The sequence below is a fragment of the Cellvibrio sp. ARAG 10.3 genome (assembly GCF_051846955.1).
In the GTDB taxonomy this organism is placed as follows: domain Bacteria; phylum Pseudomonadota; class Gammaproteobacteria; order Pseudomonadales; family Cellvibrionaceae; genus Cellvibrio.
Genome location: NZ_JBPYCU010000001.1, coordinates 1 through 56552, shown reverse-complemented (window position 1 = coordinate 56552; position 56552 = coordinate 1). Strand labels below are relative to the sequence as shown.

Sequence of the window (56552 nt, the reverse complement as noted above, 5' to 3'; positions counted from 1 at the left end):
CTGGACATATGGATATGCGGATCAAAAAACATCATGGTGTTATCCTCGAAGCAAATATGCGATGCAATAAGTGGCTCCGGCAAAAAAATTTGCCGGGTTTTTTGTCGTTATCCTTGACTGCGGGCGTTGGCCTGACAGCTTGTTTTCAACAAGCTGCGTTGCCCAGTATTAGTTTTATATCCGTGGGAATGCTGCGTCCTGCACTGGTACGTTCGGCAACATAGTCGTTTGCCATATTCGCCAGTGTGGTAGATAGCCGGTGCTCAAGATGATGAATGTGCACCAGAGGAATCTCGATAAATAGCGCTTTCATCACCAGTTGTCGCCAGGCGATATCGTCGAAATAAGACACGGGAAAAGGATTATCGCAACCGGCCGCCCACACAATTGAGCGCATGTTGGAACGGCAGGCTTCCTTCATATGCCAAAGAAAGCGTTCGGGTGCAGGCAACAAGGGAATTGCTTTATAAAAAGCGCAGGCTTCACCTTCATCAGCGAATTGAAACGCTTGAATCAGTATTTCCGCAAAGGCGTTTTCGGCAAGATTTTGTTGCGCGATGATTAATCTCACACGCAATAACTCCAGCAGGTTCCACTGTGCGAGATCCCAGCCCGGCATGGTGTTGCGGATCTGCAATTGCTCATCATCGGACAGATTCAGCGGATGCCGGCGGGCATGGCGACTTGCCATCGCAATTAATCGATTAAACGCTGGATAATCCAACGGCACTTCTTGCGCGATACCCTTGCGACAATAAGCGATGGCCTGCGGACTCAAACGCGGATGAAGGATATCGTCCAATAGGGATTGGATAGCTTGCAAATGAATGATGTACATCAACAACCGCCGGGATAAATGTCACAAGGGGTAGGTTTACCGCGCAGATTTACCGTTTCAGAAGATGCCGCGCCGATCCATTATTATTGATTGTCAGCAGCAGGTCAGCGCCATGGTGAACCAGCTGTAAATAATCTGCCTACAACGACTCACTTCGCAGCACTGCCTGCTCGTGAAGCTCGTCGGAAAATCCGTGCTACCAAGTAGCATCAGCATAAGACCCGCGTTAATGTAAAGGTTCCGGCTGGGGATGCACAATGCGGATGCCCGCAATAAGTACGCTGGATGGCCCGTTTTTACACAATTTAACCCTTCTATGCTCACAGACGCGGCTATTCGCTCCAAGGTCGGTCTTTGTCGGGCCTTTTCCGACGGGCTGGCCAAGGCGTCCTGGAGTGGTATAAAGTCCGCCTGACGGCTTGTTTACAAAAAGAAATAGAATCCGGGGTACTAGTATGATGTCGACAACGAACCGGTATTACGGCAAGTTCAATTGTTAATCCAAAGCCAGGTTCAGAGCATACAAGCCATCGTGGGCTCTCTCGTCCCACTTTGTATAAAAAGGCATGGATAGGCAGAGAAATTTTTCCCACTTCCTGCATTTAAAGAGATTTTTTACCCGCTATCGCGCAGGTCACCATCGCTTCGCGACGGGTATCACAGTTTGATTGGTTGCAAAAAATAACATTCTTTTTTTCACTCTGAATGAGAAACGATCTATTCACTCTAACGTCATTAACGCAGGGCCGCCTATGAACAGAATCATCACCCTTTTATGCTTTACCCTGATCATCACAGGTTGTGCAACCCGCCAACCCCTATTGTGGCAAGGTGATTTTGAAACGGGCGATTTGTCACAATGGAATTATCTGCTGAATCCACAGGGGCTATTGGTTCAGGAGGATTGCGTCTACGAAGGCCGCTATGCCGGGCGCGCGGTAATCACCGGCGAACCGGACATGTTGTGGCATGGCAACGAAAACCTGAATCGCACGGAGTTCAGCCACAAACCCTCTACTGAGCGCATCGGCGAAGGGCAGGAAACCTTCTTTGGCTGGAGCTTTTATCTGCCGCAACCTTTATCAGAACACAAACACGAAATCGGCTATTGGGAATCCGATAAAAGTTATCAACAAACGCTGCGCTTCAATATCATCGGCCAGGATTTCAGCTTCCAGGAAAGCGCAGCGGATTCTCCTTTCTGGATAAAACCAGGCTTTGCATCCGCCGGCGTATGGCACGACGTGGTACTGCATATCGGCTGGTCAACCAATGCCCAAAAAGGCTTCGCCCAGGTCTGGCTGGATGGCGAGGATATGGGAAAACATTTTTTCAAAACGCTATACGCCGCCGATGAAGGTATGTTTACCCAGATCGGTTTTTTGCGCGCGCGCGATGAGCGGGTAGAGACTATTTATATTGATAATGTGCGGGAAGGTAGGGGGCTGAGTCAGATGCAACAGAATCCTGATGATAAAGAATCCCTTGTTTGTAGATAAATATTGCTTTAGTTGATGGCTTTTCAGAGAATTAAAAAATATTCATTGATAGACCTTATGGCTGGGAGGAACTATGACAAGAGCCTTGAACTGGGAGAGTGTCAATCGTAATGCTAAGGCTCATAAGGCAGCCATCAATCCAGTAATTCTACCACGTAAAAACTCTACAATAGACCTCGCAAAAAAGTTGGAAGCAGCGGTAAGACTCATTAAATCAGACGAGTGGGCAACCAAAACACCGGGGTTTAAAGCCCAGACATTATCCCAACTTGCTAATTCTTATAAAAAATTGTCTAAGATAAAGCCGAGCTTCAAGCTTAGCCCAATAGGAAAATCGGCTAAAAAAATATTAAAAACGAGTCTGTTATAAGGCGCAGATTCAAGTAATAACTGCAATTTAATTATAGATATCGTATTTTATATTTCTAACGTTGGAGAATTTGATGCGTAAAGTGATTGTTCTTTTGATTATTTTCCTCTCTGGTTGTGGAACTACCCCCATGACCTACCAAGCAGAGCCTATGAGCATTAATGAAGCATATGAAATAATTGATCAAATGATCATGTCTCAGCACAGGGATTGGGCACCAGACTATTTTGTAATTACCGATAAGTACTTAGGATGGGATTATGGGAGTATTTCTTACGGCACTACAAATGCCATTGTGTACAATAATTTTGCTTTAGGTAATTCCAGTACAACCATTAGAAATGCTGGTGAGAGAGTATATTTTTCCAAAGTTGGCGGGGTCAAATTGTATAGCTGGAAAAGAAAATTCAAACAGTGGTATACCGTCGCTTTGATTGATAAAAACGAAGATCTCATAAAACACATTCTTCGCACAAGAGACTTATCCGATGCTCAGCAGCTGTTTGATGCAATGACTGTATTGCTGAATGATAGATCGGATAACGAGCAATCAAGTCCATAAGGTGAAACGAATATTACTGAAGGCTAAGGTATCCCAAAGTCTACAAATACCTCCATATGTACGTTCTGAATCTACGCTTGAGTGGTACGTTGATATGAATTATCGGAGTTGCTTATATGGAAAATAAGCAACTTGCAATGACCGACAGCCTAAATATGTTTTTGTTTGTTGGGTTTATTAAAAGCGAGCTAACTTAATCAGCTGGCACAGCGGTGGTGACGGAGTCAGGTGCGGGACCGTCACCGGCAGGGATGCCGGTGTCGAGCCTACAGGGACGTATTCACTGCGTGTCCCGCACCTGACTCCGTCATCACCGCCCACATAGAATTCTCAAAACTCAATCAAACTCCGAAGAATCTTTTTTCCGCTGCGCCCGCGGATGCGCCTTGTCATACACCTTCGCCAGATGCTGAAAATCCAGATGTGTATAAATCTGCGTGGTAGAAATATTCGCGTGGCCCAGCAGCTCCTGCACCAAACGCAAATCCCCACTAGATTCCAATACATGACTGGCAAAAGAATGACGCAACATATGCGGGTGCACAGGGTTATCCATCCCCTGCTGCACACTTAACTGCTGCATGCGCAATTGCACCGCACGATGGCCAATCCGGGTGCCGCGCTGTGTAATGAACAGGGCGGCCTGACCCGCAGGCGCATGCAGTGCGCGCTGCGTTAGCCAACCCTGCAAGGCGGTTATCGCATGACGCCCCACTGGCAAGATGCGTTGCTTGGAACCCTTACCCACGACATTGACCATGCCTTCTTTCAAATCGACATCGGTCACATTCAAACCGGTGACTTCGGCCAGACGCAGGCCGGATGAATAAACCAATTCCAACAGCGCGCGATCGCGGCAGGCGATAAAACTATCGCCCGTTACTTCAACAAATTGTGCGGTCTGATCTGCGTCCAGTGTTTTGGGTAATTTTTTAGGTGATTTGGGAGCCTGAATGCCATCGGCGGGATTATTCTTCATCCAGCCGCGCTTGATCGCAAAGCGAAAAAAACTGCGCAGTGACGACAGCCAGCGTTGCAGGCTTTTGCCGCTGAGGCCACTGCGGTGCAAGGCGGCGACACCCTGGCGAATGTGTTGTGGTTGAATGGCGGCGAGGTCGTGAAGTGAATACTTGGCGCAGAAGCGACAAAATTTTTCCAGGTCGCGTTGATAGTTTTCCTGCGTCAGGGGCGAAAATTGTTTTTCGCTGCGCATGTAGGTGAAAAACGCAGCGAGTTCGTCAGCAAAAGGCGTTGCAGCTTCATTCATGCGCGTATCCTGTTGCCAGTGCGCGATTAACTAGCGCGGTAAATATTTCGGCAATAACCGATTTAATACTTCTGCAATATAGCCCAAAAATAATGTGCCCATACTGGAGCGGTAATAATTCGGATCGCGGTTGGCGATGGCGAGCATGCCGAAGGTAGTGCCGTGAATTAACGGCACGGTTGCTACTGAGCCAATATCTTGCGCGTGTTTACCGAACAAAAAGCTCAATTCTTTTTGCCCGAGTGTGCCGCACATGGCGCGGTTGCTTTTGAGCAGAGGCGCAATATGTTCGCGTGCTTGCGCAATAGAAACGACCTGGGCCTGGCTGCTGGGGAGTTTGTCGATGTTGCCGTAGAGTTGCAGGCTGGTGAAGTGAATGTTGAAGTCTTTGTCGAAGCTGTAATGCAGCGCGTCGACGATATCACCTAGATCCTGACCTTCTAATAAGCTGAGGATCAGGCGCTTGGTTTTATCAAACAGCTTGTCATTTTCCCGCGCGTTGTCAAGCAATTTGCTCAAGCGGTTGCGCATGTCGATATTGCGTTCGCGCAGAATTGAAACCTGCCGCTCAACCAGTGACACCGCCGGGCCGCTTTCGTGGGGCAAAAATAAATCACCCAGTAACTCCTGGTGGTCAACAAAAAACGCCGGGTGTTGTTGCAGGTAATGCGCAACCTGTTCGGGGTCCAGTGGATCGGCCAGGGTAGGGGATTTTTTATCGGTCATCAGATCTTTACCTGTCCATGAAAAACGGTGGTGGCCGGGCCGGTCATCATCACCGGTTCACCGGGACCTGCCCAACTGATGCGCAGGCTGCCACCGGGAAGATTCACTTTGACGTTATTGCCGATCAGCTGGCGCAGGTTACCAGCCACCACGGCTGCGCAGGCGCCGGTGCCGCAGGCGAGGGTTTCACCGACGCCGCGCTCGAATACCCGCAGATTAATTTCATCACTGGAGACAACTTGCATAAAACCAGCGTTCACCCGCTGTGGAAAACGGTTGTGACGTTCAACCAGTGGCCCAAGCTGCGCAACCGGTGCAGTCGCCACATCGTCGACCAGGGTGACGGCGTGGGGATTGCCCATGGAGACGGCGGAAATCTCCAGCACCGTGCCATCAACGGCCAACGAATAGGTGACGGATTGTGCTTCGGCGTCGAAGGGAATCTCTGCCGGCACCAGGCGTGGCACACCCATATTGACGCAGACCTCGCCGTTCTCGGTGATCTGCAAGGTCATGATGCCGCCAGCGGTTTCCACGGTAATCAGATTCTTTCCGGTCAACTTGCGGTCACGCACAAACACGGCAAAACAGCGGGCGCCGTTGCCACAGTTTTCCACTTCGCCGCCGTCGCTGTTGAAGATGCGGTAACGAAAATCCACGTCGGGACTTTCGGGGGCTTCGACCACCAATAGCTGGTCAAAGCCAATACCGAAATGCCGGTCGGCTAACTGGCGAATCTTTTCAGGGCTCAAACGCACCTTTTGGCTGACCCCGTCAATTACCATGAAGTCGTTGCCCAAACCGTGCATTTTGCTAAACCGCAGACGCATTGCGTATTCCTTCCGTTAATCCGGTAACAGGCTTTCGCCGCGTAACATATCGTCGATGGTTTCGCGTTCGCGCACCACAAACATCTGGTCGCCATCGACAATCACCTCGGCGGCGCGGCCGCGGGTGTTGTAGTTGGAGCTCATGCTAAAACCATAAGCGCCGGTGGACATGACCGCTAACAGATCACCGGGTTCGATGGCGAGTTCGCGGTCTTTGCCGAGAAAGTCGCCGGTTTCGCAAATCGGGCCGACCAGATCCCAGGTTTTTGTACCCTCCGCGCGCGGCTTGACCGGACGAATATCTTGCCACGCCTGGTAGAGCGAGGGACGGATATTGTCATTCATGGCCGCGTCGATGATCGCAAAATTCTTGTGGTCGGTGGGCTTTAAATACATGACTTTGGTTAACAGGACGCCCGCATTGGCCGAAATCGAGCGGCCCGGTTCAAACATCAGGCTCAGCTTGCGGTCGCCCAAACGCTCCTTGATGGCGGCCATATAGTCAGCCACCGGCGGCGGCGTCTCGTTGCGATAGGTCACGCCCAGGCCGCCCCCCAGGTCCAGATGGGAAATCGTAATACCTGCACTTTCCAGCTCATCAACCAGCAACAGCAAACGGTCCAGCGCATCGAGAAAGGGCGTGAGTTGCGTGAGCTGGGAGCCAATATGGCAATCCAGCCCCTTGATCTTCAGGCTCGGCAAGTCGGCGGCGCGGCGATAAACCGCCGGCGCGCGCTGGATGTCGATACCGAACTTGTTTTCTTTCAGACCGGTGGAGATATAAGGGTGGGTGTTGGCATCCACGTCCGGGTTCACCCGCAAGGAAACATTGGCCACCACGCCTTTGTCGGCGGCGACCTGGGCGAGGATCTCCAGCTCGGCTTCGGATTCCACGTTGAAGCAGAAGATGCCGACATCCAGCGCCCGGGCCATCTCTTCCGGGGTTTTGCCCACGCCGGAAAACACAATGCGCGCCGGGTCGCCGCCCGCGCGCAATACGCGCTCAAGCTCCCCACCGGAGACGATATCGAACCCGGCGCCGAGCTTGGCCAACAGGTTCAGGATCGCAAGATTGGAGTTGGCTTTGATGGCGTAACACACCATGCCCGGATGATCACCCAGGGCCTGGGCGTAGGACAGGTAATGCTGGGTAAACGCGGCACGGCTGTAGACGTAAGTCGGGGTGCCGAAGCGTTCGGCAACGGTGCTCAGGGACACATCTTCGACATGGAGTTCGCCGTTGCGTGGTTGAAAATGCTGCATAGATAAACTCGATCAGGCAAAAAAAGCGGCTAGTCTTGTGATTCGGCAGGGGTTTCCGGTTGCGGTTGTTCCTGTTCCGGCAGGTACAGTGGGCCGGTCTGGCCACAGCCGCTTAACCACAGGCAAGCGAATAACAACAACGCAGATAACGATTTCATGGTGAATTCCCGGAGCCGAATCTCGCCCGTTGGTCCGGGCAAACAGAGGTCAAAACAGCGGGCAGTATAACCGTGCACCGACAGTGCCACAACAAACCGGCTCGCCCTTGGGGAGCCCTTTGAGGACTTACTTTTTGGCCTCCCCGTGTTCCTGCCGATACTGAGACGGGGTCACCTTGAGGATCTTCTTGAAAAAGGTGTTGAACACCGACTTGCTGTTGAAGCCCACCTCCAGGTAAATATCGGTGATGGTTTTATTTTTATGTTTTGGGTCGATCAACATCTTGCGCGCTTCTTCAATACGGTAGTTGTTGATGAACTCATAAAAATTGTTATGGAAATGCCGGTTGATGGTCATCGACAAATCCTTGGCAGGTATGGCCAGTTTGTCGGCGAGGATATCGAGGGTAATGTCGGGCAACAGGTAAGGTTTTTCACTGCGCATCATGCCGTCAATCCGCTCGGCAAATTCGGGATTAAGTAACTTGTCGTTGACCGGCTTTTTGTGGCTGTCTTTTTGCCGCACCGCTTCGAAGGTGGCGAAGTAGCGCATGCTGGTAAACACCAGCAAATTGACCAGGATAAACAATGAGTAATAGCCGGTCAGGCCGATATATTCAAACACTTTTAAGTCGTGGGTTTTGATTAAACCGACCACCTTGGAGATGCTCAGGATCACCTCCATGATGGTGACCCCCAGGAAACCGATGACCAGCAGCTTGAGCCACAGCAGGTCAACTTTTTCGATATTGGAATGGGTCGATTTTAGAATGTCTTTGTATTTCAGGATTAATAAAAAACTCAACGCGCAATACACAACACGCAAGGATTTGCAGAAAAAGTCCATGGAGATATACGCAGCCCCGTAGACAAACACTTCGTCGCGAATTAATTCAATCCGCTCGGCAAAAGGACGACTGTAAAACGCCACACCCATAAATACGATAAACAGGCCCAGCGGAATCAAATGCAGCAAGTCCCGGCGCTTGAGGGCGAAGTCGCGGAACACCAGGGATTTCACGTAAAAATACAGCAGTACTGCATCCACGTAATAGGCAAAACCCCCGACAAAAAACGCTTGCGGAAAGACTTCGCGCACTTTCCATTTGAATACTGCACCCCACAGGATTAATTCATGCAGCGGAATAAATGCATGGGCCAGCAGAAAGGCGGCAAGGAAATAGTTGCTGGGGGATTTGCTGGTGTTGGTGGCGACGAGCAACACCGCAAAAAAGCAGCATTGCATGGCGGTCATCAGTAAAACCACGTCATGAAAATTAAATACAACTTCGTTCATGGGGTTCTGCCCTTGCTTCAATCATTATTGTTATGCATCACGCGGTGAAGAGGGAGTCTCGACGCGGGTGACATAAACTTGCTGGATAAATGCAGGCTGGTGGTCTGCAAGACTTTATCGGTGAGCGGTCAGGTGCGCCCGATATTCTCCCAGAGTGGCGGGCAAGATCATAGCCCAAATAATTGGAGCCTGGCCATACGCGACTGCCGGTTGCCAGCTTCGGTGCGGCGACTCAATGATTACGCAGCCCGTAAAAATTTCTCATCTTATGTCATTCACGATTGTGGCAATTGCCGCTTCCGGTACGAAGTGAAAATCGCCCGCAACCGCAACGCTGAACCACCGATATGCCGTTTGAACTGGATCACAGGTGTGCGCGCGCGCGCAAGTAACGGCGCGGGTTCGATACAGATTTTTTTAGCCGAACGACAAACATCCTGGTTCACCTTAGTCTCGGGCAGGATACAGCGCCTGTCGCTGTCGCGATCCAACCCGCCATGGCAAGGGTGCTTCGGTCGTTGCAAACAAAAGCCCGGTTATGGCGATAACAATAAAACCCCCAGGTATTTCATTATGAAAAAAACCAAGGCCAAGACGACTGCCTCAATCGTTATTCGCTCGTTATGTTTATCCGCACACGCCGTCGCGCGCTGCAAACATCTGTTATGGACAGGTTTGCTTGCGGGTAGCTGCGTCCTGTCATCGCTTGCGCAGGCCCAAACTGCCTTGCCGGGCAGGGTCCAGGCTGAGAGTTACGCCAGCATGGCGGGTGTTCAACTGGAAACAACCACTGACAGCGGTGGTGGCCAGAATGTCGGTTGGATCGATACCAACGACTGGATGACCTATTCCATTAATCCGGCTACAGCTGGTTGGTACGATGTGCGTTACCGGGTGGCATCCACCGGCAGCACCGGTCGGGTGGTACTGGGCCGCAACGGCCAGGATCTCACCGAAGACACCAGCATTCCCAATACCGGCGGTTGGCAGAACTGGACGACCGTCAACTCGGTGGTTTATCTGGAGGCCGGGCCACAGAACATTACGCTGTTTGCCCGCACCGGCGGCTGGAATATCAACTGGGTGGAGTTCACTCGCCAGGCGAGTTGGACCCCGTTACCCAAACTCAAACAAAGTGGGCGCTACTGGGTCGACCCCAACGGCAACCGCGTCAACCTGCGCGGCACCAATGTGGGCAACTGGCTGCAGTTGGAGTTCTGGATGATGAACGAAAACATGTCCACCAACGCCGGCAAGATCCATGACCAATGTACGTTGGAAGGCGCGCTCACCGGGCGGTTTGGCTACGCCGAAAAAGAGCGCCTGATGGATATCTTCCGCGATAGCTGGATCACCGCGCGGGACTGGGACCATATGCAGGCCATGGGCATGAACGTGGTACGTATTCCGTTTATGTACAACCTGATCGAAAACGAGAACGCCCCTTACACCCTGCGCCCGGATGCCTGGCAGTATCTGGATTACGCCATTGATGAAGCGGAAAAGCGCGGTATGTACACCATCCTCGACCTGCACGGTGCGGCCGGGAGCCAGGGTTGGGAACACCACTCCGGTTGTGCGGGTAAAAACGAGTTGTGGGGTTCAGCCCAATACCGTGATCGCACTAAGTGGTTGTGGGACATGATTGCGTCCCGCTATCGCGGGCGCGGTGCAGTAGCGGCTTATGGGTTATTGAATGAACCCTGGGGCACTGATGCCAATACCCTCGCCGATTTCTCTACCGAGCTGTATCACGTCGCCCGCGCCAAAGACCCTGACACCATGATCATCCTGCCCGGCCACAACAGTGGTGGTATTGATGCTTACGGCCATCCCTCCGGGCGCGGCATGAACAGCAATGTGGCCTTTGAGATGCACTTCTATCCCGGCCTGTGGGGATGGAGCGAGGGCACTGGCAATGCGCATCACATCAACGTCCACAGTAACTGGCTTCATTGCAGCCCCACCGGCACTGGCGAAACCTGTGATTGGAACAACCGTATCACCAACCTGGACACACCGTTCTTCGTGGGCGAATTCCAGCCCTGGACGCTACTCGGCGCGGCGGGTGGCCAGATGCTGCGCAAGACCTACGACATCTACAACATGTACGGCTGGGCCGCGACCAACTGGGCTTACAAGACGGTGTCCTTCGGTGGCTCTAATGGCAATCCCGGCTCCTGGGGCTGGGGTATGGTGACCAACAGCAACAACGGCGGCACCATGGGCAGTATCAACATCAGCACCGCCACCGTGGCGCAGATCGAAAATTACTTCCGCTCCTTTGCCAGTCAGGCGCTGGTGCGCAACTCCGAAATTACCTACTGGATGAACTACCGTCCCACGGTAGGGCAGCGTATTGAGGCCGAGCATTTCAACGCCCATGCCGGTGTGCGCATGGAAACCACGACCGATGCCGGCGGCGGCTTCAATGCAAGCCATATTGATAGCAATGACTGGATGGCTTACCCCATCAATATTCCCAACGCGGGCTGGTACACGGTGCAATACCGGGTGTCCTCACCCAACAGCACCGGTCAACTGGTATTGAGCCGCAATGCGACAGACCTGGTGGTCAACACCGTGCCCAATACCGGCGGCTGGCAAAACTGGACCACGATCTCCAACAGCGTGTATCTGGAAGCGGGTCAACAGACCTTGTCGATCTACGTGCGCAATGGTGGGTGGAACATTAATTGGTGGAGTTTGACGCCCCAATAAGTCTGTCTGAAAACCCAATAAAGCTGCATTAAAAAGGGGCGCTGTGAGGCGCCCGTCAGGAAAGCGGGTTTGGAGCACATATATGTATCCAAACCCGCTGTTCCCAACCCGCCCCCGCCTTACTTATTTCCTCATGTCCTGCGATATTTTTTTGTTTGGGTGGGGGCTCGCCGGTAACCCGTTATACGTCCACCAGATATTTACTCGATTGATTGGTAAGGGTTTTTCACAAGGTTCTGCTGATCCGTACCCACCCGAACCTGCAATCTTCGCTCGCTGCCATTCGAACCTGTCCATTCGAACGACAGCCGTCTCTTCAGCCACTAATGTTTGCTGCTCTTACGCGTTACAACCGGCCCATGCTTCAGTGGCGAAGCAGTGGCCGGTGATTTGTCTGGAGCCCCAGCCACCCTTGAGAAAAAGGTCGCAATGCGGCCTGCCTCTTTCTCAATGCCTTGGGCCTCACTTCCCGGCAGGTGGAGTGGGGCTTTTTTTACGCCTTGTGCGTCCCAGTTTGTCGTTGGGCGCAAGGTAGGACGATTTGACGGGTTCGAGTAAGGGTTACTCGGACGACGCCGCGCGAGTGCACCGCGACAATCGCCGGGTTTTATCTAGAAGCCATCTCAAAAATCGGCTGGCGAGACTCAGGCAAGGCGAAAAGTTGATGAGGAGCGGAGTTTACTTAAGTAAATGAGCACCGGAATCGGCTTTTCAACACAGCATCAGGCCGCCAGATGGTTTTTGAGATGGCTTCTAATAGCAGCGACAACATGGATGCCTAACACCACCACAATCACAATAACGAATGAGGTCAATAAGATGCCAACAACACTTCTGGGTGCGTTAACCACGCATACCCGTTCCCTGTCCCTCGGCATGGTGCTCGGCACCAGCCTGATACTTGCCGCTTGCGGCGGTTCCTCGGACGATGATGATTCCCCGAGGTCCAGCAGCCGTTCCAGTTCGTCTGCGGTCAGCTCATCAATGTCTTCCTCGGAAGCGCCGTCATCGTCTTCGTCGTCGGTGATCGAGACTTCGTCCAGCTCCGCCGAGTCAAGCTCATCTTCCAGTGCCAGCAGCGAAGGGCTGACCATGCTGCGCACCGACGGCACCCGCTGGGTCAAGGCCAGCGGTACGCCCATTAACCTTAAGGGCACCAACCTGGGCAACTGGCTGGTGCAGGAATTCTGGATGATGGGCCAGGGCGGCAACGGCGTTCATGACCAGTGCACCCTGGAAGCTGAACTGACCGACCGCTTTGGCTATGAAGAAAAAGAACGCCTGATGAAGGTGTTCCATGACAGCTGGATCACCGAGCGCGACTGGGATCAGTTGAAAGCATTTGGCTTTAACGTGGTACGTCTGCCGTTCCTGTGGAGCGTGATTGAAGACGAACAGAATCCCAAAACCCTGCGCGAGGACGCCTGGCATTACCTGGACTGGGCGATTGCCGAGGCAAAAGAGCGCGATATGTACGTGATCCTCGACCTGCACGGCGCCCACGGCGGCCAGACGCCTAACGATCACACCGGCTGCTCCGGCCAAAACCAGTACTGGACCAACGCGGAATACCAGGATCGCACCAAGTGGTTATGGGAACAGGTAGCGACGCGTTATAAAGATGAGCCGGTCGTGGCGGCCTATGATCCGCTCAACGAGCCCTGGGGTTCGACCGCTGAAGACATGAAAACCCGCGTACTGGAGTTGTACGACACCATTCGCGCTATCGACGAAAACCACATCATCATGCTGCACAGCCACTACGGCAGCATCGATGTCTATGGCGATCCAGCCACTGCCGGGCTGACCAACGTGGCCTTTGAGCTGCATCCCTATCCCGGCCTGTTCGGCGACCGTCCCAACGACTCTCATTACGATATTCACCGCGACTGGCTGCGCTGCGGCGAGAGCGGTACCGGCGGCGTGTGTGAGTGGAACACCCGTTTGACCAACCTGGATACGCCGATGTTGATGGGCGAATTCCAACCCTGGCAAAGCGCCGGGCTGGAATTGGGTGGCAAGCTGGGTCGCGCCACCTACGATACCTATGCGCAATACGGCTGGGCCTCGACCAGTTGGTCATACAAGCTGGTGAGCATTGCCGGCGGGCAGGGCGAAGGTACCTGGGGCATGGTGACCAATGTACCCAACACCGAGCTGGATGTAGGCGTGGGCCAGATCGTCAAGGCGAGTACCTGGGATTGCAACGGCTGGGATTCCACCTTTGCCGAAGCCTGTGCCGATCAGCCGGGCACTATCTCGCCCAAAGGCGAAGGCAGCAAGACCTACTACATCATCATCAAGACCGGTGCCAATGCGGGCAGCATACCCGACGTGACCTACGACAATATCAGTCTGGTCAACACCGTTACGGATGAAGACCTGATCGTCAACGGTGACTTTGAGGATGGGTTTACTGGCTGGACGACGGTGGCGATCAGCGGCGAAACCGCCAACGATTTCTACTTCGCCCAGGCCGGGAAATTGCCCACCGGCGGTACGGGCGCGGCGCTGCATATCGGTCGCCCCGCCGGTGTGGATGGTGAGATCAACAGTGCGATCTACCAGGCGGTCACGCTTGAAGCCGGCCAGGAATATGTATTCAACGGCGTATTTCGCGGCAACAACAGCACTAACACCTGGGCGGAAATCTACCTGATCGAAGAAGAACCGATCGCGGGCGTGGATGTTATCGATGATCAAGGCCGTGTTGACTTCACCACCGCCAGCGCCGAGGAGATCGAAGCACTCTTCGCCAGCTATGGCACCGTGGAGTACGACGTGCACGAAGGCCTGGCCCATTGGCTGGTGACCGATGAGCACAACGATGTGTTTGATTACCCGGATCGCCCGACCAACCTCGTGCTCACCGAAGGCGACGAGAGTAACGGGCTCACCTGGGACAGCGTCGCTGGCGAAGGGATCACCTACAAGGTTTACCGCAGCACCTCGCCCGCTGGCGACCGGACTGTACTGGCCGAGGACCTGACCGTCACCACCTACACGGATGCCGATTTACTCGGTGGCGAAACCTATTACTACAGCGTGTCCGCCGTGAGCGCGAGCGGTGAAAGTTACCGCAGTGAACCGGTGAATACCGAACTGCAATATGTTGTGATTCCTGCGCGCATCGAAGCAGAAAGTTACGCCGATATGCTGGGTATTGTGGTGGAAGCCTGCACCGATGTTGGCGGTGGACAAAACGCTGGCTGGTTCGACGGCGGTGACTGGATTGAGTATCAAATTCATGTGCCGGAAGCCGGCGATTACACCATCGACTACCGCGTGGCGAGTCAGGACGGCAGCACCGGTTTTGAACTCCTGCTGAACGGAACGCAGATCGACACCAAAGCCATCACGCCCACCGGCGGCTGGCAAGCTTGGTCCACCGTGTCATCCACCATCAGCTTACCGGTCGGCAACCACACCCTGCGCTTCAACATGCTCGGTGGCGGCGGCTGGAACATGAACTGGTTCGAGATCAGCGCCGACTAATTGTGGCTGTGGCCGTTCCGCCATTGCGCTTTTGGCAACTCACGCGTAGGTCGGATTAGCCAAAGGCGTAATCCGACAAACCATTTGCCGATGGCCACCAATCATTACCGCAAAAGGATTTGCACAACCCAACCACAACCAAATCCGCGTTCCGGTCATGTTTATAAAACAAGCCGGAACGCAACCCACTTCCCGGCCATAAAAATCCGGAAGAAAAATGTAGAAAAATGGTGAACAACCACTCTTTGGAGATGTTATGAAAAAATTTGCTTGTCGCTGTCTGCGAATGAGTCTGCTAATGGTGGCAGCGTTAAACCCGCTGGTTTACGCCGCACCCGATCCGGCCCTGGAAAAACAAATCGATGAGCTGCTCGCCACCATGAGCCTTACCGAAAAAATCGGCCAGACCCAATTGCGCGACTGGGGTACCTACGCCGAAAAAGATATGCCGGCCATCAAACAAGCTGTACGCGACGGCAAGATCGGTGGATTCCTCAACGTCACCATGAGCAGCGTCAACAAATATGCGTTTGAAGAACTGCAACGTATCGCGGTGGAAGAAAGCCCTAAAAAAATTCCCTTGATCTTTGGTCAGGATGTTATCCACGGCTACAAAACGATCTTCCCGATTCCACTTGGCCAGGCCGCCAGCTGGAATGCGGATATTGTGAAACAAGGCGCGCGTATTGCCGCCGAAGAAGCCACCACTGACGGCATTCGCTGGACCTTTGCGCCAATGATCGATATCGCGCGCGATCCCCGCTGGGGCCGCATTGCCGAGTCGCTCGGCGAAGATCCCTACCTGGCGTCACTGCTGGGGGTGGCGATGACCGAAGGCTTCCAGACAGAAGACCCGACCAATCCAACAGCGATGGCCGCATCGGCGAAACATTTTGTTGCCTACGGCGCGACTGAAGGCGGTCGTGATTACAACGCCGCCTATGTGCCGGAAGGTTTGCTGCGCGATGTTTACCTGCGTCCGTTCAAGGCGAACGTGGATGCTGGCCTGATGACCATCATGAGCTCCTACAACACCCTCAATGATATTCCGGCCACTGCCAATAAATTTACCTTGAAAAAAATCCTGCGCGACGAGTGGAAATTTGATGGTTTTGTGGTGAGTGACTGGAATGCCGTCATGGAGATGATTCCCCATGGCTTTGCTGCAGATGCCAAACACGCCGCAGAATTGGCTGCCAACGGTGGTATTGATTTTGAGATGCACACCGATACCTTCGAAAAATACTTGCCTGAGTTGATCAAGGAAGGAAAATTTTCCGAAGCTGATTTGAACACCGCCGTGCGCAATATGCTGCGCATCAAGTTGCGTTTAGGTTTGTGGGATAACCCCTACCCACGCGGTAACCGGGAGCAGGTATTACTGAACGAAAAATTCCTTGCTGCTGCTGAGACAGCCGCCGAAGAGTCATTTGTGTTGTTGAAGAACGACAAAAAAATCCTGCCGCTCAACAAAAAACAAACTGTCGCGGTGATCGGCCCATTGGCGGATGCACCCTTTGAGCAACTCGGTACCTGGATTTACGACGGCGAGAAAAAAGATACGCGGACTTTCCTGCCCGCGCTGAAAAAATATCTCGGTAATGACAAAAAGATTATTTACGCCGCTGGTGTCAGCTACAGCCGCGATAAAAGTACCGCCGGTTTTGCTGCCGCTGTTGCCGCTGCGAAAAAAGCCGATGTGATTTTATACGTGGGTGGTGAAGAGTCTGTGCTGTCCGGTGAAGGCCACAGTCGTGGTGATATTCGTTTGCCCGGCGTACAACAGGAATTGATCGCGCAATTGGCGGCAACCCGGAAACCACTGGTGCAAGTTATCATGGCGGGTCGCACGATCCAGCTGGATCAAACCCTCGAACAATCCACCGCACTGCTGATGGCCTGGCACCCCGGCACCATGGGTGGTCCCGCATTGGTTGATGTACTTTACGGCGAAGTCTCCCCGGTGGGCCGCTTGCCATTAACCTGGCCAATCGCGGTAGGGCAAATTCCTTACTACTACAACCACATGGCCACCGGCCGCCCGGCTACCAATGAAAACTACACGCGTATCGACAAGATTGAACAGGGCGTTTTCCAGCATCAACCGGGTAACTCATCCAATCTGCTGGACTACGGCCACAAGCCACAATTTCCGTTTGGATACGGTTTGACTTACACCACATTCACTTACGACAATCTGCAGATCAGCGCAAAAGAAATTGGCTTGGGTAAAACACTCACCGCCAGCGCCGTTATTAAAAATACCGGCAAGGTTGCGGCAACCGAAGTGGTGCAATTGTACGTACAGGATGTGGTGGGGGATGTGACTCGCCCGGTGCGCGAATTGAAAAACTTCCAGCGCGTTTTTCTGAAGCCAGGACAATCGCGAAAAGTGACTTTTACTCTGCACACTGATGAGCTCGCCTTTCACAATCAGGCGATGCAACTCGTTACCGAACCCGGTCAATTCAATTTATGGATAGCGCCGAATGCGGAAGAGGGATTGCAGGCGAGCTTTATGGTGAAGTAAAAACGTTGAGGGTAAAGCGTCGGATTACGACACTGCGTGTCTAATCCGACCTACATTCCTCGTAGTTAAACATCCCATCAGGATCCGTAGGTCGGATTAGCCAAAGGCGTAATCCGACATCCCAATCTATTCATCTCACTTTGCCCGCGTAATCACCTGAATCCGCACCGTACGCGTCGCCAGATGAACTTCCCGCAAAAAGTAACCAAGCCCCACAATCAATGTCAGTGTGGATGCTGTAAACAATGCACTAATGACCCATTTGAATTCCACTTGCAACAACACCTGCAAGAAAATCACCGCTACCACCATACACACCAGCAATGCTGAACAAGTGCAGGCCGTAATCGCAGAGCTGGCATAGTGACGCCGGCGTTCAAGGCGGCCAAGTTCCTTATTGAGCAACTCCGGATTATTCAAATGCGGTGGAAGCTCCTGCTCCGTCAGGTTCCGCCCCCGATCAATAATCCGCGCAAGCCGCCCCGCCATGACATTCAGCAAGCCGGCAATACCCGTCAATAAAAATACCGGAGCTAGCGCAAGCTGGATGGCATGGGCGATATCACCAAAATTCATCATCATCTCATTGGGATCCAAAATATAAATGTCAAACCAAGCCATTAGGTCGGATTAGCGCAGCGTAATCCGACAGGGCTGGAACTTTTCCAACGACAATGAAATAGCTATTGAAATATGAAAGGTCTTCATTCTTTTCTTTCAAGTTTCCCTTTATTCCAATGCCATTCTGCGATCTGATATTCCGCTGCGCTTTCTTTAACTCTGGTAGTTATTATCTTTCTTTTTTTGTCTATCGAAAATTGAGGGAAATTACCAAGATACTCATATGCCTGTTTTTGGACATCATAAACCCAATAATCCAAATAAAGATTTGGTGTGCCGAAGGAGGTTGGAATGGCCAGATCGGGAACGCTATCAAAGTTAATATCAGAGAAGGAGATATACCCGACATCGCCATCAAGCATACTCGTGGCTTCGGTTACAGGAAGCGTCTGCTTTGTACTATTATTTTTGATAACAACCGCTGAAATCAGTTTTTCATCCTCGGCAACATCTTCTGTAATAATAGCTACCGAGATGTCATATGAAGGCGTTTTAAATGAACATTCATCAAGTTTTCCGAAGGCTATTCCACATTCTTTCTCCAGGGCTTGATCAAAAGTATCCTGTTTCGCCTCACATGCCTGGACAAAGATTAGTATGAGAAAAACGGCTTTTTTCATTACGAATCGCCTATAAAAGAAAGAATTTAGCTCTATCCAGATAATCCTGCCGATCAGCCAGGCCATTATATCCACCGTTTACCCGTCTGGTAATAGATCTGAGATCGTCTTTGTCGGAAAAGCTATTAAGCTTTCGCTTGCTCCAGAACCACAGGCTAGCGTCAAGGGCATAGGTAGGATGTAGCGAGACCAGGCGCTCGTTACCCTTGTTAAGAAGGTTGAGGCAAGCGTAGTCGGCATAATCAGCATAATTCTTTCGGCCGGTTAACTGAATCAGGCCTCTTCCTTTAAATCTCACGCCATCACCCTTTTCCGTGTTGCCGAGGTCTTTTCTTCCCTCATATGCTGCGCCACTTGCTATTTCTTCTGTGTAGGTCAGTGACATGCTCTCGTGGCCAGAAAGTGTGCAATTCGTAAAGGGGTGGTTATTCCGTGAAGGGGGAGCTGATTGATCAATAGGGGATGGTAACCTTTAACAACAACAGGAGAGCCATAGCCCATAATAGCTATTAATGCATCTACACTAAGTCCCTTTGTTAGGGATGTTTTGAGGGTTCTGATGGTGTTTCCGCCGGGATCTACGCGTCCGTCGGGTTTTTTCATGTTGATGATAAGACTTTGGTAATGCTCAATTGCCGATATCGTTTTCTTTCCGATGGCGCCATCAACGATCAATTTTTCTTTTAGAGCGAAGCTTGATGACTGAGAGAGATTGATGGCAGCCTGTATGATTTTTACATAAACCTTTTTAATTGGCTCCACCCAACCCCACGCTTTGTTTTATGCACATACTGGTATCATCCCTATAAAATTTATTTTTTACCATTAAAGAGAAAAAAGTGATGTGACTTTTTTCTCTTTACGTGGCTTATCCTGTATCAACAAATGAGTTGTAGTGCTGGCGTAGTGGGCAATATATCAGGCATCAGCCTGCGCTTAATCCACCGATGTCTCTCCACCATTCACCTGCAAACCCAGCCATTGACCCAATCCATTGAAACGCCGTAACACGAAAAACTCAAGTAGCAGCAGCGCCGCCAGTGAAATACCCATCACGGGGAGCAGTATGCCTAAGGTTAACGTGATGCCGATAATCACAACACCGGCGTTGGTTGGTCTGGCTGGCGGTGCACCGAGCACGGCGTCGGGTTTGCGTTTACGCCACAAGATAAAACCGCTGACGCTTATCAATATCAAACCGGCGCAGGTGAATACGCCGAGTAACAGATTAAACCAGCCAAATAAATAGCCTTCGTGCGCCGCAATGCCGACACCGATGGCGCGGTCGAGTAATTGTTTTTCGGCGAAGCCGCTTTGTTTTTCAATGTTGCCGTCGTGGCGAATCCATACATCGGCGCGCAGCGGCCGGTTGGGGGTTTGTGATGAGGCTTTCCAGGTGTGGTGATGCGCATTGGCCACGCTTAACTCCACCGGGGGTGCCAATTGCAGAGCTTGCGCTTTAGCCAGCACGGCGGGTGTCAGATCAAAAACATCGCTGGCTTGCGCGCGCCAGTGTTGGTGTTCCTGTTGGCGACTTTGGGTCCAATCTTGTTGGGCGGGTTTTAATTCAAACGAGCGGACTTCTTTTAGTGCCGAGCCCCACACCAGCGCCCAGGGCAGGCCGGTGATCAATAAAAATAACGCAAGCGATGAAATCCAGATGCCGGTGACAGCGTGCAGGTCGCGCCAGAAAACACGGTTGCCCTGGCGCATGCGCGGATAAAGTACCCCGGCGACTCCCCGGCTGCTGCGCGGCCACCACAAATACAATCCGGTGATGATCAGCACAATGGCCCAGCAAGCGGCCAACTCCACCAGGATAGAGCCAAGATTGCCGAGTAGTAATTCGCCGTGGATAGTCTTGACGATATTCATCAATTTATCGTTGCTGGCTTGCTTGCCCACGATTTCGCCGTTGTAGGGATTTACAAAGACCTGCCAGACCTGATCGGCTTGCACGCTAATCATGACGGCTTCATCGGCGGCTTGCGGCAAGCGATAATTGAGCAATTTTCCCTCGGGAATTTCTGCCAGTGCCGCGGCAATTTGCTGGTTGGGCAGCAGTGCTTCCTGTGTCACCGAAAGGCCGTGATATTGTGATTCCTGCCAGTTTTCGTAGTAGGGCTTGAATAGATAAATTGCACCGGTGATGGCAAGCAGGATGACAAAGGGAATACAAAAAATACCGGCGTAAAAATGCCAGCGCCAGATGCTGCGGTAGAGTGCTTGATTGATGCGGCTTTTATCGCCGTTTGTGTTGGCGTTGGTGAGGGATTCGGTGGCTTGGTTGTTGCTCATCGCCGGTTACCTTTATCAATATTCTGGTCGCTTTTCATTTTGTTCGGGTTGATGCTGTTATGTGAGTGTGGTGTCGGATTACGACACTAGCGTGTCTAATCCGACCTACATTGGCCTGGTTTTGTAGGTCGGATTAGCGCAGCGTAATCCGACAAGCACGCTTAATCTCAAAGACTGTAAGAAAAATTGAAATACAATGTACGCCCCGGCCAGGGGTGCGCCACAAATGAACTTTCGTCAGTAAGATTATCAATACCAAACCCCAGTTCAACCTGATCGCTGAGGTCATAAGTAGTTTTCAATCCAATGCGTGTATAGCCGTCCTGCGCACCCATCACTTCTTCGGCATCGTCGGTGTTGTCGAGGCGGCCAAAACTTTTATCGGCGTATTGCACTGTGCCGCTAAGATCCCAGCGATCACTGGCGTGATAGGTGAGCATCAGGTTGCTGCGCCAGCGCGGCATGCGCGGGTAATCATTGCCTTCAATCGTTGATGCTGGATTCTCGCCTTCGGCAGTGCTGTTGTCTTCAATGATCGACTTGGTATAAGCCACATTGAAACGCACATCCAGTTCAGGCACGAGAGCACCGTAGCGATTGAAGATAAACTCCACCCCATCGGTTTCCACTTCATCAATGGCAGAGAAAGTGGTGACGGATCCGCCGCCAGGTAACAAATTGGATTGCGATTCAATCGCATCCTGAATGGTTTCTGTAAACACATTCACACGCACATAACCGGTATCAAATTGCTGCTCGATCATCAGGTTTTGATGGAAACCGTCTTCCGGTTTTAAATCCGGTTTTGCTTCGATGATGGTGGAGTAAGATGCGCTCTGCGTAAACAGCTCTTCCACAATGGGAAAGCGATAGGCTTGCGCAACGGAGTAGCGCACCAACCAATCCTGGGCCGGTTTATAACCTAATGAAAACTTGGGTGAGAATTTTGAACTGGAGCTTTCCGGTACCTCAGCTAACTCAAATTCCGCCGTTTCAGCAACATCCTCACTGAAGTAACCGTCGAAACTTTTCCAGTGTTCGTAACGACCGCCGATAGCCATATCCCAGGCTTCATTGATCGCCCAGTTCGCCTGGACAAACGCCGCGCTGATTTCCGTTTCGCCACCGCTGCGGCTGCTGTAACCGTTGTTATCGCCACGGGTCCAATTGAGGGAGTTATAGACATCCAGATTCAATTGGTAGGCTTCATAGCGTGCGCCGGTCACTAATTCCAGGCCGTCCACGCCGACATTATTAACAATAAATTTACCTTCCAGGGTTTGCCAGCCGGTGTCATCGTAGTCGGTCGTTTGCCCGCGACCGGTGAACAAAGGGTCGTTGAGATTGTGACTGGATGCACGGCTGTTGTCTTTCAGAATCCGGAAGTCGCTGGCATTCCCTTCAAAGCGGAGGTTATCGTTGAGGTCGCCTTTTACCCGAAAGCCAACCGACAGACTTTGGCGATCAAGGTTACTGGCACCCAAGCGATTGGCGTTCACGTTTATGCCGGTACCGTCCTGCACAAAATTGCCGGACCAGCGGGTTACGCCATCAGCATCAACGAGATAGGAATTCGCTGAGTCGCGCAGGGTATTGCGATCCTCGTAAGCCACATTTAACAGTGTTGACCAATCACCGAAGTCGTAACCCAATTTTAATTTGAGGTTGTCGGTGGTGGCTTGCTCAACGCCGGTGTCCCCAAAATAAAACGCCGTATTACCAAACACGTCCTGATCGATCACCGCACCGGTCACCGGTACGGCATTGGTGCCGGGTGTGCGGTTATCAAAATAAAACGACTGTGGCTGGCTGTCATTTTCCAGGCGATTGTAGGAAACATAAAAACTCAGGTCGCCGACTTTATCCCCGTAAGAAATAAACGCTTTGTGGCCGTTCAGTGTGTCATTAAAACCGTAGGCAGCGAAGTCCTGGGAAAAATAATCCAGATCCACATGGACTTCGCGTTCCTGCGGAATCGCGGTTTCAATCAGCACCACACCACCCATGGCATTACCACTGTATTCCGCTGAAAACGGCCCGTACAAAATTTCCACCTGGGCAATTTCACTGGCGCTCACCATGGTCCAGCGCGGTGCGCCGCTCCAACGCGATTGCAGTAAATAATGCAGTGGCACGCCGTCGGCAAACACCATGGAGCGGGAGGTGGCAAACATATTGGAACCGCGCAGGCCGAGGGTGCCGTTGGAGTCACCGATGTAACGCTTGCGAATCACGATGCTGGGTTCGTACTTCACCAGATCTTCTGTGGTGGCGACGTTGATGCTGACCATGTCTTCCTGGGTCAGCAGGCTGGTGGGGTTGGTGTAGCCCGCCTGGCGGCTGTCTTTTTGCTCGCCCCATACGCGAACTTCTTCGACATTTTTACTCTGCGTCGCTTCGTGGGCGACTGCGGATGAAGCACTAACTGCAAGTTGACCGAATACTGCCAGAGTGAAGTGTGGGATCTGTCTGGCAAGGCCGATGATACGCGAGCCCATAACGTCCCCATTTTTACTATTGTTGAGGGGCCAAATCTAGAGCAAAAGCAGGCAGGGTCCAATGTGACAAATTGTCGCACCGCGCGGTCGCGGTGCGCTGGGAGGGCATAGGTTCGATGAGTTAGTTGGAATAAGTGGTCGGCGGTACCGTACCGACACCGCGATCCGTATCCAGGTTGTCTTCCATGGGCGCCGATGAAGCGGGACTGCTTACAGCATTCTCATTGGTCATGCCGTCATCCATAGTTTGCGGGCTACTCGGCGTAGGCGGTGGTGGTGTTTGCGTTGCCGGGTTTGCCGTGGTCGGGGAATTGTTATTCACGGATGGCTGCGGCTCGTTGTCAGGCGAGCACGCCAGGGTCAAACAGGCCGCAGCGCTCAGGGCGAGGATGCGGGTTGCGCGGATAAAGGGTGATCTGGTGCTCATAGTGAAACCTCCGTTATTGGATAGTGTCAGCAGGTTTTTGCAGCTGGGTGTTATCGCCGGGGTTCATCTCCCGGGGAGCGGGTTGTAACCTTGGTTGTTCCGGCTCTAGCGGCGCATCAGCGGGCCGATCAAAGGTTTTGCGTGGCGGTAATTCCATGTCTGCCGGTTTAATGTTGGCCAACAAGGACTTGGCCATGGATAAATGCTCCTGCAATACCGGCAGGTTTTTCTCAGCAAATTGACTCAGCTCTGCGTCATTCAGGAACACCGCTTTTTGAAACAGGGTAATAGCTTCTTCATGGGTGGTAATTTGATTGCGCGCGTAAGCGATATCGAAAGACTCTCCGTCGCGCACTTTTAGCAGCGTCAGTTTGGCCTGGTTGATTAATTCCGCTTCGTCGGCCACAGGAATATCCTTACGCTGGGCCAGGCGAATGAGGTTGCGGTTGATGGAACCATGTTCATTGATCATGGTGCGGGCAAAGCGTTTGACGGCCGGATGGGAGGATTCCCTCAGCGCAAGATGCCCGGCTTCGATTTCCGCGATGCCTTTAGCTGATGCCTGGTCAACAAAGGTATTGGGCATAAAGGTTTCATCGGCGATGGCCAGCACGCAACACAGCGACACCAGCAGGATGGAAAGGTAACTGAAGATGAAGGTGATCGTTTTCATGTCTTATCCCAAAAACAAAACGTGAGTGTAAAGCGATGAAACGTCCTCATCGCTTGGCGATGGCCTCCGGATCGGCATCGCGCGATAAAAAGGCAAATGTGATCTCCGGCATGTGTTCGCTCAACCAAGTCGCCATGGCAATTTCCTGCGGCAGTATCAATTCGCAGATGCGTTGCGTCTCGATATCGCCAGCTGCCTCGGCGGCGGCAATCAGGATGGTGTAGGTAGCAATTTCCATTTGTTCAAAGACATAACTGCTCAGGGTGCCCTTGACCACTTCATCACTCATTGCCATGCCGGTTACCGATTGGCCAAAGGCCATCAGCCGCCCGGTAATATCTTTTGTTGTCGATGGCGTATGTCCCAGACGTTCAAGACAGCCCTTGAGCAATTGCCGCTGCGCGTGGGTCTCTTCCATGTGCAGCTCAATCTGGTGGCGCAAGGCCGGATAATGTTCCAGCCGCTCCGCCATATTGCTCAACATTTTCTCCGCTTGCTGTTCCATGGCGTGCGCATCGCGCAACCAATCCAATAAGTGTTCTGCTGCTGTTGACATAAAACTGCATCCTTAATCATCAAGGATTGTCTGTCTGGTCGGTATCTTCACCGAGATCCTTCAGGTGTTGATGGTTGTTGTACGTCTTGCCTTCACGGTCCTGGTAAATATCGGTCTTGGTTTCAGCCGTCGCGGCAACCAATTGCTCCGCCATACGTAGATGCTGTTCCATGGTACGCAAGTGCTTTTTCACAAATGCTGCCACATCGTCATCGGTAGACTGGGCGGCCCGCTGAAACAGTCGCAGGGTTTGTTGATGCGCGACCATCTGATTGTTGGCATAACCGATATCAAAAAATTCGCCCATGCGTGTTCTGAACATCAGGGGTTTGATGCGCTCCTGCAATTCATCACCTTTGGTCAAGGGAACATCTTTTTCCCGCGCCATCTTCATTAACTCAGCGTTAATATTTTCATGATCCTTGATCATATGATGGGCAAAGGCTTTCACTTCCTGGGAGCTGGATTCCTGCAGAGCCAGTTTGGCATTGGCAATTTCGACCCAGCCTTTCATCAGGGCCTCGTCGATAAAGAATTCAGTATCTTCATTCGCTGTTGCACCCAGCGAGATAACACCGAATATCACCGCTATCACGCCATTGCGCAGATGATTCATTCCATTCATAGCTTCACCCCTAATGTTGACATCGCACTAATCTGGATAAATTCCGACGACAAAAGTTTCTCCTTTGCCGCTTGGTTTTAGTCACTCTAATTCAATTACACCATTCTAGGCTGTAGGAAAAAATTTCTTTGTGCGTGTGCGTACACAGATCCGGCGGTGGATCACCGCAGTGCTTTGATCAATTGCTCCTTGTTCATTGTCGAGCGGCCGTGAATATTTCGCGCACGGGCTTTTTTGAGTAAGACTTCCTTCGTCTCCAGCTCCAGAGACTCCGAGCGCGGTACGCCTTTACGTGAAGCTGCTGCGCGTTTGGCGGAAGTCTTGCGGGCCTGTTGTTTTTCCTCGGCGGATTTTTGCGTGCCTGACCCTTTGCGCTCGCCACCGCCGGATTGCTTATTCACGGTGGCCCACGCGATGGCTTCTGCCCGTTTATCGCTGACACCTTTTTCCTTGTAGCCTTCTTCAATATGTTCTGCTTTGCGCTTTTGTTTGTCGGTATATTTTTCTTTGCTGCCTCTGGCCATCACTAACCTCCTTTAACGATCACTACATCGGTTAAAAAATCAATGCGCTTTGTGCAATTTATGACAGTTATTGCGATGTTTGTTAGGGGAAATTGCGCATTAATTAGCGGCGGCGGAAAGCTTATGCGACAGCAATGTGCGGTTTGTCACCGAAAAATCTACAGCGATTTTTTAAGCGTTAAAAACTCTAAAAACAAAACGAACCTATCAAGCGGATCATCCTCCATGATGAGGAGCTTATGCTCTCCAGTCATTAATCTTTAATCAACTATGAGGAATTCACTATGACACAGCAACGAGGTGGTAAAGGTAATTTCGCCCGTGACCCTGAGCGCGCTGCTGAAGCTGGCAGAAAAGGTGGTCAGGTCAGTGGCGGTAACTTTAAAAATGATCCCGAGCGCGCCGCAGAGGCCGGTCGTAAAGGCGGCGCCAACAGCCATGGCGGCGGCCGTAAATCCTGATGACGTGTCAGGATCGATGCGACGGAGGCGAAAGGCTTCCGTCGTTATCAGAACAATAAGGTGACATCCCCTAACCGCGGAGGAGAGACGACGATGGCAGGTAAAGACAAGCGCAGTGAATTGGCCGGCACAGATACCACGGACCGTGAAAACACCAACAAAAAGCTGGAACAACTGGACAACTGGCGCGAAGATGCCACGGGCGAAGCTCTCACGAATAGCACGGGTGTCAAGATCGCCAACAATCAAAATACATTGAAAGCTGGCGAGCGCGGACCATCCCTGCTGGAAGATTTTTTAATGCGTGAAAAGATCACGCATTTTGACCATGAGCGTATTCCCGAGCGCGTGGTCCATGCACGTGGCGCAGCGGCCCACGGTTACTTTGAAGTCTACGAACCGCTGAAGGATTTAACCAAGGCGCAGTTTCTCAATGATCCCTCGGTGAAAACTCCCGTATTCGTACGCTTCTCTACGGTGCAAGGTCCGCGCGGCTCCGCCGATACGGTGCGCGATGTGCGTGGCTTTGCCACAAAATTTTATACAGAAGAAGGCAACTTCGACCTGGTGGGCAATAACATGCCGGTGTTCTTTATCCAGGACGCCATTAAATTTCCTGATTTTGTCCACGCGGTAAAACCTGAGCCGCACAATGAAATTCCTACCGGACAATCCGCCCATGACACCTTTTGGGATTTTGTCTCCTTAACGCCGGAGTCTGCACACATGGTGTTGTGGACCATGTCGGATCGCGCTATCCCCGTGAGCTATCGCGCTATGCAAGGCTTTGGTGTGCATACCTTTCGCCTGGTGAATGCAGCCGGCAAAAGTGTGTTTGTGAAATTTCACTGGAAGCCGGTATCCGGTGTGTATTCGCTGGTGTGGGACGAAGCGCAAAAACTTGCCGGTAAAGATCCTGATTTTCACCGGCGTATGTTATGGGAAGATATTGAAAAAGGTGATTACCCCCAATGGGAGTTGGGCATCCAGGTTGTGCCGGAAGAAGATGAGTTCAAATTCGATTTTGATTTGCTTGATCCCACTAAAATTATTCCCGAAGAGTTGGTTCCGGTGCGTCCGGTGGGGCGCATGGTACTCAATCGCAATCCCGATAATTTTTTTGCTGAAACAGAGCAGGCCGCTTTTCATGTGGGCAACATCGTGCCGGGCATTGATTTCAGTAACGACCCATTGATGCAGGGGCGATTATTCTCTTACACGGATACCCAGCTGCTGCGCTTGGGCGGGCCGAACTTTAATGAAATTCCCATCAACCGTCCGGTGTGCCCCTTTCACAATAATCAACGCGACTCCTTTCATCGGCAAACTATCAACAAAGGCCGCGCCAGTTACGAACCCAATTCCATTGATGGCGGTTGGCCCAAAGAAACGCCGGAAGCTGAAGCGGGCGGCGGTTTCGATTCATACCGCGAGCCCATGGCCGGTCACAAGGTCCGCGACCGCAGCGAATCCTTTGGCGATTTCTTTTCCCAGGCACGGCTTTTTTGGAAAAGTATGAGCCTGCATGAACAGGAACATATTATTGCCGCCTACAGTTTTGAATTATCCAAGGTGGAGCGCATGCACATTCGTGAGCGGCAGGTGAATGAGATTCTTGCCAATATTGATCTGGGGTTGGCCACTCGCGTGGCAGAAAATATCGGCGTACAGCCGCCACAAGGACCGACAGTGCCCTTGCGCGTGACGGCGCCGGAAATCTCGCCCGCGTTAAGCCAGATGAATTTATTACCGGGCAATATCATGTCGCGCAAGATTGCGATCTTGATTGCCGATGGTGTGGCTGGCAGTGACATTGAGTATGTAATAAAGGAAGCCAAACGCGAAGGTGCGAGCACCAAACTGATCGCACCCTCGGTAGCGCCGGTTAAAACGCTCGAGGGTCAACACCTGGTCCCGGATGCTTCCATGGAAGGTATGCCGTCCATTGCTTTCGACGCGGTCTTTATTCCCGGCGGCGAGGATGCGGCAAAAAGCTTTGTTGCCAGTGGTACGGCGGTGCATTATTTATTGGAAGCCTATAAACATTTAAAGGCGATTGCGTTGTGCGGTGCGGCGTGTGAATTAACCGCACGTCTGGTGCTGGATGCAGATGATGGATTAATTACCGGCGCATCTGGTAAGGATGTGTTCAGTGCATTTGCGGCAGCGATAGCGAATCATCGGGTGTGGGCGCGGGAGCCGCGGGTTAAGTCGATTCCGGCGTAAAGCCGGCAAAACCTTAGTGTGGTGACAGGGAAGTCGAGTGTCGGATTACGCTGTGCTAATCCGACCTACGTTGGCTTGAGGTTATTCCTGCTGTTGGTAGTGTCCGGGAGTTTGATGAGGGCGGTCGTGATGGATGCCCATGATCTGGATATCAGAGATATTTTCAGACGAGCTGACAGCATGTAAGGCTTCCAGATAGACCCGGGCTTGTTCAATAGAAATCCGCTCTGCTTCCGCACGAATCTCTGCCGTCTTCGGCTGGTTATTCAAAATATAACTTACTAAAAAAAGATGGCCGTCCGCCATAAAAGATTCCTCACAAAAGATCCTGATAAAAAGACTCCCTCTGGCAAAACTCGTTCCCTGTTATTCCGTAGGTCGGATTAGATACAGCGTGTCATAATCCGACGCCGTATCTCCTATGTACTCCGACACACCGGACGTTAATAAACCCTCAGCAATTCCCGTCATTTATTTGCCACAAACGAAACTAGTTTTGTTGCTCAAGTTCTTATGCACACCCGATCAAGGAAATTGCCATGTTTAGAATATTTTTGCGCTGCCACGGCTTAGCGCTTTAAACGACAGGAGCAGACCATGCCGCGTTCTATCTGGAAAGGTGCCATCAGTTTCGGACTCGTACACATCCCCGTCGGCGTCGTCTCGGCGACTTCATCAGAGGGTGTGGATTTTGATTGGCTCGATGAACGTAGTATGGAACCGGTAGGCTATAAACGGGTGAACAAAGTCACCGGCAAGGAAGTGTCCAAAGAGCACATCGTCAAAGGCGTGCAATATGAAAAAGGGCGTTACGTGATCCTGAGCGATGAAGAAATTCGTTCGGCGCACCCTAAAGCTACCCAAACCATTGATATCTTTTCCTTTGTCGATAGCGATGACATTCCACTCACCAATATCGATACTCCTTATTACCTTAATCCGCTGAAACGCGGTGAAAAAGTCTATGCCTTGTTGCGCGAAACCTTGTGCAAAACACATAAGGTGGCGTTAGCGCGGGTGGTGATTCGCACGCGCCAACATCTGGCGGCAGTCATGCCTTTGGCCTCGGCATTGGTGATGGTGTTATTGCGTTGGCCGGATGATGTACGGGATGTGGAAGACCTGGATATCGGTGATGCCATCGCCGATGTGGATCTGAGCAAAAAAGAACTGGATATGGCACGCCGGCTGGTGGATGACATGACGGCCCAGTGGAGCCCGGACGAATACCAGGACACCTTCACCGACAAGATCATGCAACTGGTGGAACAGAAAGCCCGCGCCGGCAAGATTGAAAATGTGGAGCGCGCGGAGGACGAAGACGAGCGGCGCACAGCGGATATTGTCGACCTGACCGAGCTGCTCAAACGCAGCTTGGGCGGCAAACCGCGCGCGCGCAGTGAAACCGGCAAGGGCGAGTCGGCCAGCCAAGAGGACGCCGACGCAGGCAAGAAAAAAACGGCCAGCCGCACGAAAAAAGCCGCCGCGACCAAGCCGCGCAAAGCACCCGCCAAGTCCACCAAAAAAACCGCGTCGTCTACGCGCAAAAAAACCGCAAGCCACTGACTTGTGACCAACCGTAGGTCGGATTAGCGCAGCGTAATCCGACACGAAAAGCGAACCTCGTCCTGTAAAAAACCGTTTTCAAAAAAAGGACAGCACACCATGGCGAAATCCTCCAACAATGACAACGAATACAATCGTAAACGCAATTTCAATATCACCTCGGAACCGCGCGCTGACCCTCCCAAGCCAGTGCGCGGCAAACGTACCAATGCCCTGCGCTTTGTGGTGCAAAAGCACGCGGCGCGGCGCTTGCACTACGATTTTCGCCTGGAGCTGGATGGCACCCTCAAGAGCTGGGCCGTACCCAAAGGCCCGAGCCTCGATCCCCAGGACAAACGCCTCGCCGTGCATGTGGAAGACCACCCGCTGGCCTACGCGAATTTCGAGGGCAATATTCCCGCCGGGCAGTATGGTGCGGGTGATGTCATCGTCTGGGACCAGGGTGTCTGGCAGCCGCAGGATGAAGATCCCCTGGCCGCTTATCAATCCGGCAAGCTCAAGTTCACGCTGATCGGGGAAAAACTGGGCGGGGACTGGAACCTGGTGCGCACCACCATGCGCGCCAGCGGCGACAAGGAGCAATGGTTGTTGATCAAGGAGCGCGACCATGCAGCGCGCCGCGCAGCGGACTACAACATCGTCAAGGAAGAACCGGACAGCGTACTCAGCCATACCGGCGTGCTTGAAAAAAAACCGGCGGATAAGACCACAGCTAAGCCCGGTAGCCGCCGCGACAGCGCCAGCAAAGCTACCCACAATATCCGTGCGATCAAACCCGACCAGCCACTGCCGGAACACCTGGCGCCGGAGCTGGCTACGCTGGTCACAGAACCGCTGACCGGCAAATGGCTTTATGAAGTCAAGTTCGACGGTTACCGGATTCTGGCGCGCATCATCGGTGGTGAGGTGCGACTGTTTACCCGCAACGACAACGACTGGACCCATCGCATGCCCAAACAGGTGCAGGCGATCCAGGCACTTGGGCTGGAAAACACCTGGCTCGACGGCGAAGTGGTGGTGCTCAACGATGAGGGGCTACCAGATTTCCAGGCATTGCAACGGGCATTTGAAATAGGCCGCAGCCACAACATCGTCTACTACGTGTTTGATGCGCCTTTCCTCAACGGCCGCGATATGCGCCGTGTGCCGGTAGAAGAACGTCGCGCGGCACTGGAGCAGGTGATGCCGCGCAGCAACACCGGCCTGGTGCGATTTTCTACCGCGTTTGAAGATGGCCACACCAACATCCTCGCGACCGCCTGCGCCATGTCGCTGGAGGGGATCATCGGCAAGCGGCTGGGCAGCCCCTATGTGTCGCGCCGCAGCGCCGACTGGATCAAATTGAAATGTCGGTTGCGCCAGGAATTTGTGATTGTCGGCTACACCCCGCCGCAAGGCAGCCGCAGCAGCTTCGGTGCGCTGCTGCTCGGCGTACATAAGGCGGTTGACGATCCGGCCCTGGTCTATGCGGGCCGCGTCGGGACCGGTTTCAGCGCCACCAGCCTGAAAGATGTGCACCGGCAATTGCGCCCGCTGGAGCGGCGGGATTCCCCCTTGAGCCACAGTATCGCCGGCAGCGAGGCGCGCGATGTGCAGTGGCTCGAGCCCAGCCTGGTGTGCGAGGTGGAATTTGCGGAGTGGACCGGTGACAACCGCCTGCGTCAGGCATCTTTTATTGCCCTGCGCAGCGACAAACCGGCCAGTGAAATTATCCGGGAGCAGCCCCGTAGCCCTGGCAAGAGTAGCCCAGGCAAGAAAAGTCACAGCGGCCCGGATATCCGCGCCGGCGAAGCAAAACCCGCTGCTCCGGCCGGGGTAAAGATCACCCATCCGGATCGGGAGATCGATGCCGAGAGTCACACCCGCAAGATCGACCTGGTGCACTTCTATAGAGAGATTGCCGACTGGTTGCTGCCCCAACTCGACAACCGCCCGGTGTCCCTGTTGCGCCTGCCCACCGGCCTGGGTGGTGAGCAGTTTTTCCAGAAGCACAAACAACATCTGGCGGTTCCGGCGGTGAAGCTGCTCGACCCGGCCCTCGATCCCGGTCATGCGCCTTTGATGGAGATCGACAGCCCGGAAGCGCTGATCGGCGCCGTACAAATGGGCACCATCGAATTCCACACCTGGGGTGCCACCAGTGACCGCATCGAGAAGCCTGACCGTATTATCCTGGATCTCGACCCGGACCCGGCCTTGCCCTGGAAAAGTATGCTTGATGCCACCCGCCTGACCCTGGCGGTGCTCGATGAACTGGGGCTGGATACTTTCCTGAAGACCAGCGGCGGTAAAGGCATCCACCTGATTATTCCCCTGGCACGCCGCGATGACTGGACCACCGTCAAGGAGTTTGCCAAGGCCATCGCCCAATTTATGGCCCGTCAATTGCCTGATCGTTTTGTGGCGCGCATGGGGCCCAAGAACCGGGTCGGCAAGATCTTTGTGGATTACCTGCGCAACCAGCGCGGCGCCAGTACCGTGGCGGCCTACTCGGTGCGCGCGCGGCCGGGTCTGCCGGTGTCGGTGCCAATAGCGCGCGAGGAGTTAACGCACCTGCACAGTGCGACGCAGTGGCATATCGGCAATCTGCGTCGGCGGTTAGCCGCACTGAAAGCGGACCCCTGGGCGGATTATGCTAATCAGCAGCGGATTACCAAGGCCATGTGGAAACGGCTCGGGGTTCCGCACCCGGAATAGAGAATGGGCTGAACCCGGCGGCGGTTCGCCAGTCGACAGGCAGAAGCACCCGTCGACAATTAGAAGCAGAGGGAGGGCGCCAGATGATGAGGGTTCATCAATGCACAGCGCTTTATCTGGCAACGCAGTGCCGCTGCGTACCTCCTGTTTTGGTTTATGAATATGACACGAGGTTTGCCGATGGCTAACAAAGCAAAAACCGCGACATTTCTCAAAGACCCGCTGTGGTACAAGGACGCGGTGATCTACCAGGTGCACATCAAATCCTACTTCGACGCCAATAATGACGGCTCGGGGGATTTTCCCGGCCTGATCGAGAAGCTGGATTACATCGCCGAACTGGGCGTTAACACCATCTGGTTACTGCCTTTTTATATGTCCCCGCGCCGCGACGACGGTTACGACATTGCCGAGTACCGCAGTGTGCACCCGGACTATGGCACCATGGCCGACGCGCGCCGTTTCCTAAAGGAAGCCCATAAACGCGGTTTGCGGGTGATCACTGAACTGGTTATCAACCACACCTCCGACCAGCACCCCTGGTTCCAGCGCGCCCGCCGCGCCAAGAAAGGTTCCAAATGGCGCGACTTCTATGTCTGGTCCGACACCAACCAGAAATATCAAGGCACGCGCATCATCTTCTCCGATACCGAAAACTCCAACTGGACCTGGGACCCGGTGGCGGGCCAGTACTTCTGGCACCGCTTCTATTCGCACCAGCCCGACCTCAACTTCGATAACCCGGCAGTATTAAAGGAAGTACTGAGCATCATGAGTTTCTGGTTCGATCTGGGGGTGGATGGCTTACGGCTGGATGCAATTCCTTACCTGGTTGAGCGCGAAGGTACGCTCAATGAAAACCTGCCGGAGACCCACGATGTGCTCAAGCAGATCCGCGCCGAGCTGAACCAACGCTACCCGGATAGGATGCTGCTGGCCGAGGCCAACCTGTGGCCCGAAGACATCCAGCAATACTTCGGCAAGGGCGACGAATGCCATATGGCTTTTCACTTCCCGCTGATGCCACGCATGTACATGGCCATTGCCCAGGAAGACCGTTTTCCCATGACCGATATCCTGCGGCAGATGCCGGCGATTCCCGACAACTGCCAGTGGGCCATCTTCCTGCGCAACCACGACGAATTGACCCTGGAGATGGTGACCGACGATGAGCGGGATTACCTGTGGGAATACTACGCCTCCAATCGGCGCGCCCGGTTGAACCTGGGCATCCGCCGCCGCCTGGCGCCGCTGGTAGAGCGGGACCGTCGGCGTATTGAGCTGCTGCACAGCTTGCTATTGTCCATGCCGGGCACGCCGACCTTGTATTACGGCGATGAGATCGGGATGGGCGATAACCTGTTCCTCGGTGACCGTCACGGGGTGCGCACGCCGATGCAGTGGTCCATCGACCGCAATGGCGGATTCTCCCGCGCCGACCCGGCCAGTCTTGCCCTGCCGCCAATCATGGACCCGCTCTACGGCTTCCAGACCGTGAATGTGGAAAGCCAGGTGGTGGACCCCCACTCGCTGCTCAACTGGACCCGGCGCATGCTAGCGGTGCGCAAGCAACAAAAGGCCTTTGGTCGCGGCACGCTGAAGATGCTGGCGCCCACCAACCGGCGCATCTTTGCCTACCTGCGCGAGTACACCGGGCCGGAGGGCGACCATGAATTGATCCTGTGTGTGGCGAATCTGTCGCGTTCGGCCCAGGCGGTGGAACTGGACCTGGCCGCCTACGCGGGCAAGGTGCCCGTCGAGATGATTGGCGGCTCTTCGTTCCCGCCTATCGGTCAGCTGAGTTACCTGCTGACCTTACCGCCGTATGGCTTTTACTGGTTCCTGCTGGCAGACGAAGCGCAAATGCCCAACTGGTATGTGCCGCCGGTAGAACCCATGCCCGACTTGCCGCCACTGATCATCAAGAAAGACCTGTCAGAGCTGTTGCAGGAACCCAACCTGACGGTGCTGGAGCACGAATCCCTGCCGGATTACATCTCCCGGCGTCATTGGTTTTCGCACCGTGGTCGCCAACCGGAAGACGGCAAGTTGCATCTGAGTTACCTCATGCCCTTCGGCGAATCGGGCAAGAAATACGCCTTGGCCGGGGTGGAGATCCGCTACGACAGTGGCAGCGAGCATTATCAATTGCCCCTCGGCTATGTGGCCGAAAAGAGTGAAGGCAGCGTGATTCCCCAACAACTGGCCATGGCCCGGCTGCGTCAGGGCCGGCAGGTGGGATTGTTGACCGACGCCTCCACCCTCACCGGCTTTGCGCGGGAAGTCGTGCAGGGCCTGCGCCATAGCCAGGTGCTGTCGCGGGAGGGCAGCGAAGTGCAATTTATTCCCGCCACCCAACTGGAGCGGGTGACCGAAGCCGCGGAGCGCACGGAGGAGGAGATCAGCTTTATCACCGCCGAGCACGCCAACAGCTCTATCGCCATTGACGAAACCATGCTGTTGAAACTTTTCCGCCGCGTCCTGCCGGGTACGCATCCGGAGGTGGAGATGGGCCGCTTCCTGACCGAGCGCGGTTTCACCCACATGGCGCCGTTCCTGGGGGAAGTGCGACGCGTTGATCCGCGCGGTGAAACCTATACCTTGATGGTGCTACACGGTTATCTGAGCAACCAGGGCGATGCTTGGCAATGGACGCAGAACACCCTTGAACGGGCGGTGCGCGACCAACTGGCGGGTGGCGATTCCGGCATTGAAAACGAACAAACGGCGCTGGCCGAACTGGACGCCTTTGCGCGCATCCTCGGCCGCCGTCTGGGGGAACTACACCAGGCGTTGGCGCAGCCATCGGATAATTCGGATTTTGACCTAGTGATCACCAGCGCGGCCGATGTCGCGGTATGGCAGGACGAAGCCCGCGTGCAGATGGAAGAGGCGTTGCAAAAGCTGGACGACTTCCGTCATGAACTGCCCAGTACCGAGGCGCTATTGACCGAAAACCTGTTGGCGCGCCGCGAACAGATTCTGGCGCGGCTGGATCAGTTGGCCCAGGGTTCTCTGGGCGGGGTCATGCAACGGATTCACGGTGACTTGCATCTGGGGCAAGTGTTGGTGGTGCAGGACGATGCCTACTTTATCGACTTTGAAGGCAATACCTGCCTCAGCCTCCCGGAGCGTCGCCGGCGCCAGAGCCCCCTGAAAGATGTGGCCGGTATGCTGTGTTCCTTCGATTACGCGGCTGCCATGATCCTGCGCAACCCCGGCGGCGTGGACGATTCACCGGAGGCCGAAACGGCGCGCCGCTCCATGGTCAGTGTCTATCTGCAGCACGCGCGGCGCGGTTTCCTGGATGCCTATCGCATCGCGGCGGCCGACCTGCCCCATGAATGGGTTGAACGTGACGGCGAAGGCGAGGCACTGTTATTCCACCGCCTCGATACAGCGGCTCACCAGATCATCGCGGAATGCCACGACCGGCCGGATTGGTTGCCGGTGCCCTTGCAGGGGTTGGCGAGCCTGGTGGAACAGCTGGGCTTGCACGAACAGTAACTCACACCGCTTCGCCGTGCTCCACCAGTGCGGCGAAGCGGGTCATGACTTCCGCCGCAAACGGTGTGGCGGAAACGTCTTCCAGCAGTCGGGCAACATCCTGGCCCATCCGCGTCAGCACCTCCGCTTGTTGCTCGATATAGGCACGCATGATCGGCGGCGTGTACTCCGGATGAAACTGCACACCCCAGGCGCGGGCACCGAGCCGAAAAGCGTGGTTGGGTTCGTGCAGGTTAGCCGCCAGTCGCACGGCGCCGGGCGGCAAATGCAGCACGGTCTGGGCGTGGGTGGTGTGGGCCAGGAACGACGGTGGCAGGCTGCGGAACAGGGGGTCTGCCGCACAGGCGGGCAGGAGTTCGATCTCCCTTGTGCCCACCTCTTTCCCTTGGGGGTGGTAACCCACTTCTCCCCCCATGGCCTGGGCCAGCAGTTGGTGGCCATAGCACACCCCGAGGATAGGCACTTCGGCTTCTACCAGCGCGGGCAGCCAATCCTCAATCGCCACACTCCAGGCTAAATGATCGGTCACCATGGCATGGGAACCGGTGATAATCACTCCGGCACACGCCTGGACCTCTGGTAAGGATGCATTATCCTGAACATTCCAGGTAACAACCGGCGTGGTCAGATCGCCGAGAGCTACGCGGGTCCAGTCATCAAAATCTCCCAGGACCGCCGCCGTGGCTGGAAAGGTCGTGCCGACCTTGAGGATAAATAATGCAGGGGTAGTGCGAGAGGAAGACATAACAGCGAACTCCTGAAAAAAGCCTCCCTATCCTGCGGGCGTCGTACTGGCGATGCAAGTGGTGGCAGGAAGATTCAAAACGCCTGGTTGCTTATTCAGCGCGATTTGAACTTTAATGGCTCGACTCACATTATTTTCAAACCTTCTGATCCGTACCCTGAGTTCAATCCATGCCGCGCTGATTGTAGTGAGACTATCAAGGACCTGATTCACCGATGACTAGCCAACCGCTTTTCCTTGCTGCCAGCGGAATGATCACACCGCTTGGTGCTGACACCGCGATGACCTCTGCTGCCGTTAATGCCGGTATCAGCGCCTATGCCCTGGCGGATTTCTACAACCGCCATTTTCAGCCTATTAAAGTTACCGAAGTGCCGCCCGCAGTCTTTGCGGCGCAAGGATTGGATGTCGCCAACTGGAGCGGGACACACGCGGCGCGGGTGATGGCCATGGCGAGCCTCGCGATCCAGCAGGTCATTGCGGGTGAGCCGCCGGAAAAGGCCATACCCTTGGTGCTGGCCCTGCCGGAGGCCAGCTCGCCGGCGGTATCGGCTTTGGGCGCCGGTTTGGTCAAACATCTCGCCGACACCTTTCCCGGCTGGATTTCCACGGTCATGAGCCGTTGCGTTTACGCCGGCTTTTTACTGCTGACGCGCAATCCGGCCCTGGCGGCGGTAGTGAATGGCCACCGTATCCTGCTCCATCCACCGGGCATGGCCGACGAGCCGGGGCATTTGGGCAGCGATGAACCCTATCGTGGTGACGGACTGGACCAGGCGTTTAAAAAAGCACTGGCTGGTGCTACGGTGCCGCCTATCCATAGCCTCTACAGCAGCATGAATGGCGAACATATGTGGGCCAAGGAATACGGTGTGGCTTATATTCGCAACCGTCACGCGTTTGCTGATCCGCTCTCTTTGCAGCATCCCGCCGATTGCTACGGCGATATCGGGCGAGCAACTGCGCCGGTGTTGATCGCCCTGGCGGCCCAGGATTTGTGGAAAACATCTGTCGCTCGCGCGCATCAGCTATACAGTTCCTCCGACGGTGCGCGGCGCGGTGCGATAATCCTTGAAAAAGTGCCTGCCTAAGAACGTAAAGACAAGGAAATGCAATGACGCAAATCGGTGAAAGTGTCAACGTATCAACTACTCCGGAAGACCCGGAAAAATCCATCACTGCAGAGGTGTTGGAACTGGAATTTGTGGATTCGTTTAAAGCCTGTCTCGCGCAAGCCGTGATCAATCCGCCGCACTGGCCGGCCACGCGCAGTCCATCGAATCAATCATCCAAGGCGGTGGTATTCCGCTTTAACAATCCCGGCACCCAGAAAGCCAAGCTCAAACTAAAAATCACCAGCAAGGGATACAGCGGCAACGGTAAATTAACCGGCGTATTGCAGCGCTTTGAATTCGAAGGCAGCGTTCCCCTGTCGTCTGGTGAGCATGTGGTGGAGGTAACCCTCAAGGAACCGCCGGACGGTTTGCTCTGGACCAAGGGCGAAATCTCCTGGGGTATTGACGCCACCGACCGTAGCATCATGGCCGGACGCACCCATGTCGAAATCTTTTTTGTCTTCGCCGACCCCGCTCGCCAACCTTGTTTTGCCAGCGATGGTGTGTGGATCGAGGCGTTGCGCTTTTTGTTTGATAACAGCAGCGTCAGTGGCGTGCAGACGATGCGTTCAGCGGTGGAGAAAGTGACGCAGTGTTGTTTTGGATTACCTAATCATCGGTATGAAGTCACCCAGGGTGCACCTTCCTATGGCGGGGCGAGTGGCACATTTCATTTAAAAAAATACATTGATCATTCGCTGGGTTTTGTTAATTGTTACGACCAGACCTATGCGGTTATCGTACTGTCCGCTGCATTGGGTATTAGTGTCGATGGTCTTTATCTGAATCCGTTCGGGTACATCCGCACCGTGAATCTGGTGGGTTGGGGACCATGTAATAATCCGTTCCCATCCGGACGCCCGATTGCCGATCATCTCGTGGTGGCCCCGCTCGATCCTGCGCGCAGCGGGTTTGGTAATCACATGTTTTGCGAATACAGCGCGAAAATCTATGACGCTTGTGCCGGGCCGGTGAAGGGAACGGTCGACAGGGCCGGGTATGTCGCCAACACCATTGATACGAGTGTGCCGGGCGCGGTTAGTGGCACGGCGGGGGACATCATCGGTATTGCGGGTACGACGGCGGCTGTAAGGGGCGTGCAATGAGGAGTGCAAGCTTATGCATTATCTGCGAACAATTTTTTTTCTGTTTGGCGTGTTATGGGGAGCAACGGCTATGAGTTTTGAAACTGACTTCAATCGCGATACGCGCGAAGCCTTTAAAAAATCTATTGATTACCCGTCATTAGTCGCTCGTCGCCCGCCAGAAAAAATTGTTTTACTGGACTGGCAAAAAACGCTGGAAACACTGCGCGATGCGCAGGGCAATGAATGGTCTGGCAAGGTCGATGAGCCTTCTCTGGGGTTGTTGGGCGAAGGTTCATTGCGTGTACAAATGCAGTCGCAGAAGGGCGCAGCCATTGTCGACATCACCTCGCTCGCCGGTGACTGGCAAGAGCGTCTTGATTATGTAATGTGGCAAGAATCATTAACCCATCGCACAGAAGTCAATGCGAAAGTATTGCCGGGTATGGATGACCTGTACCTGATTCCAAAGTTAACGCCCGGCACAAGATTTACGAATTTTTTGTACGGCAACTTTTTTATCGAAGTTAAAGCCTGGGATGTCGACGATATCGACAGCCTGGCTAAAGCGCTTCATCAGGTTATGAAAGACAACAGCCGTGTTCTCGATAAAGAGCACAAAAAATGTTTTAAAGTCACAGCGGATAAAACCACGCTAATGGTCGGCGAGGTGGTGTCCATAAGCCTGGAGGGGTTGGTAAAAAACTGGGATTCAGAATGGATCGCCAATCAATCACGCCAACTGCTGAACGACGATATGGAATACCTTGAGCGTAGAGGAAATGTGTTTTTACTGAAAGCACGAAAAAAAGGAAAAATAAAAATCCCCTTTGCCGCGATGAACAAGCAAACCTTGTATGTGGAACACCAGGAAGTGGAGGTTGAGGTTAAATAAACCACCCTTTCTTTTGTATAAAACGATTAAGGAATATCCCCATGGAAAACCCTTACCGCGCACCTGAAGCACCACTGGAAACCGAAAACCCCGCTTATACTCCAGGTATCGGCTGGAAGTTATTTTTCTTTTTTCTGCTGCCCATAGAAATTTGGTCTTACTACGATCAATTTACTGAAGGGGCGCCGGACAATCCGCTGTGGTGGCTCTGCATCAGCGCGGTAATCTATACAATCTACCTGACAGGGCTTTTTGGTCTGGCCTTCGCCAAAAAGATCGGTACGTCAGGATTCTGGATCAAATTTTTGCCGGTACTGATATGCGCCGATATCTACGAGTTTTACGATGTATTTACGACAGCTGAACTTGAGGCTCCGGAGCTGATATCAGTCCTTCTGGTTGTGGTGCCGCTTATGATGTTGATCTGGTGGTCGGTGTATAAATATTCCAAAGTGATGGACGGTTTTGTAAAAAAGCCGTGACGGACCCGCGCCCATCATAAAAATAACCACCCTTTGCCGTGATGAACAAGCAAAGCTTGCATTGATTAAAATACAGCTTTATACAAGTTAAACACCGATATTCCACTGATTAACAGCCCGACTAAAATCAGTAACGTTCTGGTTGAAAACATCTTGCACGCGTAGGCCGCCAAGGGTGCGGCGAACAGTCCTCCCAGAATTAAGCCCGATACCACATGCCAGATGGTTTCATCGACGAGAATAAAAAGCGATGCGGCGCTGGCAAGTGTCAGGAAAAACTCGGCGAAATTCACCGAGCCTATCGTTGTGCGCGGATCTTGACCGGTACCCACCAGCGTCGTTGTAACCACCGGACCCCATCCGCCACCGCCTGATGTATCCACAAAGCCACCCAACAGCGCCAGCTTGCCCACGTGTCGGGGTTCACCCTTACGGGTAGCGACATGTTTGCGGAAGGCTTTACTCAGTACATAAATGCCCATCAATAATAAGTAGACGGTAATAAAAGGTTTAAGTGTGCTGCCATCAATTTGGGTAACCAGCACGGCGCCGAGGACACCGCCGATGATGCCTGGGATCAACAAGCGCAAAAACAATTTTCTATCGACGTTGCCGAACTTTGCGTGCGAGACGCCGGATATACCGGTAGTAAAAACTTCTGCCATATGAACGGATGCGCTGGCCAATGCGGGTGACGCACCGGTAGCGAGCAGGAAGCTTGTTGACGTCAATCCGTAGGCCATTCCCAATGCGCCATCCACTATCTGCGCCAGTAATCCCACCAGCAGCGCGCTCCAGAACATGGGGTCATCAAGCGTTGTTTTAACGGTGGCTACGCCTTCCTGCCAGCTGCTGCCGAAAACCTGTGCTACGCCCAGGCCGACGAGGCCTATCAACGTCAGTACGGCAAACCAGACGGCAGTGCGAATAACAGGGTGGAGTGCGATTTTTTCTACAGGAGGGATGCCGAGCGCTTCATGCTCCTTGTTGATAGCGTTATCGGACAAATCAAGATTACGGATCCGCATCGAGGGTATTTCCAATCCAGTCTTAGGTGAACGCATCCTAGTGAAGCGCCACTGGATTGAGAAATATCGACTTATTATCAGCTTATAACCAATCTATGGACTGCCGAGGATTCTTGTTAATTAAACCCTCGGAAGTTCTGATGTATTAGCTATCCGCCAGTCAGGATGCTCAGGATGAAATTGCGAACCATGGTAAATCTCCTTGTTATGTCAGTTTATTGTGAAGTTGAAGCCTAGCGGTATAAGCAGGCTATGTAAACGTGGCATTGGCCCTTAATAATTGGCATCGGGCTTATAAAACTTAACCGATGTGTGAGGGGCAAAAACAGGTCAAAAAAATCTTACTTTGTACGGATATGTGCTGTACATATCCGGGGTGCCCATGCTATTTTGATTTGAGTAACAAATGACCAGAGGTGATGGCTATGGCGACGACCAGAATTGATATGCGTGTTGACGAAGCCATCAAGCTGGCGGCCGAGAAGGCTGCTGCGCTTGAGGGTATGAAGAGTCTTACAGAATATGTAGTACGCTTGATTGAGCGCGATGCGAAGCGGGTAATCAAGGAACATGAGGCAATCACTCTTGAAAGTGATGTATTTGATCGCTTCATGAGCGCGTGTGATGCCGCTGAAGCCCCCAACCAGAAGCTTCGGGAAGCGCGTGAATTTGTACGCGGGCAGGGTAAAGGCTCGTGACAGTAAAGTTTGTAGAACTGGACAAACTCATCCATGACCGGAAGTCCTTTGATTGTGGCCGGGATGAGCTGAATGCGTTTTTATCAGGATCGGCGGCCCGTCATCGTGAGGCTGGTATCAGCAGGACCATGGTTCTCGCGGAAGAGAGCGGGCATTCTGAGAAACTTGAAATTTGCGCCTATTACACACTCTCCCATACCGAGATAAAGAGAGAGGTTCTGCCTGATGTGCTGGCTAAAAAACTACCGCGTTATCCTATTCCGGTAATATTGATCGCTCAGCTGGCTGTGCATACTAACTTTCAGGGAAAAGGGTTGGGTAAAACCACTCTCATCTGCGCGCTTGAGCATGCATTGCTTATCAATCAGCACTTGCTATCTTATGCCGTTGTTGTCGATGCGCTGGACGCACAAGTACAGGCCTTTTATGAGCAATATGGTTTCCGGGTGCTTCATCAGCATCAAGGGCGTGTGCGGCTATTTATATCCATGAATACCTTGGCACAGCTTTTTCAATAAGACTCTGCATCGCGTTCATTCGTACCCTGCTTCTCATTATTTCCCCGCATCGCCTTGGCCCGTTTCTCCATTACCAGATACGCCACGCACGCAATACTTAACGGCAATAAAAAATACAAGGCGCGATACCCCAATAGCGCGGCGAGGATTTCGCTTTTATTGAATTCGTGTTGCAGCATGGTGAGAAAAATGGTTTCCAGTACACCGAGGCCGGCGGGGATATGGGTGATGATGCCGGCGATGCTGCAAATCAGCAGGATGCCGAGGACGGTAGGATAAAACGCGTCGTCGGGGAGCAGGATATAAATCAGTAGTGCCATCAGTGTCCAGTTGATCGCGCCCATGGTGGCCTGGAGTAGTGCGAATTGCCAGGTGGGTAAAGTTACTTCGTGGTCGCGGATTTTCCAGGTGCGGCGTTTCGCAAAGCGGCAGGCGAGCAGATACAGGGCGGCAACCAGCAGTAAACCGAAGCCGATTAATTGCAAAGCGGTGGCGCCGACTTTCCATTCATCGGGCAGGTTGAGCAAGCGGGCAGAGAAAATAACACCCGCAAGAATAATGTAACCGAGCCAGTTGGTGACGACGTTGATGGTGAAAATCTTAGTGATGGTGCCGACTTCCAGCCCCAGGCGGGAATAGAGTCGATAACGCACGGCCAGACTGCCGACCCAGGCGCTGAGATTTAAATTAAAGGCGTAACAGACAAACGCGAGTGGTAATATTTGTCGCGCCGGTAGCTTGTGTTGCGTGTAATGGCGAGCGAGTAAATCGAAGCTGCTGAATAATCCATAACTGATCAAGGCAATGGCGGCACCGAGTAACAGTGTTGATGTTTTATAGCCGGTGATTGCGTCTTTAACTTCCTGCCATTCCAGGTTTTTGATCAGATTAAACAACAGGCCGAACACGACCACGAATAACAATAGCGTTAGTCCGCGTTTGGTCCAGGTCCACCAGGGCTTTTCCTGCTTTTTTGAGTCGCCGTCCGTTTGCGTGCCGTCTTTTGCGGTGGCCGAACCTGATGTGCTCATACGGTTTTTTCCTGTTCGCAAATGGTGGGTTTGTTGTCGCTATCATCTAGCAGTTCTTCCGGCTTTACCGGCTGCAGTACCGGTGTATGTGCTGGTAGCCAACCGGCGATGGCCGGAAAATAACGCGCAAAGTGGAAGCAGATAAACACAAACGGCAAGCGCCACCAGTAGCCGCGCATGATGCGTTCGAGGCTGATGGGTTTACAGGTTTTGGCAGCCAGGTCTTTCAGGTGGGTATACAGTTGCTGGTTAAAGGTGTTGTCTTTGATAAACACATTGGCTTCCAGGTTCATCGCCAGACTCAATGGGTCAAGGTTGCTGGAACCGATGGTGACCCATTCATCGTCCACGAGTGCAACCTTGCCGTGGAAAGGCCGCTCGCAGTACTCGAGAATGGTGACGCCTTCTTTCAACAAATAATTATAGAGCGCGCGGCTGCAGGCGCTGACCCAGGGCATATCCGGTTGCCCCTGCATGATCAACAAGACTTCCAGCCCCTGACGCGATGCGTTGCGCAAGGCGCGCAATAAACGGTATCCGGGAAAGAAATACGCATTAGCTATCACGATACGTTTTTTGGCGGAGCGGATCGCTTGCAGGTACAAACGTTCAATATCCGCTTTATGTTTGTTGTTGTCGCGCACAGCGATCAGCATCTGACTGTTGCCTGCAGCGGGATTATCGGTCGGCGTAGCGCGTGGAATATCAATGGGGTCGCTCTGTTTCGGCGTCGCCTCGCGCAATAAGCTCAGGCTGGCGGCATGGATGTCCGCCACAATCGGACCCTTCACTTCTACGGCGTAATCCTGTTTGGCCATATCACCGAAGTCGGCGATATGTTCTTCAGAAAAATTAATGCCGCCGACATAAGCAATCTTTCCATCAACCACGACAATTTTACGGTGCAGGCGACGAAATAAATTGGTGCGCATACCGAACATGCGCGGGCTAGGGTCGAAGATTCGGAGTGTAACGCCGGCATCGACCATCTCGGTCAAAAACGGCGTGCTTAAATCAAAGGTGCCGTAACCGTCCACCATCACTTCCACGCGCGCGCCGGCCTTAGCGGCGGCAACCAAGGCTTGTTGTAGCTGCCGGCCGATTTTATCTTCCGCGATGATAAAGGTTTCCAGCAGCACCTCTGCCCGCGCGTTGCGGATGCAGTCAAATACGCGCGGATAAAAGCCTTCGCCATTTATCAGTAACTCAACGCTGTTACCGTCGCGCCAGGTGTTATTTTGCCTCATAGAAACCTCTCGATAATTCCGCTTCAATGTTTCTCATGCAGTGGATTCGGATGGTGATCGGTTGCTTTTCGAATCACGATCACACCGGGTATATCCTGTACCGGATCGCTTTGCCCGGCGCGCCGCTGCCAGTGCCATACCTTGCCTTCCAGCACAACGTAAACAACACAGGCAATCATCAGCGGCAACAGAAAATAAATAACGCGATAAGCGATCAGTGCCGCAACAATACTTGCAGTGGGCAACTGGTGATGCAGGATGCCGATAAATACTGCTTCCAGCACACCGAGCCCTGCCGGAATCTGCGCAATCATGCCGGCAATGCCGCTGATCAACAAAATGCCTAACACCGCTGAATAAGACACGGCATCGGGCAACAAAATAAAAATCAGCCAGGCCATCAACAACCAGTTGAGCGTGGACAAACCTGCTTGCGCCAACGCCAACCGAATACCGGGTAAGGTGATTTCGTGGGTCGACCAATACCACGAGCGGCGTGAGGAAAATTGGCACAGCAATAAATAGCCGGCAGCGACCATTAACATCAATGCGCCGACGATCTGCAACACGCCGGTGGTCACGCCCCAGCTCGCTGGCAACTTCACCCAGCCGACGGAGAAGATAAATCCTGCCACGATGATGTAACCGAGACTGTTGGTAAACACACTCAAGCTCAACACGCGTGTAATTGTGGCGACGCGCAACCCCAGGCGGGAATACAGTCGGTAACGCATGGCAACGCCGCCGATCCAGGAACTCAAATTCAAATTAAATGCGTAGCAGACAAACGCTACCGGCAATATCTGCCGCACGGGTAAGGGATGGCCGGTATATGCACGACCCAACAAATCATAACTGCTGAAAGCGATATAACTAACCAGCGCGACGGCCAACGCCGTAACCAGTGTTTCGCGTTCGTAGGCGCGCAAGGCTTGCTTGACTTCGAGCCAGTTCAGGTTGTCCACCAACATGAACAGCAATACCGCCACGGCCACAAAAAAAACCAGGGTTAATACGCGTTTTGCCAGCTTCCAATGCCGGTGCTGTTCGTCGCGCTGCGCCAGCGCAAAATAATCCTCAGGCTCTTTCCTGGTCATAATGGGGTTTCTTCCATAGGTGTTTCTGTGAACTTACCAATTCAAGTTTCGGCGCATGGGCAGGGAGCCAGCCGACAATAGCGGGGAAATGACGCAGAAAATGGAACGATAAAAAAATCAGCGGCATACGCCACCAATAGCGACGTTTTACCACCTGCATACTGACGGGTTCGCCATGCTCACGGATTAATGTGCGCAGGTGATTAAACAGGCGTTGATTAAAGGCTTCATCATCAACCACCACATTGGCTTCCAGATTCAGCGACAGGCTTAACGGATCAAGGTTACTGGAGCCCAGTGTGGCCCAATGGCGATCAGCAAGGGCCAGCTTTCCGTGAAACGGGCGCTCGTTGTATTCGTAAATCTTTACGCCTTCACGCATCAAATACCCGTAGAGTAATTGTGCGCATAAACGCACCCAGGGCATATCCGGTTCACCTTGCAGAATCAGTGTGACGTCCACGCCACGCCGGGCCGCATTGCGCAACGCGCGCAACAAACCATAGCTTGGAAAAAAATAGGCATGAGCCAGCACCAGGCGCTCTTTGGCGGAATGGATTGCGTTTAAATAATATTTCTCAATGTCCCTTTTGTGCACGCCATTGTCGCGCACCGTCAATAGTGCGCGCGTACCGTCGGTCGAGTTGCCCGGGGTTTTTGCGATCTTTGCGCGACGCCAGAACGGCCGCGCTTTTGTTTCACCATGGCGCAATAAATCCAGGCACGCCTGATGGATATCCTGTACCACCGGCCCGCGCAAGCGTACGGCATAATCCTGCTTGGCTTCTTCACCAAAGCTGCTTAGTTGGTCGGCGCAATAATTGATGCCGCCGATAAACGCCACCTCGTTATCCACCACCACCAGTTTGCGGTGCAATCGCCGAAACACATTCAGGCGAAGGGTAAAAAAATGGCGGGTGGGTTCAAACAAATGGACATGCACACCGGCATCGGCCATCGCCTGGAAAAAAGCAGGGCTGGCTTCGTTGCCACCGTAGGCGTCAATGGTAATTTCCACGTGCACACCACGCCGCGCAACGTACATCAGTGTTTGTTGTAACGCTTTGCCGACTTCATCCTCGCGGATGATGAAGGTTTCAATCAATACTTCGCGCCTGGCTTTACGAATGCTGTCGAATACGCGCGGAAAAAATGCTTCACCGTTTATTAGTAATTCGATGTCGTTGCCCGCGCGCCAGACGTCTTTCATAAGTGAACCTCAACCGCCAGCGGGGCGTGGTCAGACAGGTGCGACCAAGGGCGGATGCGCAGAACCTCCGGGTTGCGCGCGGTGGCGTTGCGCAGGTAAATGCGGTCCAGCCGAAACCAGGGCCAGCGCGCCGGAAAGCTGCGGGCCGGTTTACCGAATTGTTGGACAAAGACTTCCTGCATGCCGCAGTGCTCCAGTATGGCATCGGCGCGTTGGCGCCAGTCGTTAAAGTCTCCCGCGACGATAACCGGCTCTCCCGGAGGCAGGCTATCGACCAATTTGCACAGCAGCCGCAACTGCTGCTGGCGATGATTTTCACGTAAGCCAAGATGCACGCAAATGGCGTGAACTTCCGTCTGGCCGGGCACATAAATCACCGAATGCAGCAGCCCCCGCTGTTCGATCGTACCGATCGACACATCCAGATTGTGATAGCGCACAATCGGAAACTTGGACAAGAGCGCATTGCCATGATCACCGTGGGGATACACCGCGTTGCGCCCGTAGGAAAACTCCGGCCACATGCTGTCCGCCAGGAATTCATACTGGGGCACCTCGGGCCAATTATCGAACCGGGAGGCGTGGCGTTTATGTTCACCCAGAACCTCCTGCAAAAACACGATATCGCTCGATTGGGTGCGCACGGCATCGCGCAATTCCGGCAACATAAATCGGCGATTCAGTGCTGTAAATCCCTTGTGTAAGTTCAAGGTCAGAATCCGCAGGCAATGGGTCGGCGTCTCTGAAGTTGAGGTCATGCAGCTGCTCCTATCATCTTGCCCGGTTCGGCCTCCAGGGTGTCGGCCAACCCCAGGCGTTCCAGCATGTAACGCGCATCGTACGGCGCAAAGAGTTTGTCGGTGTTATCGAAATAACAATACACATCCCGGCCGTCGTGCGCCTTATCTTTTTCCTGAGTGACGAGCCGGGCATCGCCGGGTTGGCGACCCTGGCTCCATAACCGGATACGTTTGTACCAGCGCTCCAATGCCTCTTTGCTGTAACCGCTGTTGTACAGCTCGACGTCACCGTGGAGGCGCATGTAGACAAAGTCACTGGTCAGGTCTTCCAGTTGTGGCCAGCGGCCTGCCGTGTCGGCCACGACCAGTGCGACGCGATGCTTGCGCAACAGCTGAATAAACGCCTCGTCGACAAAACTGTCATTGCGAATTTCTACCGCGTGGCGCAGCCGTAAATTTTGCGGAATATCCAGATACCCTTCGCGCTGCACTTCAGGATCACTATGGCGCGCATGGGTTTTTGCGGCATCGCTGGTCATCGGTAACTGGGCAAGAAATTCGGCAAACAAACTCTCATCAAAACGAAAACTGGGCGGGAACTGCCACAGGAACGGCCCCAGCTTCTCTTTCAAATGAAACATGCCGGACGCAAAGAAATTTGCCAGCGGTTGTTCAATATCGCGCAGGCGTTTGGTGTGGGTGATGTAACGCGACGCCTTCACGCTGAAGATAAAATTATCCGGCGTGTCGGCGTACCATTTAGCGTAACTGGTGGGACGTTGCAGTCCGTAAAACGAACCGTTAATTTCAATAGAATTGACGGCGCGGGATGCGAAGTACAACTCATCTTTCTGGCGCAGCCCCTTGGGATAAAAATTATTCCGCCAAGGGACGTAGCGCCAACCGGAAATACCTATACGTATAGTGCTCATAAGCTCCCTCTGTTTTACTAAAAAAATTTAATCCTTAATGATGACGCGCCGGTGCCGTCATGGATGGCGGATCGCTGGCCGGAAAAGAATCCTCGAGCGCATCATCCAGCATCCCCTCGTCATCTTCCGTATGAGTCTGTTGCGGGTGCAGCTCCACCTTTACCCAACCGCTGCGCCGTTGATCAAACGCCTTGAAGGCGTCGATAGCATTTCCCATGGGTTTGGTTTGCGTCAGAATTTTGGCTGGATCAATACGACCGCTCACCGTCAGCTCGATCAGTTTAGGGATATATTTTCGGTGAGGGCAATTGCCCATGTTGATGGTCAGATTTTTATTCATCGCCATGCCGATAGGAAACTGATTGGATTGCGGAGAATACACGCCAATAATCGCCAGCGTACCCGCTTTGGCCAATCCTTTTATGGCCCACTCCAGCGCTTGACTGGGGCCGTCACCTGGCTGCCAGTTTTCGCCATCGGGATGTGCATCCGGCGCGATTTGCTCAACCTGTTGGGCAAAGCGTTGTTCCTCTTCCTTATCAATATGCGAATGGCGATGTTCAGCATCAACACCGACCGCATCGATCGCGCGATCTACACCAATACCTTTGGTCAAACGGTGCAGCGCTTCAACCGGATCTTCCTCTTCAAAGTTGATCACTTCCGCACCTTGCTGACGCGCCATGCGCAAACGATCAGCGTGTTTATCAATAGCAAATACACGCGCTGCGCCTAACAAAAATGCACTGGCAATCGCGAATTGGCCTACGGGCCCGCAACCGAATACCGCGACCGTATCGCCGTTCGTTACTTCCGCCAGATCGGCACCGAAATAACCGGTCGGAAAAATATCCGACAATAAAATCGCCTGGTCATCGCTGACCTCGGGGGGAAGCTTAATCAACCCGACATTGGCAAAAGGAATGCGAGCTTTTTCTGCCTGTAATCCATGGAAACTGCCGGTGTTCGCCGGCCCGCCGTAAAACGCCGTACCAGCTTGTTTACCGTTGGGATTGGCATCGTCGCACTGCGAATAATAACCGGCGCGGCAGTAGGAACAATTGCCACAAGCGATGGTGGACGGAATCACCACCCGATCACCGATCTGTAAATTGCGCACATCATCACCGAGCGCCTCCACGATGCCCACGCCTTCGTGGCCGAGGATCGTACCGGCCTCCATGCCGCCCACTGTACCGCGAACAAAATGCAGATCTGTGCCGCAAATAGCAGAGGCAGTTAATCGCACGATGGCGTCCGTAGGTTCTTGCAATTGCGGCTCGGGAACATCATCCAGGCGAATATCGCCCACCGCGTGAAATACAACAGCTTTCATAGTGGCCTCCATAATTCATGACCGCATAAGTAAGGAGCACCATTAATGCGCGCGCGCAACACCCTGCAACACCGTATCGCTGGTTTGCTGATTGTGACAGCTCGCGATATTACCCAGCGAAACCACACCTACCAGACGTTTCTCGCGGTTGAGTACCGGCATCCGGCGCATTTCATTTTCAGCCATGTTTTGCGCCACATCCTGAACGCTTTCATCGTCGAAACAATAACGGATGGTGTTGCTCATGACCTTGCTTATTGGGGTGTCACAATCCAGCCCTTGCGCAACGGCTCGAATAGCAATATCGCGATCCGTCACCATCCCGACCAAACGATCTCCTTCATTAATTAACAGCGCACCGCTATCAATATCGGCCATCAACGAAGCCGCTTCACGTATGCTTTGATCAGGTGTCAGGGTTTTTACGTCAGTCGTCATAACGTCTTTAATTTGCATGATGTGTTCTCCTTGATGATTAATGTGAAAAACAATTGGAGCATCAGCGCCAGAAGGTTTGGTTTCTGGTCGGAGTAAGAATTGCGACTGACACGCGGGGGCCAAGTTCAGTGGATTATGGGGGCTTTGTTATTGAGTTACTTAGGCTGTGAATGCCTGAGGTAGGGATCGGTTATTCGGTGATTCTTTATGATGGGGACTGGGAGTGGTGGTAATGGTTCAAGCGTGGCTAAATCTGTCTTGCTGGCATATGATTATTTTCACGGTTTATCCGCCAACGAGCGAGCAGTGATTATGAATATTTCACCAAGTGTTGATTGTGGTGGGGTAATTTCTTTATATTTCAATGGGTTAGGTATTGGGTTAGGCTTGATTTCATGATTAAAGTCTATTCATGCTGATAAATTATTATGAGGCCGGATAGCCTTATTAAAAGGCTGTTATATTTGCAGGTGAGCTAGGTATCCGAGAAAAATAATGATCGGGAAAAATATCAAAATATTCACGGCTGTAGTGTTTTTTGCGGTGCTTATACTGAGCAAAACGATTATTGGACCTGTTACATGTGCCAGCGGCTGGCAATCCCCATCTATTGGAAAAAGGGGGGCTTGTTCGCATCACGGTGGGGTTTCTAAATGGAAAGCGTATTTGCCGTTTCTTGTTAGTGGTGTGGTGTCTTTTTTGTTCTATATAAATTTTAATCCTTCATCCTTTTCCAGAAAAGAAAATGAAGAAACGTCAAAGATAACTCAGGATTCGAGTCTCGAGCAACCAACTGCGCAACCCGGCGTCAAAAAAACCAGAGTATATAAGCCAATTATCAAGTGTCCAAAATGTAGAGGTAGTATGGTATTGAGAACCTCAAAAAAAGGAGCAAGCCCAGGAAGAAAGTTCTGGGGTTGCAAAAAATATCCTAAATGCAGAGGAGCCAAGTCATTCACGCCGGAAATCCCAGAATAACTATGCGGGCCAGTATGACACCTTTTTTGTTCCTTGTTTTGCAATTTAACGCTATGCTACCGCAAAACACCCACAGCTGTTTGAGATAATCGTTTCTTGAGGAAACATGGAAGACCTATCTAAAATTTATTCAAAAAACCTTTTTTTCACCGCTTGCGTGTTCGCATTAGGTTTAGTAATCCCTTATGGCAGAGGTAATACCATAGCGGGACTATTACTAATTTTTCTCGCTCTTGTTCTTTATGGCTATATTGGAAAATTACTTATGGATGTAATTAAGCGGTTGAGCCATAAAGAAGCTTCTATCAAAGAGCTTAAATTTCTATTCATTACACTAGCTGTGTTGTGCGCTGGGGCATACTTTTTTATTGGAGTAATCGATGGAGAAGAGCAGATGATATCTGGTCTTCGAGAAATTAAGGATGGCAGAGCGTATGATTTACATTCTTTTGACGGTCTTTTTGATTACTTTCAAGACCTCACTTTCACATACCTAAACAGCGTGTACTATTCAATAGTTGTAATGGCAACCCTCGGAGACTCAAAAATAGTCGCAGAAGGTTGGTTCCCAAGAATTATTATTGCGTTTGAAGTGGGCGTAGCACTTAGTCTGACAATTTTTAAAATTGGTGAGTACTACAGTGATCGTTCATCAGAAGAAGCTAAGGAAAGAGAAAGGCGTATTATAAATGAAGTTCAAAATATAAATCCCAGCTACATCGTCCATCCAGAGGCAGGCTTCTGGGAGCGCACCTTTATGAAACTAACAATAAAATCCAGCCGACGCAGAAGAGCGCGCGGCTGAGTTAGGTGTTAGGAAACCGAGTTCCCCAAGAAAAGTAGACATTTATCTACCCAAAACTGGATCAATTAAATGCTCAAAAGACGAGACTTTTTAATTACCGCCATGGCAGCGAGCACAATTCTGGCTATGCCTGTTGCATCAAAACATCCTGCGCGCCGCTTTGATGCCGCCGAGCGGCTTCGGATGTTGGAAGTGGGACACGCGCGTCTCGGGGTTTGTTTTCTTGACACAGTTACCGGTGAAATCAGCGGTAACCGCATCGAGGAACGCTTTGCTATGTGCTCGACGTTCAAGCTGGCAATGGTTGCCGCCTGCTTACGCGAAGCAGACAGTGGGCGCTTGAAGCTGGAGGAGATACTGCCCTATTCAGAATCAGATCTTCTCGACTGGGCACCGGTCACAAGAAAGCATCTCGCTAAGGGCGGGCTGAGTATTGCCACGTTGGCGCAAGCGGCCAAGAAATGAGTGATGGCGTTGCCGCCAATCTTTTGGTTAAGCGTTTGGGTGGCCCTAAGGCTGTCACCACGAAGTTCCGAGAAATGGGCGATGAGGTGACTCGCCTTGATCACTATGAGCCGGATCTAGGTTTGGTTCTTTCCGCCGACACTCGCGACACCACTTCACCTCTTGCTTATGCGCAGCTTGTCAGGCGAATTCTGACGGGCAGTATTTTACGGCACGATTCGCGCGAACGACTTTTGGAGTGGACGCGAAATACAACCACGGGTACCAGGCGGCTGCGAGCCAGCCTTCCCCCTGAATGGCGTACGGGGAACAAGACTGGGACTGGGCGCGACGAGGGAACGACCAACAAGTGTAATGGCGTCGCTATTACGTTTCCACCCGGCAAGAACCCAATCGTCATTGCAGCCTATTTTGACAGCGGCGAATATACTAAAAAGATAGAGCCGAGGCATGAAGCTGTTCTCGCTGAAGTAGGAAAGATTGCTGCCGAATGGGCCATGAGTTAGTTGCGCAAATTACTATTCAGTTGGCAAAGCCGGCTTACTAGGCGCTGGTTGGAGATTTATCATGAAATTAATCGTCTTCTTAGTATTTATATCTTCGCCAGTTATCGCAGGTTCATTTCGACCTATGCTTGAAGAGTTTCAAATAACTACAGAAGAAGGTGCGGTAGCGATCAAGCCAGATTTTATTGTGGCGTCTATCCATAGAGGCTTCGATGATGGAAACTCCACATCAACTTCTGATGCGGGTATTATCACCTTCCAGATAGGAACCATACCTCCTCAGAAGCAGGGCTATATTTTCGAAATAGTTGAGGGTGAATTCGAAGATCGGCTTTTCTATGAGGCGCCTGTTACGCCAACCAAATTTGTTAAAAATAAAGGTAGTTTTACTTTTATCTGGCTCGATGGGGACAGCGATGAGCAAGAAGCTTTTAAAATTAAAGTGAAAATTGTTGGGGTTTCAAAGTCAGGTGCCTTGAGCGAGCCTCAATTTCTTGAAGTGTCACACCCAGGCATCAAAAAGCCTTGGTGGAAGCTGTGGTAAAAGTAGTAAAAAAGGCAAATAACCGATCCTCCGCGCGCCGCTAACGTATCAACCGAGACTCAGGGATATGAATATAGAAACTGCGAAGAAAATCATTGAAACCTTAGAATGCGTCAACCGATCAATATTTGGATTGATTCCTTACCTTGAAGAGCGTTGTAGTGACGAAGAATTAGATAAACTGAAAAGAGAGATTGCCCGCGTCTCAAATGGTATAGATATGAATTTATATCCAATTATTCTGAAACAGTATCCTGAATTAAATCCACTTTCGGTCAAGGAGTGAAAGCTAGTAGCCCCTGATCTTGAAAAGTCTGCTGTTAAATAAAAAACAAAAAACCAACCGAATGCTGTCGCGTCGGCTGATTGAGATGTTATCCCTCCTGTGTTTTTTCTGCGAAAAGCACCAATAAATCCACGATTAACAAAATGGCGTTGAGTACAGTGTTAGGCGTCCGAAGAAAAATGAGCGAATTAAATTTTATTGATTTTATTAAAAGCATGGATGATAAACAGTTGAAGTATACTGCATTTTCAGATTATGGCGATCAGCAGGATGAGTATTTCAGGGAGCTAAAAAAGGTGATATTTCATCAGTCATGTATTCTGTACCCAGAGCAGCAGTACATGCCCGGAGAAGTAATTGATCTATGCTCAAACGCATACGTGGCTAAACATGCTAAGGAATATATAGCATGCAATTTGTTACTTATAATTAACCGCGGTGCGTTCGATAGTCTGGACATGGCTCGTAAATTAAAAAAGCAAGAGTATGATTACGGCAGCCTGTCTGAGACGTACCATAATTTGATTGTAAGGGCGTATAAGTGGGCAGGTTTTAAGCGACGTGCGCCACTAAGCTGACCAAGCGCCAATAGTGCGCTCGAAAACTCGCGCTCATGCACACGACGTTATTAGAACTATCCAGGCCGCTAAATGAAAAATAGAAAACGACAAATATCCTATTTCCTTCTTGCTCTTCTATCAGGTTTTGTTGTGTGGTATTCGCTAGGCGCTGTTCCATCTTGTGCCCACTTTGATGTGCATGGATTTTGTAAAGAATTGATGAGTAGATCATCAAACGGAGAAGTAACAATGCTGGTGGAAAACTGTATCCGCCTTGCGAATGCTTCCGCAGAGTTATGCGATTACGTTCATATTTTAGGTATGGCAGCAATGGTATTGGGTTTGACAACCCTTTTCCTCAGCATCAGGAGGGTAATTCACGCGAGCCTTGAAAAAAATTGCAGTGATGGAAATCTATAGTATCCGCGTCATTATGCCAGTTGGCTAAAGGATATCCAGGTCTCCTAGTGTGAAGAACTTCGGGACTAAAAAATTTATTCGGTTGATGTTTATTTATTTTTGAGCTGCGCACGTTCTTGTCTGTGTTATATAAGAAGAGTCTTAATATGAAGTTTGAAATTCTTGAGAGTGAAGTGCTAAAGCTGAGCAGGCGACATCGGATTAATAGATGGATAAACTTAATAAGTGCGATTCTCGTTCTGGTCTTTAGCTTTTATTTGATCGGAGTTAACTACAGCGAAATAGAGCCAGGCGTACTCAAATCCTTGGCGGACCGGAAGGTCTATATATTTTTAGCACCGTTCGCAGGGTCTTGGGTTGGAACGATTTTAATGCGTTGGAATGGAAGTAAAGAGTTGATCTTATTAAATAAATTTGTCGAAACTGGTCACGAATTGAGAGTGCTTTCTGCTTATACTTTGGACTTCCCAGATTTCACTAGACACCTAAAAGCCTCATAATCTAATTCCAAGATGAGGTGTCTATGTCAGGCAAAC

General features: G+C 52.3%; 58 protein-coding genes (1 of these 58 running past the window's edge). 27 read left to right on the top strand and 31 right to left on the bottom strand.

The genetic code is table 11. The annotated features are described in order from the left end of the window. Positions 1–35, bottom strand: the beginning of a protein-coding gene (locus ACSV5M_RS00290; RefSeq protein ID WP_439173343.1) for a TatD family hydrolase. The gene continues 862 nt to the left of window position 1, outside the view; the window shows 35 of its 897 coding nt (coding positions 1–35); the start codon lies at positions 33–35; the stop codon falls past the left edge of the window. Positions 36–145: 110 nt separating this feature from the next. Beyond that, a complete protein-coding gene (locus ACSV5M_RS00285) occupies positions 146–838 on the bottom strand; it encodes an EboA domain-containing protein (RefSeq protein WP_439173342.1) in 693 nt (230 codons plus the stop codon). Positions 839–1590: 752 nt separating this feature from the next. On the opposite strand from ACSV5M_RS00285, the gene ACSV5M_RS00280 reads away from it, so the two are divergent. The 3 genes from ACSV5M_RS00280 to ACSV5M_RS00270 all read left to right on the top strand — a co-directional run bounded on the left by ACSV5M_RS00280 (position 1591) and on the right by ACSV5M_RS00270 (position 3269). Further along, positions 1591–2337, top strand: a complete 747-nt coding sequence (locus ACSV5M_RS00280) for a polysaccharide lyase (protein WP_439173341.1) — start codon at positions 1591–1593, stop codon at positions 2335–2337. 73 nt (positions 2338–2410) lie between these two features. Next, positions 2411–2707: a hypothetical protein gene (locus ACSV5M_RS00275; RefSeq protein ID WP_439173339.1), complete on the top strand. Its 297-nt coding sequence runs from the start codon at positions 2411–2413 to the stop codon at positions 2705–2707. A 73-nt stretch (positions 2708–2780) separates the two neighbouring features. Then, the gene (locus ACSV5M_RS00270) at positions 2781–3269 is read left to right on the top strand and encodes a hypothetical protein (protein ID WP_439173338.1); all 489 of its coding nucleotides are present in this window, start codon (positions 2781–2783) and stop codon (positions 3267–3269) included. Positions 3270–3606: 337 nt separating this feature from the next. Here ACSV5M_RS00270 and xerC read toward each other — a convergent pair whose 3' ends face one another. The 6 genes from xerC to ACSV5M_RS00240 all read right to left on the bottom strand — a co-directional run bounded on the left by xerC (position 3607) and on the right by ACSV5M_RS00240 (position 8810). Continuing rightward, entirely contained in the window at positions 3607–4536 is a 930-nt protein-coding gene (gene xerC, locus ACSV5M_RS00265; RefSeq protein ID WP_439173336.1) for a tyrosine recombinase XerC, read from the bottom strand. Positions 4537–4566: 30 nt separating this feature from the next. Beyond that, the gene (locus ACSV5M_RS00260; protein ID WP_439173335.1) at positions 4567–5262 is read right to left on the bottom strand and encodes a DUF484 family protein; all 696 of its coding nucleotides are present in this window, start codon (positions 5260–5262) and stop codon (positions 4567–4569) included. Then, the gene (gene dapF / locus ACSV5M_RS00255) at positions 5262–6092 is read right to left on the bottom strand and encodes a diaminopimelate epimerase (RefSeq protein WP_439173334.1); all 831 of its coding nucleotides are present in this window, start codon (positions 6090–6092) and stop codon (positions 5262–5264) included. Before dapF ends, ACSV5M_RS00260 begins: the two co-directional genes overlap by 1 nt. Before the next feature lie 15 nt (positions 6093–6107). Then, a complete protein-coding gene (lysA, locus tag ACSV5M_RS00250) occupies positions 6108–7355 on the bottom strand; it encodes a diaminopimelate decarboxylase (RefSeq protein WP_439173333.1) in 1248 nt (415 codons plus the stop codon). A 29-nt stretch (positions 7356–7384) separates the two neighbouring features. After that, a complete protein-coding gene (gene lptM, locus ACSV5M_RS00245; RefSeq protein WP_439173331.1) occupies positions 7385–7513 on the bottom strand; it encodes an LPS translocon maturation chaperone LptM in 129 nt (42 codons plus the stop codon). A gap of 127 nt (positions 7514–7640) precedes the next feature. Continuing rightward, complete coding sequence (locus ACSV5M_RS00240) at positions 7641–8810, bottom strand: helix-turn-helix domain-containing protein (RefSeq protein WP_439173329.1); 1170 nt, start codon at positions 8808–8810, stop codon at positions 7641–7643. A 573-nt stretch (positions 8811–9383) separates the two neighbouring features. On the opposite strand from ACSV5M_RS00240, the gene ACSV5M_RS00235 reads away from it, so the two are divergent. Next, entirely contained in the window at positions 9384–11531 is a 2148-nt protein-coding gene (locus ACSV5M_RS00235; protein ID WP_439173328.1) for a carbohydrate-binding protein, read from the top strand. Between the two features lie 722 nt (positions 11532–12253). Here the strand turns inward: ACSV5M_RS00235 and ACSV5M_RS00230 are convergent. Beyond that, positions 12254–12625, bottom strand: coding sequence for a hypothetical protein (locus tag ACSV5M_RS00230; RefSeq protein ID WP_439173327.1), 372 nt, complete (start codon positions 12623–12625; stop codon positions 12254–12256). Between ACSV5M_RS00230 and ACSV5M_RS00225 the strand changes: the two genes are divergently transcribed. Together ACSV5M_RS00225 and ACSV5M_RS00220 are read left to right on the top strand one after the other, a co-directional pair. Then, on the top strand, positions 12624–15026 hold the full coding sequence (locus ACSV5M_RS00225; RefSeq protein ID WP_439173325.1) for a carbohydrate-binding protein: 2403 nt from the start codon (positions 12624–12626) through the stop codon (positions 15024–15026). The two genes, ACSV5M_RS00230 and ACSV5M_RS00225, sit on opposite strands and share 2 nt — an antisense overlap. 256 nt (positions 15027–15282) lie before the next feature. Then, on the top strand, positions 15283–17556 hold the full coding sequence (locus ACSV5M_RS00220; RefSeq protein ID WP_439173324.1) for a glycoside hydrolase family 3 N-terminal domain-containing protein: 2274 nt from the start codon (positions 15283–15285) through the stop codon (positions 17554–17556). Between the two features lie 135 nt (positions 17557–17691). Here the strand turns inward: ACSV5M_RS00220 and ACSV5M_RS00215 are convergent, their stop codons facing one another. The 11 genes from ACSV5M_RS00215 to ACSV5M_RS00165 all read right to left on the bottom strand — a co-directional run bounded on the left by ACSV5M_RS00215 (position 17692) and on the right by ACSV5M_RS00165 (position 26398). Beyond that, a complete protein-coding gene (locus ACSV5M_RS00215; protein ID WP_439173323.1) occupies positions 17692–18138 on the bottom strand; it encodes a DUF2721 domain-containing protein in 447 nt (148 codons plus the stop codon). A 122-nt stretch (positions 18139–18260) separates the two neighbouring features. Then, on the bottom strand, positions 18261–18797 hold the full coding sequence (locus ACSV5M_RS00210; protein ID WP_439173321.1) for an XAC2610-related protein: 537 nt from the start codon (positions 18795–18797) through the stop codon (positions 18261–18263). Between the two features lie 10 nt (positions 18798–18807). Further along, positions 18808–19182, bottom strand: a complete 375-nt coding sequence (locus ACSV5M_RS00205; RefSeq protein WP_439173320.1) for a glycoside hydrolase family 19 protein — start codon at positions 19180–19182, stop codon at positions 18808–18810. Beyond that, positions 19173–19559 (bottom strand): hypothetical protein, encoded by a 387-nt coding sequence (locus ACSV5M_RS00200; protein WP_439173318.1) that lies wholly within the window; start codon positions 19557–19559, stop codon positions 19173–19175. Before ACSV5M_RS00200 ends, ACSV5M_RS00205 begins: the two co-directional genes overlap by 10 nt. Positions 19560–19733: 174 nt before the next feature. Beyond that, positions 19734–21095: a PepSY-associated TM helix domain-containing protein gene (locus ACSV5M_RS00195; RefSeq protein ID WP_439173317.1), complete on the bottom strand. Its 1362-nt coding sequence runs from the start codon at positions 21093–21095 to the stop codon at positions 19734–19736. Positions 21096–21262: 167 nt separating this feature from the next. Further along, on the bottom strand, positions 21263–23593 hold the full coding sequence (locus ACSV5M_RS00190) for a TonB-dependent receptor (RefSeq protein WP_439173315.1): 2331 nt from the start codon (positions 23591–23593) through the stop codon (positions 21263–21265). Between the two features lie 121 nt (positions 23594–23714). Next, entirely contained in the window at positions 23715–24020 is a 306-nt protein-coding gene (locus ACSV5M_RS00185) for a hypothetical protein (RefSeq protein ID WP_439173313.1), read from the bottom strand. A gap of 13 nt (positions 24021–24033) precedes the next feature. Then, positions 24034–24693: a DUF4142 domain-containing protein gene (locus ACSV5M_RS00180; protein WP_439173312.1), complete on the bottom strand. Its 660-nt coding sequence runs from the start codon at positions 24691–24693 to the stop codon at positions 24034–24036. Positions 24694–24739: 46 nt separating this feature from the next. After that, a complete protein-coding gene (locus tag ACSV5M_RS00175) occupies positions 24740–25249 on the bottom strand; it encodes a ferritin-like domain-containing protein (RefSeq protein ID WP_439173311.1) in 510 nt (169 codons plus the stop codon). A 19-nt stretch (positions 25250–25268) separates the two neighbouring features. Further along, entirely contained in the window at positions 25269–25874 is a 606-nt protein-coding gene (locus ACSV5M_RS00170) for a DUF4142 domain-containing protein (protein WP_439173310.1), read from the bottom strand. Between the two features lie 161 nt (positions 25875–26035). Beyond that, positions 26036–26398, bottom strand: a complete 363-nt coding sequence (locus ACSV5M_RS00165; RefSeq protein ID WP_439173309.1) for a termination factor Rho — start codon at positions 26396–26398, stop codon at positions 26036–26038. 284 nt (positions 26399–26682) lie between these two features. Here ACSV5M_RS00165 and ACSV5M_RS00160 point away from each other — a divergent pair, with 284 nt between their 5' ends. Together ACSV5M_RS00160 and katE are read left to right on the top strand one after the other, a co-directional pair. Further along, positions 26683–26859, top strand: coding sequence for a general stress protein (locus ACSV5M_RS00160; RefSeq protein ID WP_087467177.1), 177 nt, complete (start codon positions 26683–26685; stop codon positions 26857–26859). Positions 26860–26952: 93 nt separating this feature from the next. Further along, entirely contained in the window at positions 26953–29085 is a 2133-nt protein-coding gene (katE, locus tag ACSV5M_RS00155) for a catalase HPII (RefSeq protein WP_439173308.1), read from the top strand. Between the two features lie 81 nt (positions 29086–29166). Here katE and ACSV5M_RS00150 read toward each other — a convergent pair whose 3' ends face one another. Beyond that, the gene (locus tag ACSV5M_RS00150; protein ID WP_439173306.1) at positions 29167–29391 is read right to left on the bottom strand and encodes a FaeA/PapI family transcriptional regulator; all 225 of its coding nucleotides are present in this window, start codon (positions 29389–29391) and stop codon (positions 29167–29169) included. A 291-nt stretch (positions 29392–29682) separates the two neighbouring features. Between ACSV5M_RS00150 and ACSV5M_RS00145 the strand changes: the two genes are divergently transcribed. The 3 genes from ACSV5M_RS00145 to treS all read left to right on the top strand — a co-directional run bounded on the left by ACSV5M_RS00145 (position 29683) and on the right by treS (position 36855). Beyond that, a complete protein-coding gene (locus ACSV5M_RS00145; RefSeq protein ID WP_439173305.1) occupies positions 29683–30651 on the top strand; it encodes a Ku protein in 969 nt (322 codons plus the stop codon). A 99-nt stretch (positions 30652–30750) separates the two neighbouring features. Next, a complete protein-coding gene (gene ligD / locus ACSV5M_RS00140; protein WP_439173303.1) occupies positions 30751–33348 on the top strand; it encodes a DNA ligase D in 2598 nt (865 codons plus the stop codon). 180 nt (positions 33349–33528) lie between these two features. After that, a complete protein-coding gene (gene treS, locus ACSV5M_RS00135; RefSeq protein ID WP_439173301.1) occupies positions 33529–36855 on the top strand; it encodes a maltose alpha-D-glucosyltransferase in 3327 nt (1108 codons plus the stop codon). A 1-nt stretch (position 36856) separates the two neighbouring features. Here the strand turns inward: treS and ACSV5M_RS00130 are convergent, their stop codons facing one another. Next, on the bottom strand, positions 36857–37600 hold the full coding sequence (locus ACSV5M_RS00130; RefSeq protein ID WP_439173300.1) for a glutamine amidotransferase: 744 nt from the start codon (positions 37598–37600) through the stop codon (positions 36857–36859). 215 nt (positions 37601–37815) lie between these two features. Here ACSV5M_RS00130 and ACSV5M_RS00125 point away from each other — a divergent pair, with 215 nt between their 5' ends. From ACSV5M_RS00125 to ACSV5M_RS00110, 4 genes are all read left to right on the top strand, one after another. Then, positions 37816–38691 (top strand): hypothetical protein, encoded by an 876-nt coding sequence (locus tag ACSV5M_RS00125; protein WP_439173299.1) that lies wholly within the window; start codon positions 37816–37818, stop codon positions 38689–38691. A gap of 23 nt (positions 38692–38714) precedes the next feature. Continuing rightward, positions 38715–39821 carry a hypothetical protein gene (locus ACSV5M_RS00120; protein WP_439173298.1) on the top strand — a complete coding sequence of 369 codons (1107 nt, stop codon included), beginning with the start codon at positions 38715–38717 and terminating at the stop codon, positions 39819–39821. 70 nt (positions 39822–39891) lie between these two features. Further along, positions 39892–40695, top strand: coding sequence for a hypothetical protein (locus tag ACSV5M_RS00115; protein WP_439173297.1), 804 nt, complete (start codon positions 39892–39894; stop codon positions 40693–40695). Between the two features lie 41 nt (positions 40696–40736). After that, positions 40737–41177, top strand: a complete 441-nt coding sequence (locus ACSV5M_RS00110; protein WP_439173296.1) for a hypothetical protein — start codon at positions 40737–40739, stop codon at positions 41175–41177. A 65-nt stretch (positions 41178–41242) separates the two neighbouring features. Here the strand turns inward: ACSV5M_RS00110 and ACSV5M_RS00105 are convergent, their stop codons facing one another. Then, entirely contained in the window at positions 41243–42205 is a 963-nt protein-coding gene (locus ACSV5M_RS00105) for a sulfite exporter TauE/SafE family protein (protein ID WP_439173295.1), read from the bottom strand. A 425-nt stretch (positions 42206–42630) separates the two neighbouring features. Here ACSV5M_RS00105 and ACSV5M_RS00100 point away from each other — a divergent pair, with 425 nt between their 5' ends. Both ACSV5M_RS00100 and ACSV5M_RS00095 read left to right on the top strand, forming a co-directional pair. Then, entirely contained in the window at positions 42631–42903 is a 273-nt protein-coding gene (locus ACSV5M_RS00100) for a DUF1778 domain-containing protein (protein ID WP_439173294.1), read from the top strand. Then, on the top strand, positions 42900–43421 hold the full coding sequence (locus tag ACSV5M_RS00095) for a GNAT family N-acetyltransferase (protein WP_439173293.1): 522 nt from the start codon (positions 42900–42902) through the stop codon (positions 43419–43421). The genes ACSV5M_RS00100 and ACSV5M_RS00095 overlap by 4 nt, the downstream gene beginning before the upstream one ends. On the opposite strand, the gene ACSV5M_RS00090 is transcribed toward ACSV5M_RS00095, so the two are convergent. From ACSV5M_RS00090 to ACSV5M_RS00055, 8 genes are read right to left on the bottom strand one after another with little or no spacing between them, the layout of a single operon-like run. Beyond that, positions 43415–44452, bottom strand: a complete 1038-nt coding sequence (locus tag ACSV5M_RS00090; RefSeq protein WP_439173292.1) for a lysylphosphatidylglycerol synthase domain-containing protein — start codon at positions 44450–44452, stop codon at positions 43415–43417. The genes ACSV5M_RS00095 and ACSV5M_RS00090 overlap by 7 nt on opposite strands. Beyond that, positions 44449–45699, bottom strand: a complete 1251-nt coding sequence (gene clsB / locus ACSV5M_RS00085; protein ID WP_439173291.1) for a cardiolipin synthase ClsB — start codon at positions 45697–45699, stop codon at positions 44449–44451. Before clsB (ACSV5M_RS00085) ends, ACSV5M_RS00090 begins: the two co-directional genes overlap by 4 nt. Before the next feature lie 23 nt (positions 45700–45722). Next, a complete protein-coding gene (locus ACSV5M_RS00080) occupies positions 45723–46796 on the bottom strand; it encodes a lysylphosphatidylglycerol synthase transmembrane domain-containing protein (protein ID WP_439173290.1) in 1074 nt (357 codons plus the stop codon). After that, the gene (clsB, locus tag ACSV5M_RS00075; protein ID WP_439173288.1) at positions 46777–48006 is read right to left on the bottom strand and encodes a cardiolipin synthase ClsB; all 1230 of its coding nucleotides are present in this window, start codon (positions 48004–48006) and stop codon (positions 46777–46779) included. The genes ACSV5M_RS00080 and clsB (ACSV5M_RS00075) overlap by 20 nt, the downstream gene beginning before the upstream one ends. Continuing rightward, complete coding sequence (locus ACSV5M_RS00070) at positions 48003–48764, bottom strand: endonuclease/exonuclease/phosphatase family protein (RefSeq protein ID WP_439173286.1); 762 nt, start codon at positions 48762–48764, stop codon at positions 48003–48005. Before ACSV5M_RS00070 ends, clsB (ACSV5M_RS00075) begins: the two co-directional genes overlap by 4 nt. Beyond that, a complete protein-coding gene (locus ACSV5M_RS00065; protein WP_439173285.1) occupies positions 48761–49678 on the bottom strand; it encodes a DUF72 domain-containing protein in 918 nt (305 codons plus the stop codon). The genes ACSV5M_RS00070 and ACSV5M_RS00065 overlap by 4 nt, the downstream gene beginning before the upstream one ends. A 34-nt stretch (positions 49679–49712) precedes the next feature. Continuing rightward, the gene (locus ACSV5M_RS00060; RefSeq protein WP_439173284.1) at positions 49713–51014 is read right to left on the bottom strand and encodes a zinc-dependent alcohol dehydrogenase; all 1302 of its coding nucleotides are present in this window, start codon (positions 51012–51014) and stop codon (positions 49713–49715) included. A 42-nt stretch (positions 51015–51056) separates the two neighbouring features. Beyond that, a complete protein-coding gene (locus ACSV5M_RS00055; RefSeq protein WP_439173282.1) occupies positions 51057–51470 on the bottom strand; it encodes a CBS domain-containing protein in 414 nt (137 codons plus the stop codon). Between the two features lie 225 nt (positions 51471–51695). Here ACSV5M_RS00055 and ACSV5M_RS00050 point away from each other — a divergent pair, with 225 nt between their 5' ends. The 10 genes from ACSV5M_RS00050 (at position 51696) to ACSV5M_RS00005 (ending at position 56516) form a co-directional block, all read left to right on the top strand. Next, positions 51696–51851 (top strand): hypothetical protein, encoded by a 156-nt coding sequence (locus ACSV5M_RS00050; protein ID WP_439173281.1) that lies wholly within the window; start codon positions 51696–51698, stop codon positions 51849–51851. 96 nt (positions 51852–51947) lie between these two features. Beyond that, positions 51948–52430: a topoisomerase DNA-binding C4 zinc finger domain-containing protein gene (locus ACSV5M_RS00045; protein WP_439173280.1), complete on the top strand. Its 483-nt coding sequence runs from the start codon at positions 51948–51950 to the stop codon at positions 52428–52430. Between the two features lie 106 nt (positions 52431–52536). Beyond that, complete coding sequence (locus tag ACSV5M_RS00040; protein WP_439173279.1) at positions 52537–53235, top strand: hypothetical protein; 699 nt, start codon at positions 52537–52539, stop codon at positions 53233–53235. Positions 53236–53304: 69 nt separating this feature from the next. Beyond that, a complete protein-coding gene (locus tag ACSV5M_RS00035) occupies positions 53305–53700 on the top strand; it encodes a serine hydrolase (protein WP_439173278.1) in 396 nt (131 codons plus the stop codon). Beyond that, on the top strand, positions 53697–54206 hold the full coding sequence (locus ACSV5M_RS00030) for a serine hydrolase (RefSeq protein ID WP_439173276.1): 510 nt from the start codon (positions 53697–53699) through the stop codon (positions 54204–54206). Before ACSV5M_RS00035 ends, ACSV5M_RS00030 begins: the two co-directional genes overlap by 4 nt. Before the next feature lie 61 nt (positions 54207–54267). Further along, the gene (locus ACSV5M_RS00025; RefSeq protein ID WP_439173275.1) at positions 54268–54750 is read left to right on the top strand and encodes a hypothetical protein; all 483 of its coding nucleotides are present in this window, start codon (positions 54268–54270) and stop codon (positions 54748–54750) included. A 67-nt stretch (positions 54751–54817) separates the two neighbouring features. Then, complete coding sequence (locus ACSV5M_RS00020; RefSeq protein ID WP_439173274.1) at positions 54818–55036, top strand: hypothetical protein; 219 nt, start codon at positions 54818–54820, stop codon at positions 55034–55036. Positions 55037–55215: 179 nt separating this feature from the next. Further along, on the top strand, positions 55216–55614 hold the full coding sequence (locus ACSV5M_RS00015) for a hypothetical protein (RefSeq protein ID WP_439173273.1): 399 nt from the start codon (positions 55216–55218) through the stop codon (positions 55612–55614). 72 nt (positions 55615–55686) lie between these two features. Further along, positions 55687–56016, top strand: coding sequence for a hypothetical protein (locus tag ACSV5M_RS00010; protein WP_439173271.1), 330 nt, complete (start codon positions 55687–55689; stop codon positions 56014–56016). Between the two features lie 146 nt (positions 56017–56162). Continuing rightward, entirely contained in the window at positions 56163–56516 is a 354-nt protein-coding gene (locus tag ACSV5M_RS00005) for a hypothetical protein (protein WP_439173270.1), read from the top strand. Positions 56517–56552: the final 36 nt, after the last annotated feature.

Excerpts from the sequence above, each read along its gene's own strand:
- ACSV5M_RS00015 (WP_439173273.1), top strand. The coding sequence starts at position 55,216 with ATGAGCGAATTAAATTTTATTGATTTTATTAAAAGCATGGATGATAAA.
- ACSV5M_RS00115 (WP_439173297.1), top strand. The coding sequence starts at position 39,892 with ATGAGTTTTGAAACTGACTTCAATCGCGATACGCGCGAAGCCTTTAAA.
- ACSV5M_RS00130 (WP_439173300.1), bottom strand. The coding sequence starts at position 37,600 with ATGTCTTCCTCTCGCACTACCCCTGCATTATTTATCCTCAAGGTCGGC.
- clsB (WP_439173291.1), bottom strand. The coding sequence starts at position 45,699 with ATGAGGCAAAATAACACCTGGCGCGACGGTAACAGCGTTGAGTTACTG.
- ACSV5M_RS00240 (WP_439173329.1), bottom strand. The coding sequence starts at position 8,810 with ATGAACGAAGTTGTATTTAATTTTCATGACGTGGTTTTACTGATGACC.
- ACSV5M_RS00060 (WP_439173284.1), bottom strand. The coding sequence starts at position 51,014 with ATGAAAGCTGTTGTATTTCACGCGGTGGGCGATATTCGCCTGGATGAT.
- ACSV5M_RS00110 (WP_439173296.1), top strand. The coding sequence starts at position 40,737 with ATGGAAAACCCTTACCGCGCACCTGAAGCACCACTGGAAACCGAAAAC.
- ACSV5M_RS00280 (WP_439173341.1), top strand. The coding sequence starts at position 1,591 with ATGAACAGAATCATCACCCTTTTATGCTTTACCCTGATCATCACAGGT.
- ACSV5M_RS00275 (WP_439173339.1), top strand. The coding sequence starts at position 2,411 with ATGACAAGAGCCTTGAACTGGGAGAGTGTCAATCGTAATGCTAAGGCT.
- ACSV5M_RS00045 (WP_439173280.1), top strand. The coding sequence starts at position 51,948 with ATGATCGGGAAAAATATCAAAATATTCACGGCTGTAGTGTTTTTTGCG.
- ACSV5M_RS00020 (WP_439173274.1), top strand. The coding sequence starts at position 54,818 with ATGAATATAGAAACTGCGAAGAAAATCATTGAAACCTTAGAATGCGTC.
- clsB (WP_439173288.1), bottom strand. The coding sequence starts at position 48,006 with ATGAAAGACGTCTGGCGCGCGGGCAACGACATCGAATTACTAATAAAC.
- ACSV5M_RS00040 (WP_439173279.1), top strand. The coding sequence starts at position 52,537 with ATGGAAGACCTATCTAAAATTTATTCAAAAAACCTTTTTTTCACCGCT.
- ACSV5M_RS00025 (WP_439173275.1), top strand. The coding sequence starts at position 54,268 with ATGAAATTAATCGTCTTCTTAGTATTTATATCTTCGCCAGTTATCGCA.
- ACSV5M_RS00225 (WP_439173325.1), top strand. The coding sequence starts at position 12,624 with ATGCTGCGCACCGACGGCACCCGCTGGGTCAAGGCCAGCGGTACGCCC.
- ACSV5M_RS00055 (WP_439173282.1), bottom strand. The coding sequence starts at position 51,470 with ATGCAAATTAAAGACGTTATGACGACTGACGTAAAAACCCTGACACCT.
- ACSV5M_RS00205 (WP_439173320.1), bottom strand. The coding sequence starts at position 19,182 with ATGTCACTGACCTACACAGAAGAAATAGCAAGTGGCGCAGCATATGAG.
- ACSV5M_RS00285 (WP_439173342.1), bottom strand. The coding sequence starts at position 838 with ATGTACATCATTCATTTGCAAGCTATCCAATCCCTATTGGACGATATC.
- ACSV5M_RS00090 (WP_439173292.1), bottom strand. The coding sequence starts at position 44,452 with ATGAGCACATCAGGTTCGGCCACCGCAAAAGACGGCACGCAAACGGAC.
- ACSV5M_RS00120 (WP_439173298.1), top strand. The coding sequence starts at position 38,715 with ATGACGCAAATCGGTGAAAGTGTCAACGTATCAACTACTCCGGAAGAC.
- ACSV5M_RS00035 (WP_439173278.1), top strand. The coding sequence starts at position 53,305 with ATGCTCAAAAGACGAGACTTTTTAATTACCGCCATGGCAGCGAGCACA.
- ACSV5M_RS00125 (WP_439173299.1), top strand. The coding sequence starts at position 37,816 with ATGACTAGCCAACCGCTTTTCCTTGCTGCCAGCGGAATGATCACACCG.
- ACSV5M_RS00030 (WP_439173276.1), top strand. The coding sequence starts at position 53,697 with ATGAGTGATGGCGTTGCCGCCAATCTTTTGGTTAAGCGTTTGGGTGGC.
- ACSV5M_RS00145 (WP_439173305.1), top strand. The coding sequence starts at position 29,683 with ATGCCGCGTTCTATCTGGAAAGGTGCCATCAGTTTCGGACTCGTACAC.
- ACSV5M_RS00175 (WP_439173311.1), bottom strand. The coding sequence starts at position 25,249 with ATGTCAACAGCAGCAGAACACTTATTGGATTGGTTGCGCGATGCGCAC.
- ACSV5M_RS00070 (WP_439173286.1), bottom strand. The coding sequence starts at position 48,764 with ATGACCTCAACTTCAGAGACGCCGACCCATTGCCTGCGGATTCTGACC.
- ACSV5M_RS00065 (WP_439173285.1), bottom strand. The coding sequence starts at position 49,678 with ATGAGCACTATACGTATAGGTATTTCCGGTTGGCGCTACGTCCCTTGG.
- lptM (WP_439173331.1), bottom strand. The coding sequence starts at position 7,513 with ATGAAATCGTTATCTGCGTTGTTGTTATTCGCTTGCCTGTGGTTAAGC.
- ACSV5M_RS00210 (WP_439173321.1), bottom strand. The coding sequence starts at position 18,797 with ATGAAAAAAGCCGTTTTTCTCATACTAATCTTTGTCCAGGCATGTGAG.
- ACSV5M_RS00005 (WP_439173270.1), top strand. The coding sequence starts at position 56,163 with ATGAAGTTTGAAATTCTTGAGAGTGAAGTGCTAAAGCTGAGCAGGCGA.
- katE (WP_439173308.1), top strand. The coding sequence starts at position 26,953 with ATGGCAGGTAAAGACAAGCGCAGTGAATTGGCCGGCACAGATACCACG.
- ACSV5M_RS00165 (WP_439173309.1), bottom strand. The coding sequence starts at position 26,398 with ATGGCCAGAGGCAGCAAAGAAAAATATACCGACAAACAAAAGCGCAAA.
- xerC (WP_439173336.1), bottom strand. The coding sequence starts at position 4,536 with ATGAATGAAGCTGCAACGCCTTTTGCTGACGAACTCGCTGCGTTTTTC.
- ACSV5M_RS00270 (WP_439173338.1), top strand. The coding sequence starts at position 2,781 with ATGCGTAAAGTGATTGTTCTTTTGATTATTTTCCTCTCTGGTTGTGGA.
- ACSV5M_RS00215 (WP_439173323.1), bottom strand. The coding sequence starts at position 18,138 with ATGATGATGAATTTTGGTGATATCGCCCATGCCATCCAGCTTGCGCTA.
- ACSV5M_RS00150 (WP_439173306.1), bottom strand. The coding sequence starts at position 29,391 with ATGGCGGACGGCCATCTTTTTTTAGTAAGTTATATTTTGAATAACCAG.
- ACSV5M_RS00180 (WP_439173312.1), bottom strand. The coding sequence starts at position 24,693 with ATGAAAACGATCACCTTCATCTTCAGTTACCTTTCCATCCTGCTGGTG.
- ACSV5M_RS00100 (WP_439173294.1), top strand. The coding sequence starts at position 42,631 with ATGGCGACGACCAGAATTGATATGCGTGTTGACGAAGCCATCAAGCTG.
- ligD (WP_439173303.1), top strand. The coding sequence starts at position 30,751 with ATGGCGAAATCCTCCAACAATGACAACGAATACAATCGTAAACGCAAT.
- ACSV5M_RS00220 (WP_439173324.1), top strand. The coding sequence starts at position 15,283 with ATGAAAAAATTTGCTTGTCGCTGTCTGCGAATGAGTCTGCTAATGGTG.
- ACSV5M_RS00195 (WP_439173317.1), bottom strand. The coding sequence starts at position 21,095 with ATGAGCAACAACCAAGCCACCGAATCCCTCACCAACGCCAACACAAAC.
- ACSV5M_RS00260 (WP_439173335.1), bottom strand. The coding sequence starts at position 5,262 with ATGACCGATAAAAAATCCCCTACCCTGGCCGATCCACTGGACCCCGAA.
- lysA (WP_439173333.1), bottom strand. The coding sequence starts at position 7,355 with ATGCAGCATTTTCAACCACGCAACGGCGAACTCCATGTCGAAGATGTG.
- ACSV5M_RS00080 (WP_439173290.1), bottom strand. The coding sequence starts at position 46,796 with ATGACCAGGAAAGAGCCTGAGGATTATTTTGCGCTGGCGCAGCGCGAC.
- ACSV5M_RS00160 (WP_087467177.1), top strand. The coding sequence starts at position 26,683 with ATGACACAGCAACGAGGTGGTAAAGGTAATTTCGCCCGTGACCCTGAG.
- ACSV5M_RS00230 (WP_439173327.1), bottom strand. The coding sequence starts at position 12,625 with ATGGTCAGCCCTTCGCTGCTGGCACTGGAAGATGAGCTTGACTCGGCG.
- ACSV5M_RS00170 (WP_439173310.1), bottom strand. The coding sequence starts at position 25,874 with ATGAATGGAATGAATCATCTGCGCAATGGCGTGATAGCGGTGATATTC.
- ACSV5M_RS00010 (WP_439173271.1), top strand. The coding sequence starts at position 55,687 with ATGAAAAATAGAAAACGACAAATATCCTATTTCCTTCTTGCTCTTCTA.
- ACSV5M_RS00190 (WP_439173315.1), bottom strand. The coding sequence starts at position 23,593 with ATGGGCTCGCGTATCATCGGCCTTGCCAGACAGATCCCACACTTCACT.
- dapF (WP_439173334.1), bottom strand. The coding sequence starts at position 6,092 with ATGCGTCTGCGGTTTAGCAAAATGCACGGTTTGGGCAACGACTTCATG.
- treS (WP_439173301.1), top strand. The coding sequence starts at position 33,529 with ATGGCTAACAAAGCAAAAACCGCGACATTTCTCAAAGACCCGCTGTGG.
- ACSV5M_RS00235 (WP_439173328.1), top strand. The coding sequence starts at position 9,384 with ATGAAAAAAACCAAGGCCAAGACGACTGCCTCAATCGTTATTCGCTCG.
- ACSV5M_RS00105 (WP_439173295.1), bottom strand. The coding sequence starts at position 42,205 with ATGCGGATCCGTAATCTTGATTTGTCCGATAACGCTATCAACAAGGAG.
- ACSV5M_RS00185 (WP_439173313.1), bottom strand. The coding sequence starts at position 24,020 with ATGAGCACCAGATCACCCTTTATCCGCGCAACCCGCATCCTCGCCCTG.